Source organism: Rhizobium sp. R634 (genome assembly GCF_002211305.1).
Classification (GTDB): Bacteria; Pseudomonadota; Alphaproteobacteria; order Rhizobiales; family Rhizobiaceae; genus Rhizobium.
In genome coordinates this window covers 1-54,374 of sequence record NZ_LOKW01000012.1, presented here as the reverse complement: position 1 = coordinate 54,374, position 54,374 = coordinate 1, and the positions used below count along the sequence as shown (strand labels likewise).

At 60.9% G+C, this 54,374-nt stretch carries 63 protein-coding genes and 1 pseudogene (1 of these 64 running past the window's edge); 52 read left to right on the top strand and 12 right to left on the bottom strand.

Going from position 1 to position 54,374, the window contains the following annotated elements; genetic code table 11:
• The 8 genes from secE to rpoC all read left to right on the top strand — a co-directional run.
• Nucleotides 1-90: the 3' end of a preprotein translocase subunit SecE gene (secE, locus tag ATY77_RS14415; RefSeq protein ID WP_088677314.1), read on the top strand. Its footprint begins 111 nt before the window's first position; 90 of the gene's 201 nt are visible here — the last part of the coding sequence; the start codon falls outside the window, past its left edge; its stop codon occupies nt 88-90.
• A gap of 17 nt (nt 91-107) precedes the next feature.
• Nucleotides 108-638, top strand: coding sequence for a transcription termination/antitermination protein NusG (nusG, locus tag ATY77_RS14410; protein WP_004669067.1), 531 nt, complete (start codon nt 108-110; stop codon nt 636-638).
• 175 nt (nt 639-813) lie between these two features.
• Nucleotides 814-1,245: a 50S ribosomal protein L11 gene (rplK, locus tag ATY77_RS14405; protein WP_009985507.1), complete on the top strand. Its 432-nt coding sequence runs from the start codon at nt 814-816 to the stop codon at nt 1,243-1,245.
• 4 nt (nt 1,246-1,249) lie between these two features.
• Complete coding sequence (rplA, locus tag ATY77_RS14400) at nt 1,250-1,951, top strand: 50S ribosomal protein L1 (protein ID WP_088677315.1); 702 nt, start codon at nt 1,250-1,252, stop codon at nt 1,949-1,951.
• 328 nt (nt 1,952-2,279) lie between these two features.
• A complete protein-coding gene (rplJ, locus tag ATY77_RS14395) occupies nt 2,280-2,798 on the top strand; it encodes a 50S ribosomal protein L10 (RefSeq protein WP_088677316.1) in 519 nt (172 codons plus the stop codon).
• A 56-nt stretch (nt 2,799-2,854) separates the two neighbouring features.
• Nucleotides 2,855-3,238, top strand: a complete 384-nt coding sequence (gene rplL / locus ATY77_RS14390) for a 50S ribosomal protein L7/L12 (RefSeq protein ID WP_004669074.1) — start codon at nt 2,855-2,857, stop codon at nt 3,236-3,238.
• 260 nt (nt 3,239-3,498) lie between these two features.
• Complete coding sequence (gene rpoB, locus ATY77_RS14385) at nt 3,499-7,641, top strand: DNA-directed RNA polymerase subunit beta (protein WP_088677317.1); 4,143 nt, start codon at nt 3,499-3,501, stop codon at nt 7,639-7,641.
• A gap of 189 nt (nt 7,642-7,830) precedes the next feature.
• Nucleotides 7,831-12,039, top strand: a complete 4,209-nt coding sequence (rpoC, locus tag ATY77_RS14380; protein WP_088677318.1) for a DNA-directed RNA polymerase subunit beta' — start codon at nt 7,831-7,833, stop codon at nt 12,037-12,039.
• Nucleotides 12,040-12,169: 130 nt separating this feature from the next.
• Here rpoC and ATY77_RS14375 read toward each other — a convergent pair whose 3' ends face one another.
• The gene (locus ATY77_RS14375) at nt 12,170-12,463 is read right to left on the bottom strand and encodes a transcriptional regulator (RefSeq protein ID WP_088677319.1); all 294 of its coding nucleotides are present in this window, start codon (nt 12,461-12,463) and stop codon (nt 12,170-12,172) included.
• A 494-nt stretch (nt 12,464-12,957) separates the two neighbouring features.
• Between ATY77_RS14375 and rpsL the strand changes: the two genes are divergently transcribed.
• The 33 genes from rpsL (at nt 12,958) to ATY77_RS14210 (ending at nt 33,155) form a co-directional block, all read left to right on the top strand.
• Nucleotides 12,958-13,329: a 30S ribosomal protein S12 gene (rpsL, locus tag ATY77_RS14370; protein ID WP_003547537.1), complete on the top strand. Its 372-nt coding sequence runs from the start codon at nt 12,958-12,960 to the stop codon at nt 13,327-13,329.
• Nucleotides 13,330-13,407: 78 nt separating this feature from the next.
• Nucleotides 13,408-13,878 (top strand): 30S ribosomal protein S7, encoded by a 471-nt coding sequence (gene rpsG / locus ATY77_RS14365; protein WP_004669085.1) that lies wholly within the window; start codon nt 13,408-13,410, stop codon nt 13,876-13,878.
• Between the two features lie 29 nt (nt 13,879-13,907).
• Nucleotides 13,908-16,007, top strand: a complete 2,100-nt coding sequence (gene fusA / locus ATY77_RS14360) for an elongation factor G (RefSeq protein ID WP_088677320.1) — start codon at nt 13,908-13,910, stop codon at nt 16,005-16,007.
• A 68-nt stretch (nt 16,008-16,075) separates the two neighbouring features.
• Nucleotides 16,076-17,251 carry an elongation factor Tu gene (gene tuf, locus ATY77_RS14355; RefSeq protein WP_088685483.1) on the top strand — a complete coding sequence of 392 codons (1,176 nt, stop codon included), beginning with the start codon at nt 16,076-16,078 and terminating at the stop codon, nt 17,249-17,251.
• Between the two features lie 304 nt (nt 17,252-17,555).
• On the top strand, nt 17,556-17,864 hold the full coding sequence (gene rpsJ / locus ATY77_RS14350; RefSeq protein WP_003547547.1) for a 30S ribosomal protein S10: 309 nt from the start codon (nt 17,556-17,558) through the stop codon (nt 17,862-17,864).
• A gap of 33 nt (nt 17,865-17,897) precedes the next feature.
• Nucleotides 17,898-18,539, top strand: a complete 642-nt coding sequence (gene rplC, locus ATY77_RS14345) for a 50S ribosomal protein L3 (RefSeq protein WP_016734008.1) — start codon at nt 17,898-17,900, stop codon at nt 18,537-18,539.
• Nucleotides 18,540-18,552: 13 nt separating this feature from the next.
• A complete protein-coding gene (gene rplD, locus ATY77_RS14340; protein WP_088677321.1) occupies nt 18,553-19,173 on the top strand; it encodes a 50S ribosomal protein L4 in 621 nt (206 codons plus the stop codon).
• Nucleotides 19,170-19,463: a 50S ribosomal protein L23 gene (locus ATY77_RS14335; RefSeq protein ID WP_003547550.1), complete on the top strand. Its 294-nt coding sequence runs from the start codon at nt 19,170-19,172 to the stop codon at nt 19,461-19,463. Before rplD ends, ATY77_RS14335 begins: the two co-directional genes overlap by 4 nt.
• An 11-nt stretch (nt 19,464-19,474) precedes the next feature.
• On the top strand, nt 19,475-20,311 hold the full coding sequence (rplB, locus tag ATY77_RS14330) for a 50S ribosomal protein L2 (protein WP_088677322.1): 837 nt from the start codon (nt 19,475-19,477) through the stop codon (nt 20,309-20,311).
• Between the two features lie 15 nt (nt 20,312-20,326).
• A complete protein-coding gene (rpsS, locus tag ATY77_RS14325; protein WP_003573797.1) occupies nt 20,327-20,605 on the top strand; it encodes a 30S ribosomal protein S19 in 279 nt (92 codons plus the stop codon).
• 2 nt (nt 20,606-20,607) lie between these two features.
• Nucleotides 20,608-20,997 (top strand): 50S ribosomal protein L22, encoded by a 390-nt coding sequence (rplV, locus tag ATY77_RS14320; RefSeq protein ID WP_004674922.1) that lies wholly within the window; start codon nt 20,608-20,610, stop codon nt 20,995-20,997.
• Nucleotides 20,997-21,731, top strand: a complete 735-nt coding sequence (gene rpsC, locus ATY77_RS14315) for a 30S ribosomal protein S3 (protein ID WP_003573793.1) — start codon at nt 20,997-20,999, stop codon at nt 21,729-21,731. Before rplV ends, rpsC begins: the two co-directional genes overlap by 1 nt.
• Before the next feature lie 38 nt (nt 21,732-21,769).
• Complete coding sequence (gene rplP / locus ATY77_RS14310) at nt 21,770-22,183, top strand: 50S ribosomal protein L16 (protein ID WP_003573792.1); 414 nt, start codon at nt 21,770-21,772, stop codon at nt 22,181-22,183.
• Nucleotides 22,184-22,194: 11 nt separating this feature from the next.
• Nucleotides 22,195-22,395 (top strand): 50S ribosomal protein L29, encoded by a 201-nt coding sequence (gene rpmC / locus ATY77_RS14305; RefSeq protein ID WP_004674925.1) that lies wholly within the window; start codon nt 22,195-22,197, stop codon nt 22,393-22,395.
• 12 nt (nt 22,396-22,407) lie between these two features.
• On the top strand, nt 22,408-22,647 hold the full coding sequence (rpsQ, locus tag ATY77_RS14300) for a 30S ribosomal protein S17 (protein WP_004674926.1): 240 nt from the start codon (nt 22,408-22,410) through the stop codon (nt 22,645-22,647).
• 260 nt (nt 22,648-22,907) lie between these two features.
• Nucleotides 22,908-23,276, top strand: coding sequence for a 50S ribosomal protein L14 (gene rplN, locus ATY77_RS14295; RefSeq protein WP_003573790.1), 369 nt, complete (start codon nt 22,908-22,910; stop codon nt 23,274-23,276).
• An 11-nt stretch (nt 23,277-23,287) separates the two neighbouring features.
• Entirely contained in the window at nt 23,288-23,596 is a 309-nt protein-coding gene (gene rplX, locus ATY77_RS14290; protein WP_088677323.1) for a 50S ribosomal protein L24, read from the top strand.
• Nucleotides 23,589-24,146, top strand: a complete 558-nt coding sequence (gene rplE, locus ATY77_RS14285; RefSeq protein WP_003573788.1) for a 50S ribosomal protein L5 — start codon at nt 23,589-23,591, stop codon at nt 24,144-24,146. The genes rplX and rplE overlap by 8 nt, the downstream gene beginning before the upstream one ends.
• 32 nt (nt 24,147-24,178) lie before the next feature.
• Complete coding sequence (rpsN, locus tag ATY77_RS14280; RefSeq protein ID WP_003573787.1) at nt 24,179-24,484, top strand: 30S ribosomal protein S14; 306 nt, start codon at nt 24,179-24,181, stop codon at nt 24,482-24,484.
• A gap of 12 nt (nt 24,485-24,496) precedes the next feature.
• Nucleotides 24,497-24,895 (top strand): 30S ribosomal protein S8, encoded by a 399-nt coding sequence (gene rpsH, locus ATY77_RS14275; protein WP_003547562.1) that lies wholly within the window; start codon nt 24,497-24,499, stop codon nt 24,893-24,895.
• Between the two features lie 42 nt (nt 24,896-24,937).
• The gene (rplF, locus tag ATY77_RS14270) at nt 24,938-25,471 is read left to right on the top strand and encodes a 50S ribosomal protein L6 (RefSeq protein ID WP_088687875.1); all 534 of its coding nucleotides are present in this window, start codon (nt 24,938-24,940) and stop codon (nt 25,469-25,471) included.
• Nucleotides 25,472-25,483: 12 nt separating this feature from the next.
• Nucleotides 25,484-25,846: a 50S ribosomal protein L18 gene (gene rplR, locus ATY77_RS14265; RefSeq protein WP_003573785.1), complete on the top strand. Its 363-nt coding sequence runs from the start codon at nt 25,484-25,486 to the stop codon at nt 25,844-25,846.
• Nucleotides 25,847-25,976: 130 nt separating this feature from the next.
• Nucleotides 25,977-26,546, top strand: coding sequence for a 30S ribosomal protein S5 (gene rpsE / locus ATY77_RS14260; RefSeq protein ID WP_088677325.1), 570 nt, complete (start codon nt 25,977-25,979; stop codon nt 26,544-26,546).
• A gap of 13 nt (nt 26,547-26,559) precedes the next feature.
• A complete protein-coding gene (rpmD, locus tag ATY77_RS14255; protein ID WP_003547566.1) occupies nt 26,560-26,769 on the top strand; it encodes a 50S ribosomal protein L30 in 210 nt (69 codons plus the stop codon).
• A 16-nt stretch (nt 26,770-26,785) separates the two neighbouring features.
• Nucleotides 26,786-27,262, top strand: a complete 477-nt coding sequence (gene rplO / locus ATY77_RS14250) for a 50S ribosomal protein L15 (RefSeq protein ID WP_088677326.1) — start codon at nt 26,786-26,788, stop codon at nt 27,260-27,262.
• 231 nt (nt 27,263-27,493) lie between these two features.
• Complete coding sequence (gene secY / locus ATY77_RS14245; RefSeq protein ID WP_088687874.1) at nt 27,494-28,834, top strand: preprotein translocase subunit SecY; 1,341 nt, start codon at nt 27,494-27,496, stop codon at nt 28,832-28,834.
• Nucleotides 28,831-29,481 carry an adenylate kinase gene (locus tag ATY77_RS14240; RefSeq protein ID WP_088687873.1) on the top strand — a complete coding sequence of 217 codons (651 nt, stop codon included), beginning with the start codon at nt 28,831-28,833 and terminating at the stop codon, nt 29,479-29,481. The genes secY and ATY77_RS14240 overlap by 4 nt, the downstream gene beginning before the upstream one ends.
• Nucleotides 29,482-29,702: 221 nt before the next feature.
• The gene (gene rpsM / locus ATY77_RS14235) at nt 29,703-30,071 is read left to right on the top strand and encodes a 30S ribosomal protein S13 (protein WP_008521297.1); all 369 of its coding nucleotides are present in this window, start codon (nt 29,703-29,705) and stop codon (nt 30,069-30,071) included.
• 133 nt (nt 30,072-30,204) lie between these two features.
• Nucleotides 30,205-30,594, top strand: a complete 390-nt coding sequence (gene rpsK, locus ATY77_RS14230; RefSeq protein WP_003547577.1) for a 30S ribosomal protein S11 — start codon at nt 30,205-30,207, stop codon at nt 30,592-30,594.
• 97 nt (nt 30,595-30,691) lie between these two features.
• Nucleotides 30,692-31,702: a DNA-directed RNA polymerase subunit alpha gene (locus ATY77_RS14225; protein WP_003547579.1), complete on the top strand. Its 1,011-nt coding sequence runs from the start codon at nt 30,692-30,694 to the stop codon at nt 31,700-31,702.
• Nucleotides 31,703-31,827: 125 nt separating this feature from the next.
• Entirely contained in the window at nt 31,828-32,250 is a 423-nt protein-coding gene (rplQ, locus tag ATY77_RS14220) for a 50S ribosomal protein L17 (protein WP_088677329.1), read from the top strand.
• Between the two features lie 87 nt (nt 32,251-32,337).
• The gene (locus ATY77_RS14215) at nt 32,338-32,721 is read left to right on the top strand and encodes a VOC family protein (RefSeq protein ID WP_088687872.1); all 384 of its coding nucleotides are present in this window, start codon (nt 32,338-32,340) and stop codon (nt 32,719-32,721) included.
• A gap of 29 nt (nt 32,722-32,750) precedes the next feature.
• Nucleotides 32,751-33,155 carry a DUF2809 domain-containing protein gene (locus tag ATY77_RS14210; RefSeq protein WP_088687871.1) on the top strand — a complete coding sequence of 135 codons (405 nt, stop codon included), beginning with the start codon at nt 32,751-32,753 and terminating at the stop codon, nt 33,153-33,155.
• 8 nt (nt 33,156-33,163) lie between these two features.
• Here ATY77_RS14210 and msrQ read toward each other — a convergent pair whose 3' ends face one another.
• Complete coding sequence (msrQ, locus tag ATY77_RS14205; protein WP_088687870.1) at nt 33,164-33,823, bottom strand: protein-methionine-sulfoxide reductase heme-binding subunit MsrQ; 660 nt, start codon at nt 33,821-33,823, stop codon at nt 33,164-33,166.
• Complete coding sequence (gene msrP / locus ATY77_RS14200; protein WP_088687869.1) at nt 33,823-34,770, bottom strand: protein-methionine-sulfoxide reductase catalytic subunit MsrP; 948 nt, start codon at nt 34,768-34,770, stop codon at nt 33,823-33,825. The genes msrQ and msrP overlap by 1 nt, the downstream gene beginning before the upstream one ends.
• A 335-nt stretch (nt 34,771-35,105) precedes the next feature.
• Here msrP and ilvD point away from each other — a divergent pair, with 335 nt between their 5' ends.
• A complete protein-coding gene (gene ilvD, locus ATY77_RS14195) occupies nt 35,106-36,944 on the top strand; it encodes a dihydroxy-acid dehydratase (protein WP_088687868.1) in 1,839 nt (612 codons plus the stop codon).
• A 51-nt stretch (nt 36,945-36,995) separates the two neighbouring features.
• Here ilvD and ATY77_RS14190 read toward each other — a convergent pair whose 3' ends face one another.
• Entirely contained in the window at nt 36,996-37,349 is a 354-nt protein-coding gene (locus ATY77_RS14190) for a lysozyme inhibitor LprI family protein (RefSeq protein ID WP_088687867.1), read from the bottom strand.
• Between the two features lie 23 nt (nt 37,350-37,372).
• Entirely contained in the window at nt 37,373-37,753 is a 381-nt protein-coding gene (locus tag ATY77_RS14185; protein ID WP_088687866.1) for a DUF1232 domain-containing protein, read from the bottom strand.
• A gap of 258 nt (nt 37,754-38,011) precedes the next feature.
• Here ATY77_RS14185 and ATY77_RS14180 point away from each other — a divergent pair, with 258 nt between their 5' ends.
• Together ATY77_RS14180 and ATY77_RS14175 are read left to right on the top strand one after the other, a co-directional pair.
• On the top strand, nt 38,012-39,415 hold the full coding sequence (locus ATY77_RS14180) for a DegQ family serine endoprotease (protein ID WP_088687865.1): 1,404 nt from the start codon (nt 38,012-38,014) through the stop codon (nt 39,413-39,415).
• Nucleotides 39,412-40,728: a replication-associated recombination protein A gene (locus ATY77_RS14175; protein ID WP_088677338.1), complete on the top strand. Its 1,317-nt coding sequence runs from the start codon at nt 39,412-39,414 to the stop codon at nt 40,726-40,728. Before ATY77_RS14180 ends, ATY77_RS14175 begins: the two co-directional genes overlap by 4 nt.
• A gap of 31 nt (nt 40,729-40,759) precedes the next feature.
• Here the strand turns inward: ATY77_RS14175 and ATY77_RS14170 are convergent, their stop codons facing one another.
• The 3 genes from ATY77_RS14170 to ATY77_RS32855 form a co-directional block, all read right to left on the bottom strand.
• Nucleotides 40,760-41,434, bottom strand: coding sequence for a VIT1/CCC1 transporter family protein (locus ATY77_RS14170; protein WP_088687864.1), 675 nt, complete (start codon nt 41,432-41,434; stop codon nt 40,760-40,762).
• 272 nt (nt 41,435-41,706) lie between these two features.
• Nucleotides 41,707-42,018, bottom strand: coding sequence for a DUF1883 domain-containing protein (locus ATY77_RS14165; protein WP_088677340.1), 312 nt, complete (start codon nt 42,016-42,018; stop codon nt 41,707-41,709).
• 125 nt (nt 42,019-42,143) lie between these two features.
• On the bottom strand, nt 42,144-42,302 hold the full coding sequence (locus tag ATY77_RS32855) for a hypothetical protein (protein ID WP_190237633.1): 159 nt from the start codon (nt 42,300-42,302) through the stop codon (nt 42,144-42,146).
• A 183-nt stretch (nt 42,303-42,485) separates the two neighbouring features.
• Here ATY77_RS32855 and ATY77_RS14160 point away from each other — a divergent pair, with 183 nt between their 5' ends.
• Nucleotides 42,486-43,433, top strand: coding sequence for an alpha/beta fold hydrolase (locus ATY77_RS14160; protein ID WP_088687863.1), 948 nt, complete (start codon nt 42,486-42,488; stop codon nt 43,431-43,433).
• 91 nt (nt 43,434-43,524) lie between these two features.
• Here ATY77_RS14160 and ATY77_RS14155 read toward each other — a convergent pair whose 3' ends face one another.
• Complete coding sequence (locus ATY77_RS14155) at nt 43,525-44,376, bottom strand: oxidoreductase (protein ID WP_088677342.1); 852 nt, start codon at nt 44,374-44,376, stop codon at nt 43,525-43,527.
• A gap of 111 nt (nt 44,377-44,487) precedes the next feature.
• Between ATY77_RS14155 and ATY77_RS14150 the strand changes: the two are divergent.
• A pseudogene (locus tag ATY77_RS14150) lies at nt 44,488-45,385 on the top strand (LysR family transcriptional regulator).
• A gap of 13 nt (nt 45,386-45,398) precedes the next feature.
• Here ATY77_RS14150 and ATY77_RS14145 read toward each other — a convergent pair.
• Entirely contained in the window at nt 45,399-45,962 is a 564-nt protein-coding gene (locus ATY77_RS14145; protein WP_088677377.1) for a nucleoside 2-deoxyribosyltransferase, read from the bottom strand.
• Nucleotides 45,963-46,266: 304 nt separating this feature from the next.
• Between ATY77_RS14145 and ATY77_RS14140 the strand changes: the two genes are divergently transcribed.
• Nucleotides 46,267-47,241, top strand: a complete 975-nt coding sequence (locus ATY77_RS14140) for an alpha/beta hydrolase (protein ID WP_245314351.1) — start codon at nt 46,267-46,269, stop codon at nt 47,239-47,241.
• Between the two features lie 33 nt (nt 47,242-47,274).
• On the opposite strand, the gene ATY77_RS14135 is transcribed toward ATY77_RS14140, so the two are convergent.
• The gene (locus ATY77_RS14135; protein ID WP_088677345.1) at nt 47,275-47,898 is read right to left on the bottom strand and encodes a carboxymuconolactone decarboxylase family protein; all 624 of its coding nucleotides are present in this window, start codon (nt 47,896-47,898) and stop codon (nt 47,275-47,277) included.
• 51 nt (nt 47,899-47,949) lie between these two features.
• Nucleotides 47,950-48,375 carry an NUDIX domain-containing protein gene (locus tag ATY77_RS14130; protein ID WP_088687861.1) on the bottom strand — a complete coding sequence of 142 codons (426 nt, stop codon included), beginning with the start codon at nt 48,373-48,375 and terminating at the stop codon, nt 47,950-47,952.
• Nucleotides 48,376-48,627: 252 nt separating this feature from the next.
• On the opposite strand from ATY77_RS14130, the gene ATY77_RS14125 reads away from it, so the two are divergent.
• The 5 genes from ATY77_RS14125 to ATY77_RS14105 all read left to right on the top strand — a co-directional run.
• A complete protein-coding gene (locus ATY77_RS14125; protein WP_088687860.1) occupies nt 48,628-49,677 on the top strand; it encodes a LacI family DNA-binding transcriptional regulator in 1,050 nt (349 codons plus the stop codon).
• Between the two features lie 29 nt (nt 49,678-49,706).
• On the top strand, nt 49,707-51,320 hold the full coding sequence (locus tag ATY77_RS14120; protein ID WP_088687859.1) for an acyl CoA:acetate/3-ketoacid CoA transferase: 1,614 nt from the start codon (nt 49,707-49,709) through the stop codon (nt 51,318-51,320).
• The gene (locus ATY77_RS14115; RefSeq protein ID WP_088687858.1) at nt 51,313-52,092 is read left to right on the top strand and encodes an enoyl-CoA hydratase/isomerase family protein; all 780 of its coding nucleotides are present in this window, start codon (nt 51,313-51,315) and stop codon (nt 52,090-52,092) included. Before ATY77_RS14120 ends, ATY77_RS14115 begins: the two co-directional genes overlap by 8 nt.
• A complete protein-coding gene (locus tag ATY77_RS14110; RefSeq protein WP_088687857.1) occupies nt 52,092-53,612 on the top strand; it encodes an aldehyde dehydrogenase family protein in 1,521 nt (506 codons plus the stop codon). Before ATY77_RS14115 ends, ATY77_RS14110 begins: the two co-directional genes overlap by 1 nt.
• A gap of 89 nt (nt 53,613-53,701) precedes the next feature.
• Nucleotides 53,702-54,374, top strand: a 673-nt coding sequence (locus ATY77_RS14105; RefSeq protein ID WP_141103934.1) for an ABC transporter substrate-binding protein, incomplete at its 3' end; no start/stop codon positions are given.

The window sequence follows — 54,374 nt, the reverse complement described above, 5'->3', positions numbered from 1 at the left end:
GTGATGGTGGTTTTCGCCGCGCTGTTTTTCTTTGCCGCTGACCAGCTGATCGGCTGGGCCCTCAGCTTCGTGCTGAATATCGGCAACTGATACGGGTGGAGATAAAAATGGCGGCACGTTGGTACATCGTCCACGCGTATTCCAATTTTGAAAAGAAGGTGGCTGAGGACATCGAGAACAAGGCTCGCCAGAAGGGGCTTGAGCACCTGTTCGAGAAGATTCTCGTGCCGACCGAAAAGGTGGTGGAAGTGCGTCGCGGCCGCAAGGTCGACAGCGAGCGCAAATTTTTCCCGGGTTATGTCCTCGTTCGCGCCAATCTCACGGACGAGGCCTACCACCTGATCAAGAATACGCCGAAGGTCACCGGTTTCCTCGGCTCAGACAATAAGCCCGTTCCGATTCCGGATTATGAAGCCGAGCGCATTCTCGGCCAGGTCCAGGAAGGTGTCGAGCGGCCGAAGGCGTCCATCACCTTCGAGATCGGCGAGCAGGTCCGCGTTTCCGACGGCCCGTTCGCTTCGTTCAACGGCACGGTTCAGGATGTGGACGAAGAGCGTTCGCGCCTGAAGGTAGAGGTGTCGATCTTCGGCCGCGCAACGCCGGTCGAGCTGGAATACGCGCAGGTCGAGAAGGTCTGATTGCAGAATTGGAAGCCGGCCCTTGCGGCCTGTTTCCTGCGGACCTTGTCCGCATCCGCGTGGAAGGTGAGGGGTCTTAGCCGGACCCCAATGATCCGCACCACGCAACCGCAGCCGCCGGAGCGATCCGGCATCACGGGCCGGGCAGCCGGCCGTTCATGAAAGGCAGAGAGATATGGCTAAGAAAGTTGCAGGCCAGCTCAAGCTTCAGGTCAAGGCAGGATCGGCGAACCCGTCCCCGCCGATCGGACCGGCGCTTGGTCAGCGTGGCATTAACATCATGGAATTCTGCAAGGCGTTCAATGCCGCCACGCAGGAAATGGAAAAGGGTATGCCGATTCCGGTCGTCATCACCTATTACCAGGACAAGTCCTTCACCTTCGCTATGAAGCAGCCGCCGGTCAGCTACTGGCTGAAGAAGGAAGCGAAGATCACGTCCGGTTCCAAGACCCCGGGCAAGGGCGCAAAGGCCGGTACCCTCACCAAGGCTCAGATCAAGACGATCGCCGAAGCCAAGATGAAGGACCTGAACGCAGCAGATATCGAAGGTGCAATGGCGATGATCGAGGGCTCCGCCCGCGCCATGGGCCTGGAAGTGGTGGGTTAAGACCATGGCAGGCAAGCGCACTCAGAAGATCAATGAAGGTGTTGATCCGACCAAGCTCTACGCTCTGACGACCGCCATCGGCATGGTCAAGGAACGGGCTGTCGCCAAGTTCGACGAAACTATCGAAGTCTCGATGAACCTCGGTGTTGACCCGCGTCATGCGGACCAGATGGTTCGCGGCGTCGTCAACCTGCCGAACGGCACCGGCCGTACGGTTCGCGTCGCAGTCTTCGCTCGTGGCGCCAAGGCTGACGAAGCCAAGGCAGCCGGCGCAGACGTTGTCGGTGCAGAAGACCTCGTCGAAATCGTCCAGGGCGGCAAGATCGATTTCGATCGCTGCATCGCCACTCCCGACATGATGCCGCTCGTCGGCCGTCTCGGTAAGGTTCTCGGCCCGCGCGGCATGATGCCGAACCCGAAGGTCGGCACCGTCACCATGGATGTCGCCGGAGCCGTCAAGGCTTCCAAGGGCGGCGCCGTCGAGTTCCGCGTCGAAAAGGCTGGCATCGTCCACGCCGGCATCGGCAAGGCCTCCTTCGATGCCAAGGCTCTGGAAGAAAACATCCGCGCTTTCGCCGACGCCGTCATCAAGGCGAAGCCGGCTGGCGCCAAGGGCAATTACGTCAAGCGCGTGGCGATTTCTTCGACCATGGGCCCGGGCGTAAAGATCGAAGTCGGCTCGGTCACCGCGGCCGCGACTGCATAAGTTTCATCGGGCTTTGGCCTGATAACAAGAATTCCGGCCTCGCAAGGGGCCGGAATATTCCGGAGAAATCCGGAATCCTGTCCGAGATTGCAGGTGGTTTTCCCTTAATCACTTTGCCTGCATGAGACGGGTAAGACCCGAATTGCATGAAGTTCTGCTTCTAGGAAATCGGTTCGAGCCTTGGATGCCTTGTGCCTTCCTTGCCTTAAGTGGCGCGGAGCGCGAGGGGACAGGATCCTCAAGCGTCGCTTGGGATCTCTTTTGATCCCGGGAGGCAAAGGCAACCCGGTGGGTCCGTTCAAACGGTCCCGCCAACTGGAGATAGGCAGTGGAAAGAGCGGAAAAGCGCGAATTCGTCACGGAACTGAACGATGTCTTCAAGGCATCGGGCTCGGTTGTCGTGGCCCACTATGCTGGTGCTACAGTCGCACAGATGAACGATTTTCGTTCGAAGATGCGCGCTGCTGGCGGCACCGTCAAAGTCGCGAAGAACCGCCTGGCCAAAATTGCCCTTCAGGGTACGGAAGCGGAAGGGATCTCCGATCTCTTCAAGGGTCAGACTCTCATTGCTTACAGCAATGATCCGATCACCGCTCCGAAGGTCGTCATGGATTTCGCCAAGACCAACGATAAGATCGTGGTTCTCGGCGGCGCCATGGGAACAACCACGCTCAACGCCGAAGGTGTCAAGTCGCTTGCGACCCTGCCTTCGCTGGACGAACTGCGTGCGAAGCTGCTGGGCATGATCCAGACACCGGCTACCCGCATCGCAGGCGTTGTTGCAGCACCGGCAAGTCAGCTTGCTCGCGTGTTCTCGGCCTACGCCAAGAAGGACGAAGCCGCTTAAGGCGGTTTTTCGCTGTACATACTCAACAGTTCGAACCGAACAAAAGGAACTAGAAAATGGCTGATCTCGCAAAGATCGTTGAAGACCTCTCCTCTCTGACCGTCCTGGAAGCTGCTGAGCTTTCCAAGCTGCTCGAAGAAAAGTGGGGCGTTTCCGCCGCTGCTCCGGTAGCTGTTGCTGCCGTTGCTGGTGGTGCAGGCGGCGCAGCTGCTCCGGCTGAAGAAGAAAAGACCGAGTTCGACGTCATCCTCACGGATGCCGGCGCAAACAAGATCAACGTCATCAAGGAAGTCCGCGCCATCACCGGTCTCGGCCTCAAGGAAGCCAAGGACCTCGTCGAAGGCGCTCCGAAGGCTGTCAAGGAAGGCGTTTCCAAGGCTGAAGCCGCTGACATCAAGAAGAAGCTCGAAGACGCTGGCGCCAAGGCCGACGTCAAGTAAGCTTGAACTGCTTTTGGGAGGTGGCATTTGCTGCCTCCCATTTGCCGTTTTTCTGAACGAATTACCCAAAAGCCGCGTCAAAACGGCTTTTGGGTAATGGGTTCTTCAAAAGGATAGTCTCGCACCGAGGGCAGCACAGCAATCCGAGCTGAGCGTTCCGGTAGTCGGACGAGATTGAACTACCCATTGATTGACGGGGTCGACTGGCCATCGGTTCCCGTCCGTTGCAGGCCCGGGTGCAAGATTTTGAAGGAGCGACGATGGCTCAGACCCTTTCGTTCAACGGTCGCAGGCGCGTACGCAAGTTTTTTGGTAAGATCCCCGAAGTCGCGGAAATGCCGAACCTCATCGAGGTTCAGAAGGCGTCCTACGACCAGTTTCTGATGGTTGAAGAGCCGAAGGGCGGCCGGCCCGACGAGGGTCTTCAGGCAGTCTTCAAGTCGGTTTTCCCGATCACCGATTTCTCCGGCGCTTCGATGCTGGAATTCGTATCCTATGAGTTCGAGCCGCCGAAATTCGACGTTGACGAATGCCGCCAGCGCGACCTGACCTATGCCGCGCCGCTGAAGGTGACGCTGCGCCTCATCGTGTTCGATATCGACGAGGATACCGGCGCGAAGTCGATCAAGGACATCAAGGAACAGTCCGTCTACATGGGCGACATGCCGCTCATGACCAACAACGGCACGTTCATCGTCAACGGCACCGAGCGCGTCATCGTCTCGCAGATGCACCGTTCGCCGGGCGTCTTCTTCGACCATGACAAGGGCAAGAGCCATTCTTCCGGTAAGCTGCTCTTTGCTGCGCGCGTCATTCCCTATCGCGGCTCCTGGCTCGATATCGAATTCGACGCCAAGGACATCGTCTACGCTCGTATCGACCGCCGCCGCAAGATTCCGGTGACGTCGCTGCTGATGGCGCTCGGCATGGACGGCGAGGAAATCCTCGACACCTTCTATACGAAGTCGCTCTACAAGCGCGACGGCGAAGGCTGGCGCATTCCCTTCAAGCCGGAAACGCTGAAGGGCGCCAAGGCGATCACCGAGATGGTCGACGCCGATACCGGCGAAGTCGTCGTGGAAGCCGGCAAGAAGCTGACCCCGCGCCTGCTGCGCCAGCTTTCCGACAAGGGCCTGAAGGCGCTGAAGGCCGGCGACGACGACCTCTACGGCAACTACCTCGCCGAAGACATCGTCAACTACTCGACGGGTGAGATCTATCTCGAAGCCGGCGACGAGATCGACGAGAAGACGCTTGGCATCATCCTGTCGAACGGTTTCGACGAAATCCCGGTTCTCGGCATCGACCACATCAATGTCGGCGCCTATATCCGCAACACGCTTTCGGCAGACAAGAACGAGAACCGTCAGGACGCTCTGTTCGATATCTACCGCGTCATGCGTCCGGGCGAACCGCCGACTATGGAATCGGCCGAAGCCATGTTCAACTCGCTGTTCTTCGATGCGGAGCGTTACGACCTCTCCGCCGTCGGCCGCGTCAAGATGAATATGCGCCTCGACCTCACCGTCGAAGACACCGTCCGCATCCTGCGCAAGGACGACATCCTGGCCGTGGTCAAGATGCTGGTCGAGTTGCGCGACGGCAAGGGCGAGATCGACGACATCGACAACCTCGGCAACCGCCGCGTTCGCTCGGTCGGCGAGCTGATGGAGAACCAGTACCGTCTCGGTCTGCTCCGCATGGAGCGCGCGATCAAGGAGCGCATGTCCTCGATCGAGATCGATACGGTCATGCCGCAGGATCTGATCAACGCCAAGCCGGCTGCTGCCGCCGTGCGCGAGTTCTTCGGCTCCTCGCAGCTCTCGCAGTTCATGGACCAGGTCAACCCGCTCTCGGAAATCACCCACAAGCGCCGTCTTTCGGCTCTTGGCCCGGGCGGTCTGACTCGCGAGCGCGCCGGCTTCGAAGTCCGCGACGTGCATCCGACCCATTACGGCCGCATCTGCCCGATCGAAACGCCGGAAGGCCCGAACATCGGTCTCATCAACTCGCTTGCGACCTTTGCCCGCGTCAACAAGTACGGCTTCATCGAAAGCCCGTATCGCCGCATCGTGGACGGCAAAGTGACGAACGACGTGCTCTACCTCTCCGCCATGGAAGAGGCGAAGTATTACGTCGCTCAGGCCAACGCCGAGATGAACCCCGACGGTTCTTTCGTTGACGAATTCGTCGTCTGCCGCCATGCCGGCGAAGTTATGCTGGCGCCTCGCGACAGCATGAACCTGATGGACGTTTCGCCGAAGCAGGTCGTTTCGGTCGCAGCCGCGCTCATCCCGTTTCTGGAAAACGACGACGCCAACCGCGCGCTCATGGGCTCGAACATGCAGCGTCAGGCCGTGCCTCTGCTGCGTGCCGAAGCTCCGTTCGTCGGCACCGGCATGGAGCCGGTCGTCGCCCGTGACTCCGGTGCCGCCATCGGCGCTCGCCGCGGCGGCGTGGTCGACCAGGTCGACGCGACTCGTATCGTTATCCGCGCCACGGAAGACCTCGAAGCCGGCAAATCAGGCGTCGATATCTACCGCCTGCAGAAGTTCCAGCGTTCGAACCAGAACACCTGCGTCAACCAGCGTCCGCTGGTCACCGTCGGTGACGTCGTCAACCGCGGCGACATCCTCGCCGACGGCCCGTCGACCGATCTCGGCGACCTGGCGCTCGGCCGCAACGCGCTCGTCGCGTTCATGCCCTGGAACGGCTACAACTACGAAGACTCGATCCTGCTCTCCGAGCGCATCGTTGCCGACGACGTGTTCACCTCCATCCACATCGAAGAATTCGAAGTGATGGCGCGTGACACCAAGCTTGGCCCTGAGGAAATCACCCGCGACATTCCGAACGTTTCGGAAGAAGCGCTGAAGAACCTCGACGAAGCCGGCATCGTCTATATCGGCGCCGAAGTTCAGCCGGGCGATATCCTCGTCGGCAAGATCACGCCGAAGGGCGAAAGCCCGATGACGCCGGAAGAAAAGCTTCTGCGCGCCATCTTCGGCGAAAAGGCCTCCGACGTGCGCGATACCTCCATGCGCATGCCGCCCGGCACCTACGGCACGATCGTCGAAGTTCGCGTCTTCAACCGCCACGGCGTTGAGAAGGACGAGCGCGCGATGGCGATCGAGCGCGAAGAGATCGAGCGCCTTGCCAAGGACCGCGACGACGAGCAGGCCATTCTCGACCGTAACGTCTACGGCCGTCTGATCGACATGCTGCGCGGCCAGGTCTCCATTGCCGGCCCGAAGGGCTTCAAGAAGGGCACCGAGCTTTCGAACGCCGTCGTCTCCGAATATCCCCGCTCGCAGTGGTGGATGTTCGCGGTCGAAGACGAGAAGGTTCAGAGCGAGCTGGAAGCGCTTCGCGGCCAGTACGACGAATCCAAGTCGCGCCTTGAGCAGCGCTTCATGGACAAGGTCGAGAAGGTCCAGCGCGGCGATGAAATGCCTCCTGGCGTCATGAAGATGGTCAAGGTCTTCGTCGCTGTGAAGCGCAAGATCCAGCCGGGCGACAAGATGGCCGGCCGTCACGGGAACAAGGGCGTGGTCTCGCGCATTGTGCCTGTCGAGGACATGCCGTTCCTCGAAGACGGCACGCATGTCGACGTCGTTCTGAACCCGCTCGGCGTGCCGTCGCGCATGAACGTCGGCCAGATCCTGGAAACGCACCTGGGCTGGGCTTGCGCCGGCATGGGTCGCCAGATCGGCGAACTGATCGAAGCCTACAAGGCGAACGGCAACATCGAGCCGCTGCGTAAGACCATCGGCGATGTCGTCGGGGACGGTCCGAAGGCCGAACAGGTCCAGGATTTCGACGATGACTCGGTTCTGCGTCTCGCCGATCAGTGGAAGCGTGGCGTTTCGATTGCAACGCCTGTTTTCGACGGCGCAAACGAAGGCGATGTCAACGACATGCTGCGTCTGGCAGGTCTGAAGGATACCGGTCAGTCGACGCTCTATGACGGCCGTACCGGCGAGCAGTTCGACCGCCAGGTGACCGTGGGCTACATCTACATGCTGAAGCTCAACCACCTGGTCGACGACAAGATCCATGCCCGCTCGATCGGTCCTTACTCGCTCGTGACCCAGCAGCCGCTTGGTGGCAAGGCGCAGTTCGGCGGTCAGCGCTTCGGCGAAATGGAAGTCTGGGCGCTCGAAGCTTACGGCGCAGCCTATACGCTGCAGGAAATGCTGACGGTGAAGTCGGACGATGTCGCCGGCCGCACCAAGGTCTACGAGGCGATCGTCCGTGGCGACGACACCTTCGAGGCCGGCATTCCGGAAAGCTTCAACGTTCTCGTCAAGGAAATGCGCTCGCTGGGTCTTTCGGTCGAGCTGGAGAACTCCAAGGTTGACGACCTGCAGGCTGCAAGCCAGCTGCCGGACGCTGCCGAGTAACCACTTGATAGGGTGTGCGCTCTTAAAAGGGCGCACACCGTTCCCGCCAAGGCCCCGTAACGTGTCGGCCGGGCAGGGACGCTTTTGCCGCATTCTGCGGTTATCGTCGTTTTATGCGATGGCGCGGCTCCCGGGATTTGCCGCCAACCTCGCAAGCTAAGGGCGCTTTCGCCCATGAAGGAGACAGGCATGAACCAAGAGGTCATGAATCTTTTCAATCCGCAGGTGCCTGCACAGAATTTCGATTCCATTCGGATTTCGATCGCGTCTCCGGAGAAGATCCTCTCCTGGTCCTACGGTGAGATCAAGAAGCCGGAAACCATCAACTACCGTACGTTCAAGCCTGAACGCGACGGTCTGTTCTGCGCGCGCATCTTCGGGCCGATAAAGGACTACGAATGCCTGTGCGGCAAGTACAAGCGCATGAAGTACAAGGGCATCATCTGCGAAAAGTGCGGCGTCGAAGTCACGCTGTCGCGCGTTCGCCGTGAGCGCATGGGCCATATCGAGCTCGCCGCGCCGGTTGCTCATATCTGGTTCCTGAAGTCGCTGCCGAGCCGTATCTCCACGCTGCTCGACATGACGCTGAAGGATGTCGAGCGCGTTCTCTACTTCGAAAACTACATCGTCACCGAGCCGGGCCTGACCGCGCTCAAGGAGCATCAGCTCCTCTCGGAAGAAGAGTACATGCTCGCCGTCGACGAATATGGTGAAGACCAGTTCACGGCGATGATCGGTGCAGAAGCCATCTACGAGATGCTCGCATCGATGAACCTCGAAAAGATCGCTGGCGATCTGCGCTCCGAGCTTGCCGATACGACGTCGGATCTCAAGCAGAAGAAGCTGATGAAGCGCCTGAAGATCGTCGAGAACTTCATGGAATCAGGCAACCGTCCGGAATGGATGATCATGAAGGTCGTTCCGGTCATCCCGCCGGATCTGCGCCCGCTGGTTCCGCTCGACGGTGGCCGTTTCGCGACCTCGGATCTGAACGATCTGTACCGCCGCGTCATCAACCGTAACAACCGTCTGAAGCGCCTCATCGAACTGCGCGCTCCCGGCATCATCATCCGCAACGAAAAGCGCATGCTGCAGGAATCTGTCGATGCGCTGTTCGACAACGGCCGCCGCGGCCGCGTCATCACCGGCGCCAACAAGCGTCCACTGAAGTCGCTGTCCGATATGTTGAAGGGCAAGCAGGGCCGCTTCCGCCAGAACCTGCTCGGCAAGCGCGTCGACTATTCCGGCCGTTCGGTCATCGTCACCGGTCCGGAACTGAAGCTGCACCAGTGCGGCCTGCCGAAGAAGATGGCGCTCGAGCTCTTCAAGCCGTTCATCTACGCCCGCCTCGACGCCAAGGGTTATTCCTCGACCGTCAAGCAGGCCAAGAAGCTGGTCGAAAAGGAAAAGCCTGAGGTCTGGGATATCCTCGACGAGGTCATCCGCGAGCATCCGGTTCTCCTGAACCGCGCACCGACGCTGCACCGCCTGGGCATCCAGGCCTTCGAACCCACCCTGGTCGAAGGCAAGGCGATCCAGCTGCATCCGCTCGTCTGCACAGCCTTCAACGCCGACTTCGACGGTGACCAGATGGCCGTTCACGTGCCGCTGTCGCTCGAAGCCCAGCTCGAAGCCCGCGTGCTGATGATGTCGACCAACAACATCCTGCATCCGGCCAACGGCGCGCCGATCATCGTTCCCTCGCAGGACATGGTTCTCGGCCTCTATTACCTGTCGATCCTCAACCAGAACGAGCCGGGTGAAGGCATGGCCTTCTCCGATCTCGGCGAGCTGCATCACGCGCTTGAAAACAAGGTCGTGACGCTGCACACCAAGATCCGCGGCCGCTTCAAGTCGATCGGCGAGGACGGCAAGCCCTACTCGAAGATCTATGAGACGACGCCTGGCCGTCTGCTCATCGGCGAACTCCTGCCGAAGAACGGCAAGGTGCCCTTCGATATCTGCAACCAGGAAATGACCAAGAAGAACATCTCCAAGATGATCGACACGGTCTACCGCCATTGCGGCCAGAAGGACACGGTCATCTTCTGCGACCGCATCATGCAGCTCGGCTTCGCTCATGCCTGCCGCGCCGGCATTTCGTTCGGCAAGGACGACATGGTCATTCCGGCCACCAAGGCGAAGATCGTTGCCGACACCGAAAACCTGGTGAAGGAATACGAGCAGCAGTACAATGACGGCCTTATCACTCAGGGCGAGAAGTACAACAAGGTTGTCGACGCCTGGGGCAAGGCGACTGAAAAGGTCGCCGAAGAGATGATGGCCCGCATTAAGGCGGTCGAATTCGATGAGAACACCGGCCGTCAGAAGCCGATGAACTCGATCTACATGATGAGCCATTCCGGCGCCCGCGGTTCTCCGAACCAGATGCGCCAGCTGGGCGGCATGCGCGGCCTCATGGCCAAGCCGTCGGGTGAAATCATCGAGACGCCGATCATCTCGAACTTCAAGGAAGGTCTGACCGTCAACGAGTACTTCAACTCGACGCACGGTGCCCGTAAGGGCCTGGCAGATACGGCTCTGAAGACCGCCAACTCCGGTTACCTGACCCGCCGTCTCGTCGACGTCGCGCAGGATTGCATCGTCACGCATGTCGATTGCGGAACCGAAACCGGTCTGACGATGACGGCGATCGTCGATGCCGGCCAGGTCGTCGCCTCGCTCGGCGCCCGCATCCTCGGCCGCACGGCGCTCGACGACATCGATCATCCGGTCACCGGCGAGCGTATCGTCGATGCCGGCAAGATGATCCTCGAGCCTGATGTCATCGAGATCGAGAAGGCCGGTATCCAGTCGATTCGCATCCGCTCGGCGCTGACCTGCGAAATCCAGACCGGCGTCTGCTCGGTCTGCTACGGTCGCGACCTTGCGCGCGGTACGCCTGTCAACATGGGCGAAGCCGTCGGCGTCATCGCCGCTCAGTCGATCGGCGAGCCGGGAACCCAGCTCACCATGCGTACCTTCCACCTTGGCGGTACGGCAACCGTGGTCGACCAGTCGTTCCTGGAAGCTTCGTACGAAGGTACGGTGCAGATCAAGAACCGCAACCTGCTGCGCAACTCGGAAGGCAGCCTCGTTGCCATGGGCCGCAACATGACCGTCCAGATCCTGGACGAGCGTGGCGTGGAGCGCTCCTCGCAGCGCGTCGCCTACGGTTCGAAGCTGCATGTCGACGAAGGCGACAAGGTCAAGCGCGGTCAGCGTCTGGCGGAGTGGGATCCTTACACCCGTCCGATGATGACGGAAGTGGCCGGTACCGTTCAGTTCGAGGACCTCGTCGACGGTCTCTCCGTTCTCGAAGCGACCGACGAATCGACCGGCATCACCAAGCGTCAGGTCATCGACTGGCGTTCGACCCCGCGCGGTTCGGACCTCAAGCCGGCGATCGTCATTAAGGACGCCAGCGGCAATGTCGCCAAGCTGTCGCGTGGCGGTGACGCCCGCTTCCTGCTCTCGGTCGATGCCATTCTGTCGGTTGAGCCGGGTACGAAGGTCTCCCAGGGTGACGTTCTCGCGCGTTCGCCGCTCGAAAGCGCCAAGACCAAGGACATCACCGGCGGTCTGCCGCGCGTTGCCGAACTGTTCGAAGCACGCCGTCCGAAGGATCACGCCATCATCGCAGAGATCGATGGTACGATCCGCCTCGGCCGCGACTACAAGAACAAGCGTCGCGTCATCATCGAGCCAGCGGAAGACGGTGTCGAGCCTGTCGAATACCTGATCCCGAAGGGCAAGCCCTTCCATCTTCAGGACGGCGACTATATCGAAAAGGGTGACTACATCCTCGACGGTAACCCGGCTCCGCACGACATCCTGGCGATCAAGGGCGTGGAGGCTCTGGCTTCCTACCTCGTCAACGAAATCCAGGAAGTCTATCGTCTGCAGGGCGTCGTCATCAACGACAAGCACATCGAAGTGATCGTCCGTCAGATGCTGCAGAAGGTGGAAATCACTGATGCTGGCGACTCGACCTACATCGTCGGCGACAATGTCGACCGGATCGAGCTCGAGGACGTCAACGACCACCTGATCGAACAGGGCAAGAAGCCTGCCCATGGCGATCCGGTTCTGCTCGGCATCACCAAGGCGTCGCTGCAGACCCCGTCCTTCATCTCGGCCGCGTCCTTCCAGGAAACGACCAAGGTGCTGACGGAAGCCGCGATCGCCGGCAAGACCGATGGCCTGCAGGGTCTGAAGGAAAACGTCATCGTCGGCCGCCTCATCCCGGCCGGCACCGGCGGCACCATGACCCAGATCCGCCGTATCGCCACTTCGCGCGACGAGCTGATCCTCGAAGAGCGCCGCAAGGGCACCGGGGCAGCGGTTGCCACGCCGATGCTGCAGGACATGGCCGAAAACGCTCCGGCTGCGGAATAATCCGCAGCTGAGGTCCGCGAATTGAAAAACCGCCCGGAGCGATCCGGGCGGTTTTCGTTTCTGCTGTTCTCTGATTGATCTGGGGGAGGGAGGCGTTTCCTGCCTGCGGCGGGTTTCGCCGAGCGTCTCCTCAGTTAAACCGGATGATCGCGACCTCGCCGTCGACGGCGCCCTGATAGGCCGAGGCGTGCGGCTCTTCGGCCGGAATTTCGGTCAGCATGCCGATCTGGTCGAGATCGGCCTCGATGAAGCCTTCTTCGGCAAGAGCGTTCAGAGCTTCGCGCACGGCGGTGTCGTCATCGGGCGCCTTCAGCAGGATGTGCAGATCGATGCCGTCGCTGGAATCGGACTCATAGCCTTTGCCGATGATGATGAAGATCATCGGCCCGTCGAAATTATTGTCGTTGTCAGGTGTCGTGATCATCGCCTGTCCTTCGGTTCTGAGATTCGCTTTGTCGAATCCGCTGAGAGGACCTAACGCCGCAATTGCTGATTCCTTAACCGCTTTTGCTGCAAGGCCCAAGGTTTTATCTTGGCGCACGCTCCTGAATGCGTCTAGAAGAGTGAAAACAGGGCGTTCTGCCCGCATATCAAGGTGATGCGGCCAAGTTTATTTCTTAACCGGCCTTGACGAGAGGGGTGGAAACCAGTAGTACCCCGGCCATCAGATCCCATGTGAGGCTTGGCTGTTCGGAGCGACGCGCTCTGAAGTTCACCTCAAACAAGGTTCTAAACGCACGTTGAAGTCATGATGCTGCACGCATGACGCATGATTTTATGCGTCCTCTGCTCCTTGTGGTCCATCTGCGGAAGCGGATCGGGCCATATTTTGCGCATTGGGCGGAAAGCATGCGTCATTGCCGGAGACGGCGAGTTCAAGCCCGCAAGGGTACTGAGATAAACGTAAGGGATGGTTGAATGCCTACCGTAAACCAGCTGATCCGCAAGCCTCGCCAGGCGAACGTAAAGCGTAATAAGGTTCCCGCTCTCCAGGAGAACCCGCAGAAGCGCGGCGTTTGCACGCGCGTCTACACGACCACGCCGAAGAAGCCGAACTCGGCTCTGCGTAAGGTCGCAAAGATCCGCCTGACCAACGGCTTCGAAGTCATTGGTTACATCCCCGGCGAAGGTCACAACCTTCAGGAACACTCGGTCGTCATGATCCGCGGCGGCCGCGTCAAGGACCTTCCGGGTGTCCGCTACCACATCATCCGCGGCGTTCTCGATACCCAGGGTGTCAAGAACCGCAAGCAGCGCCGCTCCAAGTACGGCGCGAAGCGTCCGAAGTAATTCGGGTTTCGAATAATTCGGCGCTGCGCGAGGTCCTCCGCGTGATGAAGCGCCTTAACGGTTGAAGAGACGAAAAGTATGTCCAGACGTCATAAAGCAGAAAAGCGCGAGATTAATCCGGATCCGAAGTTCGGCGATCTCGTGGTCACCAAGTTCATGAATGCCATCATGCTCGATGGCAAGAAGTCCGTTGCTGAAAACATCGTCTATGGTGCGTTCGACGCCGTTCAGGGTAAGTCCAAGCAGGAGCCGCTTTCGGTTTTCCATTCTGCGCTCGACAACATTGCCCCGCACGTTGAAGTCCGCTCGCGCCGTGTCGGTGGTGCGACCTACCAGGTTCCGGTCGATGTTCGTCCGGAGCGCCGCCAGGCTCTCGCCATTCGCTGGCTGATTGCCGCTGCCCGCAAGCGCAATGAAACCACCATGATCGACCGCCTGTCCGGCGAACTGCTCGATGCGTCCAACAACCGCGGCTCTGCCGTCAAGAAGCGCGAAGACACGCACAAGATGGCTGATGCCAACCGCGCGTTCTCGCACTATCGCTGGTAATTCCGAACGGTATCGAAAGGCAGTCCACAATGGCTCGCGAATATAAGATCGAAGACTACCGCAATTTCGGTATCATGGCGCACATCGACGCCGGCAAGACCACGACCACCGAGCGTATCCTTTACTACACCGGCAAGTCGCACAAGATCGGCGAAGTCCACGACGGTGCAGCCACCATGGACTGGATGGAGCAGGAGCAGGAGCGTGGCATCACGATCACGTCTGCTGCCACCACGACCTTCTGGAAGGGCCGTGACGGCAAGATGCGCCGCTTCAACATCATCGACACCCCCGGCCACGTCGACTTCACCATCGAAGTCGAGCGTTCGCTGCGCGTTCTCGACGGTGCGATTGCTCTTCTCGATGCCAACGCCGGCGTAGAGCCGCAGACGGAAACCGTCTGGCGTCAGGCTGAGAAGTACAACGTTCCGCGTATGATCTTCTGCAACAAGATGGACAAGACCGGTGCGGACTTCTACCGTTCGGTCGAGATGATCAAGACCCGTCTGGGTGCGATCGCTGTCGTCATGCAGCTGCCGATCGGCGCTGAAAGCGATTTCAAGGGCGTTATCGACCTCGTCGAGATGAACGCTCTGATCTGGCGCGACGAATCTCTCGGCGCCCAGTGGGACGTCGTCGAGATCCCGGAAGACATGAAGGCCAAGGCGGAAGAATATCGCGAAAAGCTGATCGAGACGGTTGTCGAGATCGACGAAGCCGCGATGGAAGCCTACCTCGAAGGCAACATGCCCGACAACGACAAGATCCGCGAACTCGTTCGTCGCGGCACGATCGACGTCAAGTTCCATCCGATGTTCTGCGGCACCGCTTTCAAGAACAAGGGCGTTCAGCCGTTGCTCGACGCCGTTGTCGATTACCTGCCGTCGCCGCTCGACATTCCGGCGATCAAGGGCATCGACTTCAAGACCGAAGCCGACATCGAGCGTCACGCAGACGACGCCGAGCCGCTTTCGATGCTGGCGTTCAAGATCATGAACGACCCCTTCGTCGGTTCGCTCACCTTCGCACGTATCTACTCCGGCAAGCTCGAAAAGGGCTCTTCGGTTCTGAACACGGTCAAGGACAAGCGCGAGCGCGTCGGCCGCATGCTGCAGATGCACTCCAACTCGCGTGAAGACATCGAAGAAGCCTTTGCAGGCGACATCGTTGCTCTCGCAGGTCTCAAGGAAACCACCACCGGCGATACGCTCTGCGACCCGCTGAAGCCGGTTATCCTCGAGCGCATGGAGTTCCCGGAGCCGGTCATCCAGATCGCTATCGAGCCGAAGTCCAAGGGCGACCAGGAAAAGATGGGCCTCGCGCTCAACCGCCTGGCAGCAGAAGATCCGTCCTTCCGCGTGAAGACGGACCAGGAATCCGGTCAGACGATCATTGCCGGCATGGGCGAACTGCACCTCGACATCATCGTCGACCGCATGCGCCGCGAGTTCAAGGTTGAAGCAAACGTCGGCGCGCCGCAGGTTGCTTACCGCGAAACCATCACGCGCCAGCACGAAGAAGACTACACGCACAAGAAGCAGTCCGGCGGTACCGGCCAGTTCGCGCGCGTCAAGATCGTCTTCGAACCGAACCCTGAAGGCGATGACTTCAAGTTCGAATCCAAGATCGTCGGTGGTGCTGTTCCGAAGGAATACATCCCGGGCGTTCAGAAGGGAATCGAGAGCGTTCTGTCTTCCGGCCCGCTGGCTGGCTTCCCGATGCTGGGCGTCAAGGCGACCCTCATCGACGGTGCCTTCCATGACGTTGACTCCTCGGTTCTGGCGTTCGAAATCGCCTCCCGCGCTTGCTTCCGTGAAGCTGCGAAGAAGGCTGGCGCTCAGCTCCTCGAGCCGATGATGAAGGTCGAAGTCGTTACCCCGGAAGATTATGTCGGCGATGTTATCGGCGACCTCAACTCCCGCCGTGGTCAGATCCAGGGTCAGGAAAGCCGCGGTGTGGCCGTTGTCATCAACGCCAACGTCCCGCTGGCCAACATGTTCAAGTACGTCGATAACCTGCGCTCCATGTCGCAGGGCCGTGCTCAGTACACGATGACCTTCGATCACTACTCGCCGGTCCCGTCGAACGTCGCAACCGAAATCCAGGCAAAGTATTCCGGTCAGAAGTGACCGGAATACCAATTGACCGATAACAAGAATTAGCTCCCCTCGGGGACTAGCAAAACGGAGAGCCGAAAATGGCAAAGAGTAAGTTTGAGCGCAACAAGCCGCACGTCAACATTGGCACGATCGGCCACGTTGACCACGGCAAGACGTCTCTGACGGCAGCGATCACGAAGTACTTCGGTGAGTTCAAGGCGTACGACCAGATCGACGCGGCTCCGGAAGAGAAGGCGCGCGGCATCACGATCTCGACGGCGCACGTCGAGTACGAGACGCCGAACCGCCACTACGCGCACGTCGACTGCCCCGGCCATGCCGACTACGTGAAGAACATGATCACCGGTGCTGCCCAGATGGACGGCGCGATCCTGGTTTGCTCGGCTGCCGACGGCCCGATGCCGCAGACGCGCGAGCACATCCTGCTGGCCCGCCAGGTCGGTGTTCCGGCGATCGTCGTGTTCCTGAACAAGGTCGACCAGGTTGACGACGCCGAGCTTCTCGAACTCGTCGAGCTCGAAGTTCGCGAACTGCTGTCGTCCTACGACTTCCCGGGCGACGACATTCCGGTCGTCAAGGGTTCGGCGCTGGCCGCTCTCGAAGATTCCGACAAGAAGATCGGCGAAGACGCGATCCGTGAGCTGATGGCTGCTGTCGACGCCTACATCCCGACGCCTGAGCGTCCGGTTGACCAGCCGTTCCTGATGCCGATCGAAGATGTGTTCTCGATCTCGGGCCGCGGCACCGTGGTGACCGGCCGCGTCGAGCGTGGCATCGTCAAGGTCGGCGAAGAAGTCGAGATCGTCGGCATCCGTCCGACCTCGAAGACGACGGTGACCGGCGTTGAAATGTTCCGCAAGCTGCTCGACCAGGGCCAGGCCGGCGACAACATCGGCGCACTGGTTCGCGGTGTGAACCGTGACGGCGTCGAGCGTGGCCAGATCCTGTGCAAGCCGGGTTCGGTCAAGCCGCACAAGAAGTTCATGGCTGAAGCGTACATCCTGACGAAGGAAGAGGGCGGCCGTCATACGCCGTTCTTCACCAACTACCGTCCGCAGTTCTACTTCCGCACGACCGACGTGACGGGCATTGTGACGCTGCCGGAAGGCACGGAGATGGTCATGCCGGGCGACAACGTCACGGTTGCCGTCGAGCTGATCGTTCCGATCGCGATGGAAGAAAAGCTGCGCTTCGCCATCCGCGAAGGCGGCCGCACCGTCGGCGCCGGTATCGTCGCTTCGATCGTCGAGTAATTCCTTCGGCCGCTCCGGCGGAGTGGCCGATTCGATGACATTATTATGAAGCAGGCGGCGGAAGCCGCTTGCTTATTACACAGAAATATAGCAAATGGCGCGCGAGCGCGATTTGCGTACTGCTTTGGATGACGAAGCGGTGACTAAACAAACAATTAAGGTGGGCTAGAAGGCCCTGAAGACTGGATAGGGTTCCGTTTCGGCGCCCTCTCGATCTTTGAAACCGGTGGTCCGCCTTAGGAAGAAAGAACAACCCGTGTCTTGTCCAGAGACATGTGGGAAACAAACACAAGGATAACGTCGAATGAACGGCCAAAATATCCGCATTCGCCTGAAGGCGTTCGATCACCGGATTCTCGATGCTTCTACGCGCGAGATCGTGTCGACGGCGAAGCGCACCGGTGCAAGCGTCCGGGGCCCCGTTCCGCTTCCGACCCGCATCGAGAAGTTTACGGTCAACCGGTCCCCGCACATCGACAAGAAGAGCCGCGAACAGTTCGAGATGCGCACGCATAAGCGCCTTCTCGACATCGTAGACCCGACCCCGCAGACGGTGGACGCGCTGATGAAGCTCGATCTCGCCGCCGGTGTCGATGTTGAGATCAAGCTCTGAGCTTGCTCGAGCTGAGTTGGAAGGATTGAACCGATGCGTTCAGGTGTGATTGCACAGAAGGTGGGAATGACCCGCGTCTACAACGACGCCGGCGAGCATGTCCCGGTAACGGTACTGCGTATGGACGGCTGCCAGGTCGTTGCCACGCGCACTGTCGAAAAGAATGGCTATACCGCAGTTCAGCTCGGTGCAGGCCAGGCGAAGGTGAAGAACACGTCGAAGGCGATGCGCGGCAACTTTGCTGTCGCCAACGTTGAGCCGAAGGCCAAGCTCGCAGAATTCCGCGTCTCGGAAGACAATCTGCTCGAGATCGGCACCGAGATCAAGGCAGGTCACTTTGCCGCCGGTCAGCTCGTCGACGTGACGGGCACGACGATCGGTAAGGGTTTTGCCGGCGCCATGAAGCGCCACGGTTTCGGCGGTCTGCGCGCCACGCACGGTGTGTCGGTTTCGCACCGCTCGCACGGTTCGACCGGCTCGCGCCAGGACCCGGGCAAGGTTTTCAAGAACAAGAAGATGGCTGGTCACATGGGCCAGACGCGTGTCACGACGCAGAACCTGGAAGTGGTTTCGACCGACGAAGATCGTGGTCTGATCCTGATCAAGGGTGCTGTTCCCGGTTCCAAGGGTGCCTGGATCATCGTGCGCGACGCCGTCAAGTCGGCCGCGAAGTAAGGGAGCCAGATCAATGGAATTGAACGTCAAGACCCTCGAGGGAAAAGACGCCGGGAAGGTTTCCCTTTCGGACGAAATTTTCGGCCTCGAGCCCCGCGAAGACATCCTCGCCCGCGTCATCCGCTGGCAGCTTGCCAAGAAGCAGCAGGGCACGCACAAGGCAAAGGGCCGCGCTGAAGTTTCGCGCACCGGCGCTAAGATGTACAAGCAGAAGGGTACGGGCCGCGCCCGTCACCATTCGGCTCGCGCTCCGCAGTTCCGCGGCGGCGGCAAGGCTCACGGCCCGGTCGTCCGCAGCCACGAGCACGACCTTCCGAAGAAGGTTCGCGCGCTTGGCCTTCGCCACGCCCTTTCGGCCAAGCTCAAGGCCGATGACGTCATCGTCATCGACAACCTGGTTGCTGCCGAAGCCAAGACCAAGGCTCTCGCGTCTGCTTTCGAGACGCTCGGCCTGACCAACGCCCTCTTCATCGGCGGCGCAGAGCTTGACGGCAACTTCAAGCTCGCAGCTCAGAACATCCCGAATATCGATGTTCTGCCGATCCAGGGCATCAATGTTTACGACATCGTGCGCCGCGGCAAGCTCGTGCTTTCCAAGGCTGCGGTTGAAGCGCTAGAGGAGCGATTCAAGTGACCGATCTCCGCCACTATGATGTGATCGTCTCCCCGGCGATCACCGAAAAGTCCACGCTGGTATCCGAGAACAACCAGGTTGTTTTCAATGTCGCCAAGCAGGCGACGAAGCCGGAAATCAAGGCTGCGGTCGAGGCGCTGTTCGGCGTCAAGGTCACGGCCGTCAACACTCTGCTGCGCAAGGGCAAGACCAAGCGGTTCCGCGGTTTCGTCGGCAAGCAGAAGGACGTGAAGAAGGCTGTCGTGACGCTGGCTGAAGGCCAGACGATCGACGTCTCCACCGGTCTCTGAGGAATAAGAAAATGGCATTGAAAACATTCAATCCGACGACCCCGAGCCAGCGTCAGCTGGTCATCGTGGACCGCTCCTCGCTCTACAAGGGCAAGCCGGTCAAGGCGCTGACGGAAGGTCTGAGCAAGAGCGGCGGTCGTAACAACCTCGGCCGCATCACTGCCCGCTTCATCGGCGGCGGTCATAAGCGCAGCTACCGTCTGGTCGACTTCAAGCGTCGCAAGTTCGATGTCGAAGGCACGGTCGAGCGTATCGAATACGACCCGAACCGCACGGCTTTCATCGCGCTCGTCAGCTACGCCGATGGCGAACAGGCCTACATCATCGCTCCGCAGCGTTTGGCTGCCGGCGACAAGGTCATCGCTTCGGAAAAGGCTGTCGACGTCAAGCCTGGCAACACCATGCCGCTGCAGTACATCCCGGTAGGCTCCATCATCCACAACGTGGAAATGAAGCCGGGCAAGGGCGGTCAGATCGCCCGCTCCGCCGGTTCCTACGCGCAGCTCGTCGGCCGTGACCAGGGCATGGCGATCCTTCGCCTGAACTCCGGTGAACAGCGCCTCGTCAGCGGCGTCTGCCTCGCTTCGATCGGCGCGGTCTCCAACCCTGACCACGCCAACATCAACGACGGCAAGGCCGGTCGTACCGTTTGGCGCGGCAAGCGTCCGCATAACCGCGGTGTCGTCATGAACCCGGTCGACCATCCGCACGGCGGTGGTGAAGGCCGCACCTCCGGTGGTCGCCATCCGGTGACTCCGTGGGGCAAGCCGACCAAGGGCAAGCGCACCCGGTCGAACAAGTCGACCGACAAGATGATCATGCGCTCGCGTCATCAGCGTAAGAAGTAAGAGAGGAAGTCTCCAATGGCTCGTTCAGTATGGAAAGGTCCGTTCGTTGACGGCTATCTTCTCAAGAAGGCTGAGAAGGTTCGTGAAGGCGGACGTGCAGAAGTGATCAAGATCTGGAGCCGTCGCTCCACGATCCTGCCGCAGTTCGTCGGTCTTACCTTCGGCGTCTACAACGGCAGCAAGCATATCCCGGTCAGCGTCAATGAAGACATGGTCGGCCACAAATTCGGTGAATTCTCTCCGACCCGCACCTACTACGGTCACGGCGCGGACAAGAAGGCGAAGAGGAAGTAACAATGGGCAAGGCAAAAGCCGAACGCCGGCTGAAGGACAACGAGGCGCAAGCAGTCGCCCGCACGCTCCGCGTCAGCCCCCAGAAGCTCAACCTGGTTGCTGCGGCCATCCGCGGCAAGAAGGTCGAGCGTGCACTCGCTGAGCTGGAGTTCTCCCGCAAGCGCATCGCGGGCGCCGTCAAGAAGACGCTCGAATCCGCGATCGCTAACGCCGAGAACAACCACGATCTCGACGTCGACGCTCTTGTCGTCGCCGAGGCCTATGTCGGCAAGTCGATCGTCATGAAGCGTTTTCACGCTCGTGGCCGCGGTCGCGCGTCGCGCATCGAAAAGCCCTTCGCGCACCTGACGATCGTCGTTCGTGAAGTGCAGGCAGCAGAGGAGGCCGCATAATGGGTCAGAAAATCAATCCGATCGGTTTCCGTCTCGGCATCAACCGTACCTGGGATAGCCGCTGGTTCGCGGATAATGCCGAGTATGGCCAGCTGCTGCACGAAGACCTGAAGATGCGCAAGTTCGTCATGAGCGAACTGAAGCAGGCAGGCATCTCCAAGGTGGTCATCGAGCGTCCGCACAAGAAGTGCCGCGTTACGATCCACTCGGCTCGTCCGGGCCTGATCATCGGCCGTAAGGGCGCCGACATCGACAAGCTCCGCAAGAAGCTGTCCGATATGACCAACTCGGAAACGCACCTCAACATCGTCGAAGTGCGCAAGCCTGAAGTCGATGCGACGCTGGTCGCTCAGTCGATCGCCCAGCAGCTCGAGCGCCGCGTGGCTTTCCGCCGCGCCATGAAGCGCGCCGTTCAGTCCGCGATGCGTCTTGGCGCCGAAGGCATTAAGATCACCTGCGCCGGCCGTCTCGGCGGCGCGGAAATCGCTCGTACGGAATGGTATCGCGAAGGCCGCGTTCCGCTGCACACCCTGCGTGCTGACATCGACTACGGTACGGCTGAAGCCGAAACCGCATTCGGTATCTGCGGCATCAAGGTCTGGATCTTCAAGGGCGAAATCCTTGAGCACGATCCGATGGCTTCCGAACGTCGCGCGCTGGAAGGCGACGCACAGGGTCCGGCAAGCCGCGAACGCGACCGTGGCGATCGTCGCCGCGAACGCGACAACGCGTAATTAGCGCTGGCGAAAGATAAGCTCGGAGAAGTAAGAAAATGTTGCAGCCAAAGCGTACTAAGTACCGCAAGCAGTTCAAGGGCCGCATCAAGGGCGTAGCCAAGGGCGGTTCCGACCTTGCCTTCGGCGAATTCGGCCTGAAGGCTCAGGAGCCGAACCGCGTTAACGCACGTGAAATCGAAGCGGCCCGCCGCGCGATCACGCGTTACATGAAGCGCGCCGGCCGTGTTTGGATCCGCGTGTTCCCGGACGTTCCGGTAACCGCAAAGCCGACCGAAGTCCGCATGGGTAAAGGTAAGGGCTCCGTTGAGTACTGGGCATGCAAGGTCAAGCCCGGTCGTATGATGTTCGAGATCGACGGCGTCAGCGAAGAGATCGCCCGCGAGGCGCTTCGCCTCGGCTCTGCCAAGCTCTCGGTCAAGACGCGCTTCGTTCAGCGCATTGCAGAGTAAGGATTGAGCTCATGAAAGCCTCAGATGTTCGCGCGTTGACCGCCGACCAACTCAAGGACGAGCTTGCCAAGCTGAAGAAGGAGCAGTTCAACCTGCGCTTCCAGAAGGCGACCGGCCAGCTCGAAAAGTCCTCGCGCATCAACGAAGTCCGCAAGGACATCGCCCGCGTGAAAACCATTGCCCGCCAGAAGGCGGCAGAAGTTAAGGCCTAAAGGAAGAAAAACATGCCGAAGCGCATCCTGCAGGGCGTCGTCGTTGGCGACAAGAACGAGAAGACGGTAGTGGTTCGCGTCGAGCGTCGTTTCGCTCACCCGCTGCTCCAGAAGACCGTTCGTCGTTCCAAGAAGTACAAGGCCCACGACGAAAACAACCAGTACAAGATCGGCGATACCGTATCCATCGAGGAATGCGCGCCGATCTCCAAGGACAAGCGCTGGACGGTGATCGCCGCCCAGGGCAAGTAAACAGAATTTTGCGCGAGGCCTTGCGTCTCGCCGAAATATCTGTATGAAGCAGCGTCAGAACGCTCGAATGCCGGGCGTTCTTTTGCTTTGAGCGCACGGAAGGTCCCGTTCGGGAAACCACCCTGGCACGATCGACCCCGCGCTATTCAGCTATTGCCGCGTTCTGCTTGCCGTCATGGCAGGCTGGCCGGCGGACATTTTCATAAGCCGGAGTAGGGGGCTAGCCCAACCATTCCGGTAAACCAAGAAGGCGACCTGATATGATTCAGATGCAAACAAACCTCGACGTCGCGGATAATTCCGGCGCACGTCGTGTCATGTGCATCAAGGTGCTGGGCGGCTCGAAGCGCAAGTATGCCTCGATCGGCGACGTCATCGTCGTTTCGATCAAGGAAGCGATCCCGCGCGGCCGCGTGAAGAAGGGTGACGTGATGAAGGCGGTTGTCGTTCGCACCGCCAAGGACATCCGTCGTCCGGATGGCTCCGTCATCCGCTTCGACACCAACGCAGCAGTCCTCATCGACAACAAGAAAGAGCCGATCGGCACCCGTATCTTCGGACCGGTTCCGCGCGAACTTCGCGCCAAGAACCACATGAAGATCATCTCGCTGGCTCCCGAAGTACTGTAAGGAGCGAAGCGATGCAGAAGATTCGTAAAGGCGACAAGGTCGTCATGCTCGCTGGCAAGGACAAGGGCCGCACCGGCGAAGTTGTTCAGGTCATGCCGAAGGAAGATCGTGCGGTCGTCCGTGGTGTCAACGTCGTGAAGCGCCATCAGCGCCAGACGCAGAACCAGGAAGCCGGCATCATCAACAAGGAAGCCCCGGTTCACCTGTCGAACATTGCAATCGTCGACAAGGACGGAAAGCCGACCCGCGTCGGTTTCAAGGTCGTTGACGGCAAGAAGGTCCGTGTGGCCAAGCGTTCTGGAGAAGTGATCGATGGCTGAGGCAAAATACGAGCCGCGGCTCAAGAAGGAATATGTCGAGCGCATCCGCAAGGCGATGCAGGAGCAGTTCTCCTACGCCAACGAGATGATGATCCCGAAGCTCGACAAGATCGTGATCAACATGGGTGTCGGCGAAGCGACCGCTGACTCGAAGAAGCCGACGGTAGCTGCCGCCGACCTCGCAGCGATCGCCGGCCAGAAGCCGGTCATCACCCGTGCACGCAACTCTATCGCAGGCTTCAAGGTCCGCGAACAGATGCCGATCGGCGCCAAGGTCACCCTGCGCGGCGCCCGCATGTACGAGTTCCTGGACCGTCTCGTGAACATCGCGCTCCCGCGCGTTCGCGACTTCCGCGGCCTGAACCCGAAGAGCTTTGACGGCCGTGGCAACTTCGCCATGGGCATCAAGGAGCACATTGTGTTCCCTGAAATCAACTACGACAAGGTTGATCAGATGTGGGGCATGGACATCATCGTTTGCACGACGGCGACGACCGACGACGAAGCACGGGCTCTTCTGAAAGAGTTCAGCTTCCCGTTCCGTCAATAACCGTAACGACGAGCGTAGAAAAGGAACCTGACATGGCGAAGACAAGCGCAGTTGAAAAGAACAAGCGCCGCCGTACTACGGTCGCCAACCAGGCCGCTAAGCGGGCTGCGTTGAAGGCGATCATCATGAACCAGGCTCTTCCGATCGAAGAGCGGTTCAAGGCCTCGATCAAGCTGGCATCCCTGCCGCGTGATGGATCGAAGACCCGTATTCGCAACCGTTGCGAAGTTTCGGGGCGTCCGCGCGCATATTACCGCAAACTGCGCATGTCGCGTATTGCGCTGCGTGAACTGGGCAATCTCGGCAAGGTGCCGGGCATCGTCAAGTCGAGCTGGTAAGGAGCAGGTTAGATGACAATGACTGATCCGTTGGGCGATATGCTCACCCGTATCCGTAACGGCGCTTCCCGCCGCAAGTCGTCGGTCTCGACGCCTGCGTCCAAGCTCCGTGCACGTGTTCTTGATGTCCTGCAGTCCGAAGGCTACATCCGTGGCTACTCCGTTGTCGATTTCGGCAACGGCAAGTCGGAACTCAGCATCGAGCTGAAATATTATGAAGGCGCATCGGTGATCCGTGAGATCGGCCGTGTGTCCAAGCCGGGCCGCCGGGTTTATGTCTCGGTCAAGTCCATTCCGCAGGTCGCGAACGGTCTCGGCATCACCATCCTTTCGACCCCGAAGGGCGTGATGGCCGATCACCAGGCTCGCGAACAGAACGTTGGTGGCGAGGTTCTTTGCTCGGTCTTCTAAGATCGGGCAGGGATCTCCATAGCGAACAGACAGGATTGAAACATGTCTCGTATCGGTAAAAAGCCCGTTCAGGTGCCTGCTGGGATCACGGCTACGGTCGATGGCCAGAAGGTTACTGCAAAGGGCCCGAAGGGCGAGCTGTTCTTCGTCGCTAACGACGAAATCAGCCTCAAGCTCGAAAACAACGCGGTCGTCGTGACGCCCGTGAACCAGTCCAAGGATGCACGTTCGAAGTGGGGCATGTCCCGCACGATGATCGAAGGCATCTTCAAGGGCGTCAAGGACGGCTTCGAGCGCAAGCTCGAAATCAACGGCGTCGGTTACCGTGCCTCCCTGCAGGGCAAGAACCTGCAGCTGGCCCTCGGCTTCAGCCACGACGTGATCTATGAGCCGCCGGTCGGCATCACAATCGCCGTTCCGAAGCCGACTGAAATTGTTGTCTCCGGCATCAATAAGCAGCAGGTCGGTCAGGTCGCCGCCGAAATCCGCGAATATCGCGGTCCTGAGCCTTACAAAGGCAAGGGCGTCAAGTACGCTGACGAGCGGATCGTCCGCAAAGAAGGCAAGAAGAAGTAAGGATCACGCGAAATGGCTAGCAGGAAAGAAGCACTTGCACGTCGTGCCAACCGCGTGCGCCGTCATCTCAAGTCGGTGGCCAACGGCCGTCCGCGCCTGTCGGTTCATCGCTCCTCGAAGAACATCTACGCTCAGGTTATCGACGATGTCGCCGGCAAGACGCTTGCCGCTGCATCGACCCTCGATAAGGATCTGCGCGGTTCTCTGAAGACCGGTGCTGACACCGCAGCGGCTGCCCTCGTCGGCAAGCTCGTTGCAGAGCGCGCTTCGAAGGCGGGCGTCACCGAGGTCGTGTTCGACCGTGGCGCCTTCATCTATCACGGCCGCATCAAGGCTCTTGCCGATGCAGCCCGCGAAGGCGGTCTCACCTTCTGATCAGTTTCCGGCCGGAGCTTTTGGCGCCGGCCGGATTTTCGCCGGACCGCAGGCACTCTCCGAGAGGGGAGGCTGATGCGGTCCTCATTTGTTTGCCGATTGCACCCGGAAAAGAAAAAGGAAGAGGACAATGGCACAGGAAAGAAGGCCGCAGCGGGAAGACCGCCAGAGCCGTGAAGAGCGCGATAGCGAATTCGTCGACAAGCTTGTCGCGATCAACCGCGTCGCCAAGGTCGTCAAGGGCGGCCGTCGTTTTGGTTTCGCAGCACTCGTCGTCGTCGGCGACCAGAAGGGCCGCGTCGGCTTCGGCCATGGCAAGGCACGCGAAGTGCCGGAAGCCATCCGCAAGGCGACCGAAGCCGCCAAGCGCGAACTGATTTTCGTACCGCTGCGTGACGGCCGTACGCTGCATCACGACGTTCATGGCCGCCACGGCGCCGGCAAGGTTCTGCTGCGCTCGGCCAAGGTCGGTACCGGCATCATCGCCGGCGGTCCGATGCGCGCCGTTTTCGAAACGCTCGGCATGCACGACGTCGTCGCCAAGTCGACCGGTTCGTCGAACCCCTACAACATGGTTCGCGCCACCTTCGACGCTCTGAAGCACCAGGTTCACCCGAAGGACATCGCAGCTCAGCGCGGCATCAAGTATGCAACGCTCCAGGCTCGCCGTGCCGCCTCCGGCAACGCCTCTGAAGAATAAGAGGAGCTGACCAATGGCCAAGGCTACCAAGAAGGCTGAAGCGAAGACTGTCACGATCGAACAGATCGGCAGCCCGATTCGCCGTCCGGACGTCCAGCAGCGCACGCTGATCGGTCTCGGACTGAACAAGATGCACCGTCGCCGCACGCTGGAGGATACTCCTTCAGTTCGTGGCATGATCCGTGCTGTCCAGCATCTCGTTCGCGTCGTCGACGAGAAGTGAGACGGAGGAAACGCTCATGAAACTCAATGAAATCAAGGACAATGAGGGCTCTACCCACGCCCGTAAGCGCCTCGGCCGCGGTATCGGCTCTGGCTCCGGCAAGACTGCCGGTCGCGGTGTAAAGGGTCAGAAGTCCCGTTCCGGCGTCGCCATCAACGGCTTCGAAGGCGGCCAGATGCCGATCTATCGTCGCCTGCCGAAGCGCGGCTTCAACAACATCTTCGCAGCCGATTACGTCGTCGTATCGCTGGCCCGCATCCAGGCCGCCGTCGATGCCGGCAAGCTGGACGCGAAGGCAACCGTTGATGCAGCTGCCCTCAAGGCCGCCGGCGTCATCCGCCGCGCCAAGGACGGCGTTCGCGTTCTCGCCGATGGCGAGCTCAAGGCCAAGATCACGCTCGAAGTTGCAGGCGCTTCCAAGCCCGCCGTCGAGAAGATCGAAAAGGCCGGCGGCAAGGTGACGCTGCTTTCGGCTCCTGCAGCAGCCGAGTAATAATCTGATGATATGTCGCCCGGGGTGCTTCACACCGGGCGATTTTGCTCCCATATGTGGGCCTCACAAAATGTTGGCTGACGCGCCCGCGTTATGCCGGTAGGATTAAAACAAGGGTGAGGCATGGGGTTGCGCTGCAATCCGTACTGAACCCGGTTTTGAATAATTTTCATACTGATTCCGGGCCGGCCTTTCCCCAGAGACGCCGGAATTGGTAGCGCGGAGAAACGCATGGCTTCTGCAGCGGAACAATTGGCATCCAACCTCAATTTTTCGACCTTTGCCAAAGCCGAGGATTTGAAGAAGCGCTTGTGGTTCACACTGGCAGCTCTCCTCGTTTACAGGCTCGGCACCCATATTCCGCTTCCGGGTCTCAATCCCGAAGCCTATGCCCAGGCTTTCCGCGGCCAGGCAGGCGGCATCCTCGGCCTCTTCAACATGTTCTCGGGCGGCGCTGTCGAGCGCATGGCGATTTTCGCGCTCGGCATCATGCCCTATATCTCGGCCTCGATCATCGTTCAGCTCATGACCTCGGTCGTGCCGGCGCTCGAAAACCTGAAGAAGGAAGGCGAGCAGGGCCGCAAGATCATCAACCAGTACACCCGCTACGGCACCGTGATTCTGGGCGCGCTGCAGGCTTACGGCATCGCCGCCGGTCTCGAGAGCGGGCAGGGGCTGGTCGTCGATCCGGGCTGGTTCTTCCGCGTATCCACCGTCCTGACGCTGCTCGGCGGTACGATGTTCCTGATGTGGCTCGGTGAACAGGTCACCTCGCGCGGCATCGGCAACGGCATTTCGCTAATCATCTTCGCCGGCATCGCGGCCGGCCTTCCGGGCGCTCTTGCCGGCACCCTCGAACTCGGCCGCACCGGCGCGCTGTCGACCGGCCTCATCCTGCTGGTCATCGTCGTCGCGATCGCCGTCATCGGCATCATCGTCTTCGTCGAGCGCGCCCAGCGCCGGCTGCTGATCCAGTATCCGAAGCGTCAGGTCGGCAACCGCATGTTCCAGGGCGATACCTCGCACCTGCCGCTGAAGCTGAACACCTCCGGCGTCATTCCGGCGATCTTCGCATCCTCGCTGCTGCTTCTGCCGGCGACGGTCGCGGGCTTTGCCAATACCACGGCGATGCCCGCTTGGGCGACATCGATCGTTGCGGCGCTCGGCCACGGCCAGCCGCTCTATATGGTGCTATATGCGGCGCTGATCGCCTTCTTCGCCTTCTTCTATACGGCCATCGTCTTCAATCCGAAGGACACGGCCGACAATTTGAAGAAGCATGGCGGCTTCATTCCCGGTATCCGTCCGGGTGAGCGCACCGCCGAGTATATCGACTACGTGCTGACCCGCATCACGGTCATCGGCGCGATCTATCTGGTCTTCGTCTGCATCCTCCCGGAGATTCTGGTGTCGCAAACCGGCATTCCATTATCCCTTGGTGGGACTTCGCTTTTGATCGTGGTTAGCGTAACTCTTGATACGGTTGCACAGATCCAGGGTCACCTGATCGCGCAGCAATACGAAGGCCTGATCAAGAAATCGAAGTTGCGTGGAGGAAAGAGGGGGCGATGAGACTTATCCTTTTGGGGCCGCCGGGCGCGGGCAAGGGAACCCAGGCCCAGCGGATCGTGGAAAAGCACGGCATTCCGCAGCTTTCCACGGGTGATATGCTGCGTGCGGCGGTGAATGCCGGCACGGAAGTCGGCAAGCGCGCCAAGGCGGTGATGGACGCCGGCAAGCTGGTCTCGGATGAGATCGTCATCGCCATCGTCTCGGAGCGAATCGATCAGCCCGATTGCGCCAACGGTTTCATTCTCGATGGCTTTCCGAGGACGCTGGTCCAGGCGGATGCCACCGAGGCGATGCTCAGAGCCAAGGGACTCGGCCTTTCGGTGGTTATCGAGCTTCGCGTCGACGACCAGGAACTCGTCCGCCGCGTGGACGGCCGTTACACCTGCGCTCAGTGCGGCACTGTCTATCATGACACGGACAAGGTCCCGGTCGAGGAAGGCGTATGCGACAAGTGCGGTTCGACTCACTTCAAGCGTCGTCCTGACGACAACGCGGAGACGATGATCAAGCGTCTCGAGGTCTACTACAAGGAAACCTCGCCGCTGATCGGCTATTACTATGCCAAGGGCAAACTCAGGTCCGTCGACGGGATGGCGGAGATCGATCAGGTCACCGCCGAGGTCGAAGCCATTCTTTCCGAGCTTTAAGGCTTTGAAAATAAAACTTGGCGGAACGGTTGCTTTTCAGCAGTGATTCCGCTAAACACCGCGCCAACTCGCGACATTCCATGCGATCGGCGCGGATTTCCCAGGGAAGTCCGGGTTCGGTCGTTTTGACATGTTGCGGACCTAAATTTGAACGGGCGGTTCTAGGACCGCATAACGAAGCCCACTTGCCGGATGGCAACTGGAATGCAAGGAGAACAGGCGTGGCACGTATCGCTGGCGTCAACATCCCGACTGCAAAGCGCGTCGTCATCGCGCTGACCTACATTCACGGGATCGGTCCGAAATTCGCACAGGAAATCGTCGAGAAGGTCGGTATCCCGGCTGAACGCCGTGTGCATCAGCTGACGGACGCTGAAGTCCTTCAGATCCGCGAAGCCATCGACCGCGACTATCAGGTCGAGGGTGATCTTCGTCGCGAAACCGCGATGAACATCAAGCGCCTGATGGATCTCGGCTGCTACCGTGGCCTGCGTCACCGCCGCGGCCTTCCGGTCCGTGGTCAGCGCACGCACACCAATGCCCGCACCCGCAAGGGTCCGGCAAAGGCAATCGCTGGCAAGAAGAAGTAATTTCCGGGAAACCGGAGTGGGGAGGCTGGCGGTCTGCGCCGGCCTCTTTTGAGTTTGGAGCGGGGCCGTATAGGCGCCGTTCCGGTGTAGCCGCTGGCATTACGGCGGTGAAGAGATCAACGAAAGGAATACCATGGCTAAGGAAGCCGTCCGCGTTCGCCGTCGCGAGCGTAAGAATATCTCGTCGGGTGTCGCTCACGTCAACTCGACCTTCAACAACACGATGATCACCATCACCGATGCGCAGGGCAATGCGATCGCCTGGTCGTCGGCCGGCGCCAAGGGCTTCAAGGGCTCGCGCAAGTCGACCCCGTTTGCTGCCCAGATCGCTGCCGAAGACTGCGCCAAGAAGGCCCAGGAGCACGGCATGAAGTCGCTGGAAGTCGAAGTCTGCGGCCCGGGTTCCGGCCGTGAATCGGCTCTGCGCGCGCTCCAGGCTGCAGGGTTCATGATCACGTCCATCCGCGACGTGACCCCGATCCCGCACAATGGCTGCCGTCCGCGCAAGAAGCGCCGCGTCTGATCATCGCTCTCGTCACCGGTGAGCGCCTTGGCGCTCCCGGTGGTTTTCAAGCTCGGTTGCCACGATTGGATGGTGGCAACGAACGGAAGGCAAACTCATGATTCAGAAGAACTGGCAGGAACTGATCAAGCCGAACAAGGTGGAGTTCTCCTCGAGCTCGCGCACCAGGGCGACGCTCGTTGCTGAACCGCTGGAGCGCGGCTTCGGCCTCACCCTCGGCAACGCGCTGCGCCGCGTTCTGCTCTCCTCGCTGCGCGGTGCTGCCGTCACGGCGGTGCAGATCGACGGCGTGCTGCATGAATTCTCCTCGATCCCGGGCGTTCGCGAGGACGTGACGGACATCGTGCTCAACATCAAGGAAATCGCCATCAAGATGGATGGCGACGACGCAAAGCGCATGGTCGTGCGCAAGCAGGGCCCGGGCGTTGTCACGGCTGGCGACATCCAGACGGTCGGCGATATCGAAATCCTCAACCCCGAGCATGTCATCTGCACGCTCGACGAGGGTGCCGAGATCCGCATGGAGTTCACCGTCAACAACGGCAAGGGCTACGTTCCGGCCGAGCGCAATCGTGCGGAAGACGCTCCGATCGGCCTCATCCCGGTCGACAGCCTCTATTCGCCGGTCAAGAAGGTGTCCTACAAGGTTGAAAATACCCGCGAAGGACAGGTTCTCGACTACGACAAGCTGAACATGACCATCGAAACCGATGGCTCGATCACCGGCGAAGACGCCGTCGCTTTCGCGGCGCGCATCCTGCAGGATCAGCTTGGCGTTTTCGTCAACTTCGACGAGCCGCAGAAGGAAACCGAAGAGGAAGCAGTCACCGAACTCGCTTTCAACCCGGCTCTCCTCAAGAAGGTGGACGAACTCGAACTGTCGGTCCGTTCGGCAAACTGCCTGAAGAACGACAACATCGTCTACATCGGCGACCTCATTCAGAAGACCGAAGCAGAAATGCTCCGCACCCCGAACTTTGGTCGCAAGTCGCTGAACGAAATCAAGGAAGTTCTCGCTTCCATGGGCCTGCACCTCGGCATGGAAGTGCCGGCATGGCCGCCCGAGAACATCGAAGATCTCGCCAAGCGTTACGAAGACCAGTACTGAGAAAACAAAAGGCAGGCTCTATCGGCTGCCTTTTCCCCGTCAAACAGCAGGCAAATCGCCTGCATGTGCCAGGAAACGGCAGGCCCGGTAACGAAGTAAGGGCACTGCATTAAAGGAGAATAGCAATGCGCCACGCAAAAGCCGGCCGCAAGCTGAACAGAACCGCAAGCCACCGTAAGGCGATGTTCGCCAACATGGCTGCTTCGCTGATCACCCACGAGCAGATCGTTACGACCCTGCCGAAGGCCAAGGAAATCCGCCCGATCGTCGAAAAGCTCGTCACGCTCGGCAAGCGCGGCGATCTGCACGCTCGCCGTCAGGCGATCTCTCAGATCCGCGACGCCGCCGTCGTTTCGAAGCTGTTCGACACGATCGCCACGCGCTACGCCACCCGCAACGGCGGCTACCTGCGCATCATGAAGGCCGGTTTCCGTCAGGGCGACAATGCCGCTTTGGCCGTCATCGAATTCGTTGACCGCGACACCTACGCCAAGGGCGCAGCCGACAAGGCTCGCGTCGCCGCCGAAGAGCAGGCCGTCGCTGCCTAAGATTTTCCGATTTCGGAAGACAAGAAAGCCGGGCCTTGCGCCCGGCTTTTTCGTTTCTGCCCGCATTCTTGATGAGTGAGCAGCGCCATGATCGATCACATAACCATCGCGGTGAGCGATTTGTCGAAGAGCAAGCTCTTCTACGAGAAAGCGTTCCTGCCGTTGGGTTATCGGCTGACCTTCGGGAAGGAGAATATCTTCTGGGCCTTCGATATCGGCAATGGCTGCCTGTTCGAGATCCAGCAGACGGATGGTCCGCCGCCCTTGACCCACATTCACATCGCTTTCAGGGCTCGCAGCCAGGCCGAGGTCGATGCCTTCCATCACGCCGCGCTCGAAGCCGGCGGCGAGGATAACGGCGCTCCCGGCCCACGCCCGGAATACACGCCGGATTATTACGCCTGCTTCGTGCTCGATCCGGATGGTTACAATATCGAGGCAATGATCAACCAGCCGGCAGTCGGCACGTGAAAGCTGTCCTTCCAAATCGGCTCGGGCGCATGCAAGTCCAACGCTTGGCGGCCCTGTTCGTCATCATCCTTTCCGGTTTGGCGCTCAGGCGCTTCGGCTATGCAGCCGATCTGCCCTTCTTCCTCGTCAAATATGGTGGGTCGCTGCTTTGGGGATCCATGGTTTATGTCCTGCTGGCGCTCGCCGTGACAGCTCTCATTGCGAGAGTGCCGCCCGCAGCAATTGCGGCGTTGGCGCTGGCCGTTGCCATCTGCGTTGAATTCTTCCGGCTCTATCACACACCGTGGCTCGATGCATTTCGGCTGACGACCCCCGGAGCCTTGCTGCTTGGGCGGGTCTTCTCGCTTTGGAATATATTGGCATATGCCATCGGGATAGTTGTGGCCTGTGCGTTTGATCCCGCGCTCAGGCAATCATCGCCTGAGCGGCGTTGAACGGATCGTCACGAAGCTGATGATCCCACCGGCCGGCCGCGCGGCCGTCCTTGACCTTTCTTCCGGCTGCGCGCGATCGGCCGCCAGGAGCGGTAGAGGATGAGAGCGATGATCAGCCCGATATAGATATATTGCTCGAAATCGAGGATCTTGGTCGAAAGCGCGAAGTGCAGCGCCGCGCAGACGGCGATGATGTAGACCAGGCGGTGCAGCCAGGTCCAGTTCTTGCCGAGGCGGCGGACCGAGAAATTGTTGGAGGTTGCCGCAAGCGGGGCAAGCAGCGCAAGTCCGGCCATGCCGAACATGATGAAGGGACGCTTCAGCACATCGTTGATGACCGCTTGGATATCCATCGCCTGGTCGAGCACCATGTAGACGGTGAAGTGCATCAGCGCATAGTAGAAGGTCAACAGGCCGAGCGCGCGCCGATAGCGCAGATAATTCCAGCCGAAAAGCTCGCGGGCGGGGGACACGGCAAGCGTCAAAATCAGGAAGCGGATCGTCCAGATTCCGAGGAAGAGCTCGAAGGTCTTGACCGGATCGGCGCCGAGCTGATCGGTCGCGCCGAGATAGAAGGTCCAGGCGGCGGGCACGAGGCCTACGGCATAAAGCAGCCAGACGGAGGCGGCTTGCCAGCGCTTCGGGATGGCGAGCGACAGTTCCGCCATCAGAAATTCGCCTTCAGATCCATGCCGGCATAAAGGCTCGCCACCTCGTCGGCATAGCCGTTGAAGGGCAGGGTGGGATGGCGGCTGGCTCCGAAGAAGCCGCTTTCGCCGATGCGCCGTTCGGTGGCCTGGCTCCAGCGTGGATGGTCGACGGCTGGATTGACGTTGGCGTAGAAGCCGTATTCCTGCGGATTGGTCACCTGCCAGGTGTTCTTCGGCTGCTGGTCGGTGAGGGTGATCCTGACGATCGACTTGATACCCTTGAAGCCGTATTTCCAGGGCACGACGAGGCGGATCGGCGCGCCGTTCTGGTTCGGCAGCATTTCGCCATAGAGCCCGACGGCAAGCAGCGTCAGCGGATGGCGCGCCTCGTCGAGGCGCAGGCCTTCGACATAGGGCCAGTCGAGCGACTGGAAGAGACCCTTCTGCCCCGGCATTTCCTCCGGCCGCACCACCGTTTCGAAGGCGACGTATTTGGCGCTGCCGAGTGGCTCCACCTTGTCGAGCAGCGATGCCAGCGGAAAGCCGTCCCAGGGGATGACCATCGACCAGGCCTCGACGCAGCGCATCCGATAGGTGCGCTCCTCGATCGGGAATTCCTTCATCAGCGCCTTGATGTCGAAGGTGCCCGGCTTGTTGACCATGCCGTCGACCTTGACCGTCCAGGGCAACGGCTTGAAATCGCCGGAGAGAGCGGCGGGGTCGCCTTTGTCGAGGCCGAACTCATAGAAGTTGTTGTAGGTCGTCACATCCTTGAGCGGCGTCGTCTTCTCGTCGACCTTGTATTTGCTCTGCACGGCGGAAAGCGCGGCCGCGCTCGCTTTTCCCGCGCCGTAAAGCGCCATGGCGCCAAGCGCTGCAGCGCCCAGGAATTCGCGGCGGCGCACATAGACCTGGCGCGGCGTGATTTCCGATGAAGCGATTTTTGGTGGGCGATAGGTCGGCATGTCAAAACCTCCTGGGCGGCTTTCCGAATATAGTCCTTAAACGAACCGCCCGCATGTTCGGATCAATCTCTATGCCTTGAATATGATCGACGGGAAGCCAATTTTTTGTGTTCGCCTGTGATGGAATAGGCTGTAACAAAACGTCCCGCCGAACCGTATATGATCGATGCGCGTCGTATTGCTTCATCCGGCGGCGTACCGGATTTGGCCTTCCCGGTAGTGACAGCCTCCGTCGATTGGATTAGGACAATTCCAAACAGCAGCGATTGCCTGGCCCGCAAGCTCCACAGCCGCCCGCTTCGCCTGATATTTCCGATACGTCGAGGAAGATACCGATGCCAGCTTACCGTTCCAGAACCACGACCCACGGCCGCAACATGGCGGGCGCGCGCGGCCTTTGGCGCGCCACGGGCATGAAGGATTCGGATTTCGGCAAGCCGATCATCGCGGTGGTGAATTCCTTTACCCAGTTCGTGCCCGGCCACGTGCACCTGAAGGACCTCGGCCAGCTCGTCGCCCGCGAGATCGAGGCGGCCGGCGGTGTCGCCAAGGAGTTCAACACGATCGCCGTCGACGACGGCATCGCCATGGGCCATGACGGCATGCTTTATTCCCTGCCCTCGCGCGAGCTCATCGCCGACAGCGTCGAATATATGGTCAATGCCCATTGCGCCGACGCCATGGTCTGCATCTCCAATTGCGACAAGATCACCCCCGGCATGCTGATGGCGTCGCTGCGCCTCAATATCCCGACCGTCTTCGTCTCGGGCGGCCCGATGGAAGCCGGCAAGGTTGTCCTGCACGGCAAGACTCATGCGCTCGATCTCGTCGATGCCATGGTTGCGGCCGCCGACGACAAGATCTCCGATGAAGACGTCAAGGTCATCGAGCGTTCCGCCTGTCCGACCTGCGGTTCGTGCTCCGGCATGTTCACCGCAAACTCAATGAACTGCCTGACGGAGGCGCTCGGCCTGTCGCTGCCCGGCAACGGCTCGACGCTCGCAACCCACGCAGACCGCAAGCGCCTCTTCGTCGAGGCCGGCCACCTGATCGTCGATCTCGCCCGCCGCTATTACGAGCAGGACGACGTCAAGGCGCTGCCGCGCACCATCGCCTCCAAGCAGGCCTTCGAGAACGCCATGGCGCTCGATATCGCCATGGGCGGTTCGACCAATACGGTTCTGCACATCCTTGCCGCCGCCCATGAGGGCGAGGTCGATTTCACCATGACCGATATCGACGCGCTGTCGCGCCGCGTGCCGTGCCTGTCGAAGGTAGCACCCGCCAAGAGCGACGTGCATATGGAAGACGTCCACCGCGCCGGCGGCATCATGTCGATCCTCGGCGAACTCGAAAAGGGCGGCCTGCTGAACCGCGATTGCCCGACCGTGCATGCCGAGACGCTGGGCGATGCGATCGACCGCTGGGACATCACCCGCACCAGTAGCGACACCGTCCGCAATTTCTATCGCGCCGCACCCGGCGGCATCCCCACCCAGGTCGCCTTCAGCCAGGAGGCCCGCTGGGACGAGCTCGATACGGACCGGCAGAACGGCGTCATCCGCTCGGTCGAACATCCCTTCTCCAAGGATGGCGGCCTTGCCGTGCTCAAGGGCAACCTTGCGATCGACGGCTGCATCGTCAAAACCGCCGGCGTCGATGAATCGATCTTGAAATTCTCAGGCCCCGCCCGTGTCTTTGAAAGCCAGGACGCCTCCGTCAAGGCGATCCTCGCCAACGAGATCAAGGCCGGCGACGTCGTCGTCATCCGCTACGAGGGCCCGAAGGGCGGCCCCGGCATGCAGGAAATGCTCTATCCGACGAGCTATCTGAAGTCGAAGGGCCTCGGCAAGGCGTGCGCACTGATCACCGACGGCCGCTTCTCCGGCGGCACCTCCGGCCTCTCGATCGGCCATGTCTCGCCGGAAGCGGCGAATGGCGGCACGATCGGCCTCGTGCGCGAAGGCGACATGATCGACATCGACATCCCGAACCGCACGATCAGCCTGCGCGTTGGAGAAGCTGAGCTCGCCGCCCGCCGTACCGAGCAGGACGGCAAGGGCTGGCAGCCGACTGAAGTGCGCAAGCGCAACGTCACCACCGCGCTGAAGGCCTATGCCGCCTTCGCAACGAGCGCTGACCGCGGCGCCGTGCGCGATCTGAACGCCCGCTGAGGCGTCTTGACCTGCTGATTAAAAGTCAGTTGCTTTGGCGACCGGCCGCTTTCAAAGCGGCCGGTTGATGTTTTTATAGGTCTCGCCGAGCTGCTTCATCCGCTCGTCATAGGCAGCCTTGATACAGGCCGAATCTGCCCCGCATTCCTGCCGCTTCTTCAGCCAGGCCGTCTGTTCGTCTTGCAATGTTCCGCGCGAGCCCATGGCCATCAACCCGGAGAGCAGCTCGAAGGTGGTGACCATCCGGACATCCGCATCGTTGAGTGCCCGGTTGTCGCAGATTGCTTTTTCGTCCGGCTTCAATTCTTTCGCATCGCAATCGAAGCTTGCCGCCTTGGCCGCCTCCGATCCAAGGATAAGGATCGTAAGGCCAAGGGCCATCGTCATCGCTTTTTTCGTCATCATTCCTCTGTTCCTGTTGCCGCCCGTCAGGCCAGCTTGCGTAATGCCAGAGCCAAGAAGATGATGCAGGCGAGCCAGACGGCAAGGATGAAGATCAATCCGGCCCGGCCGGAGGGGCGCTCGATGCGCCTTGCGGCTTCCGCGCGAAGCTCGCTCATGACTGGGGCCGGAACGAGCCGGATCGCCAGCAAAATGCCGAGCGGAACGATGACGAGATCGTCGAGATAGCCGAGCACAGGAATGAAATCGGGGATGAGATCGACGGGTGAAAGCGCATAGGCCGCAACCGCGCCAGCCACCGCTTTGGCATACCACGGCACGCGGGCGTCACGCGCGGCCAGCCACAGCGCCACGATGTCACGCTTCAGTGACTTCGACCAGATTTTGGCTTTTGATATCAGTTGCATGGCCGCTCTTCCTGAATCGAATTGGCAAAGGCTTCAAGCAAAATCTCTTGGGCTCCGATTGCCTCATTCTTCCATGCTTCCGCCCTCTTTCCTTTCTAGCGTCGGGCCGCAGAACAGGATGATTTTAGGCCGGTTGGCCTAAAATCTGAATCCTGTTCGCAATTAAATAGTTAGAGCATGATGTCGTCCGAAAACCGCTCACACTTTTCGGCATCATGCTCTACAACGTTGCTCAAGAGAATTCAAAAAGGGATACCCATGCAAGGCCTGTTCAAGCACGCCTCCGTCTCGCTGCTCGCTCTGACGCTGCTTCTGCCGGCTGCCGCTCACGCGCAGACCACGAAAACCGTGCCGGAGAGCCAGATGCAAATGCAGCTCTCCTTCGCGCCGCTGGTCAAGCAGACCTCGGGCGCCGTGGTCAATGTCTATGCGGAAAAGATCATCAAGCGCCAATCGCCCTTCGCGGGTGATCCCTTCTTCGAGCAGTTTTTCGGCCAACAGATGCCGAACCGGTCCGAGAAGCAATCCTCGCTCGGCTCCGGCGTCATCGTCGAGGCGAACGGCACCGTCGTGACCAACAATCACGTCGTCGAAGGCGCCGACGATATCAAGGTGGCGCTGTCGGATGGCCGCGAGTTCCCCTGCAAGGTGGTGCTGCGCGATGACCGCGTCGATCTCGCCGTGCTGAAGATCGATACCAAGGAGAACTTCCCGACCCTGCCGATCGGCAACTCCGATACGGTGGAAGTCGGGGACCTCGTGCTGGCGATCGGCAACCCCTTCGGCGTCGGTCAGACGGTGACGAGCGGCATCGTCTCGGCTCTTGCCCGCAATCAGGTGGTTAGGAACGAGTTCGGCTTCTTTATCCAAACCGACGCCTCGATCAATCCCGGCAATTCCGGCGGCGCGCTGATGAACATGAAGGGCGAGCTGATCGGCATCAACACGGCGATCTTCTCGCGCGGCGGCGGCTCGAACGGTATCGGCTTTGCCATTCCCGCCAATCTCGTCAAGGTTTTCCTTGCTTCCGCCGATGCCGGCGTCAAATCCTTCGAGCGGCCCTATGTCGGCGCAAGCTTCGATGCTGTGACGTCCGAGGTCGCCGAGGCTCTCGGGCTCGACAGGGTCCGTGGCGCGCTTGTCGTCAAGGTCACCGATGGCGGGCCGGCGGCGAAGGCCGGGCTGAAAGCCGGCCAGATCGTCACATCGGTCAACGGCATCCCGGTCGAGCATCCCGACGCGTTGCTGTACCGCCTGACGACGGCCGGCCTCGGCAAGTCGGTCAACCTCACCGTCATCGAGAATGGCCGCGAGGAACAGTTGTCGCTGGCGCTCGCCCGTGCGCCGGAAACCTCGCCGCGCGACCAGCGCACCATCGGCGGACATACCCCCTTTACCGGCGCGGTCGTCGAAAACCTCTCGCCGCGCGTTGCCGACGAACTGCGCATGCCGTCGGAATCGGCCGGCGTCGTCGTCTCGGATATCAAGGAGGATTCGCCGGCCGCCCGTCTCGGTTTCGAGCCCAAGGATATCATCGTCTCGATCAACGGCACCGAGGTGAAGTCGACCAGCGAGCTGGCCGAGATCGCCAACAGCGACCCCGGGCTGTGGCGGGTGGAGATCGAGCGCGACGGTCAGCGCATCCGGCAGTTCTTCCGATGAGCAATGATCTCTTCGCGCCGCGCATTCCGGAGGAGGTTGCCGCCAGGCGGCCGCTTGCCGACCGGCTGCGGCCGAAGACGCTCGCCGATGTTACCGGTCAGGAACATCTGACCGGTGAAGACGGCGTCCTGAAGAGAATGATCGAAAGCGGCTCGCTCGGTTCGATGATCTTCTGGGGCCCGCCCGGCACCGGCAAGACGACGGTGGCGCGGCTGCTGTCGGGCGAGGCGGGGCTGGCATTCGAGCAGATATCGGCGATCTTTTCAGGTGTCGCCGACCTGAAGAAGGTGTTCGAAACCGCCCGCCTGCGCCGCATGGACGGCCGTCAGACGCTGCTCTTCGTCGACGAGATCCATCGTTTCAACCGGGCCCAGCAGGACAGTTTCCTGCCCGTCATGGAGGATGGCACCGTTATCCTTGTCGGCGCCACCACCGAAAATCCGTCTTTCGAGCTCAACGCCGCTCTGCTGTCGCGCGCCCGCGTTCTCACCTTCAAGTCGCATGACGAGGAGAGCCTCGAGGAGTTGCTGAAGCGTGCCGAGACGATCGAGCAGAAGCCGCTGCCGTTGACGGAAGAGGCACGCGCCAGCCTGATCCGCATGGCCGACGGCGACGGCCGCGCCGTGCTGACGCTCGCCGAGGAAGTCTGGCGCGCGGCCCGCGAAGGCGAGAGCTTCGACACCGAAGGCCTGACGCGCATCGTCCAGCGCCGCGCTCCGGTCTATGACAAAGCGCAGGACGGTCACTACAATCTGATCTCGGCGCTGCATAAATCCGTGCGCGGCTCGGACCCCGACGCGGCCCTCTACTATCTCGCCCGTATGTTCGATGCCGGCGAGGATCCGCTCTATCTCGGCCGGCGGCTGGTGCGCATGGCGGTGGAAGATATCGGCCTTGCCGATCCGCAGGCGCTTGTCATCTGCAATGCCGCCAAGGATGCTTATGAGTATCTCGGCTCGCCGGAAGGCGAACTCGCGCTGGCCCAGGCCTGCGTCTATCTCGCCACCGCGCCGAAATCGAATGCCGTCTACACAGCCTTCAAGGCCGCAAGCCAGGCCGCGAAGCAGAACGGCTCGCTGCTGCCCCCGAAGCATATCCTGAATGCACCGACGAAACTGATGAAGGGCGAGGGCTACGGCGAAGGTTATCGCTACGACCATGACGAGCCGGACGCCTTTTCCGGCCAGGATTATTTTCCGGAGAAGATGGGCCGCCAGACCTTCTACGATCCGCCGGAGCGCGGCTTCGAGCGCGACATCCGCAAGCGGCTGGAATGGTGGGCGAAGCTTCGCAAGGAGCGCAATCCGCGCTGACATGGCCAAGTCTGCTCGGCGGGTGACCGGCTCAGCCGCCAAGAGCGATCGCTATCGCAACCAGAAGCAATCCGAGACACGTCATCGTCATGCCGGCGTAAAAGGGTCTGCCTCCCGAAAAGCTCGCCCACGCATAACCGGTCACAAACAGCAGCATGATGAGAAACAGGTTGCTGGTTCTCAGGGCAAGGTCGGCATTGTCGATCAGAAGAAAAGGGACAACTGCCGGGATGGAGGTCGCCGAAACCAGGAGGAAGACGGCGATTCCGGTAAGCAGATCGCCTTTTGCGAGGGACACCTTCACAGGGTCTGCCCGGCCTGCGAGCGTCAGCAGCGATCGATAGAGCGCGTCCGTATCGGCCGCCTCGGCGGCGAAGGGTGCTTTTTCAATCGGGAATTCACGCGCAAGCACGGTGAGCGCCGCAGATTCGCTTCTGGCGGCTTTGATTTGCCGAAAAAGCCGCAGCCGCCTGCTCTTGTAAAACGTCGTACCCAGGATGAACAAGACGGCGTCAATGATCCCCCAGGCCACATTGCATCCGATTGTGGCGACGACCAGCTCCCGGACATCTAATCCTTCTTCTTCAAAAACAAGCCGCGAACCAACCGTCAGAGTCAGGGCCATAATCAAGCCGAAAAGGACTTCGCCGAGCGCATCGCCGGGATCGATGATGGTGGTGATACGGCCAGTCGGGTTCGAAGTCATGGACTACTCCCCACGTGATGAAGATCCGCAGCGCCGCGGGTCTGACGCGCAAAGACGCTGTGATGCTCTGATTATTCGGCAGCCTTCGGCTCCCAATTACTTTCGCAGCATGAAAGGGCGTGCCGGCTGACGGCCCGAAGAATTGTGATCGACGCAGCGGTCTCATTCATTGATCGCGATCAACGATCAGGATAATTGGATGCGTCGTGATCGCGGGTTTTCGATGAAGCGCGTTCTGCGGGCTCGTCTGGAAACGCGCGGTGCTGCGAATCTCAGGAAGGGCGCGGCATTTTCTGATTGACGGGCGCGGCGATCACCTTGACGGCGGATTCCGCGAGACCGTGATGGCCTTCCATATCGACGACGACATGCCAGTGGCCGCTTTCCGGGACGGCAAGCTTAACCGGGGATTTGCGCGCCACGCCGCCGATATATTTGAAATCGAGAACCTCGGTGAAGCGCTGGAAATTCGGCGCCGTCATCAGTCGAACATTGTTCACCGCATTCAGCGACACCTCGACGATCGTCCCGGCGCGTTGTTCCTTGAGATCGTAATGGGTGAAGCGGAAATTCGGTTTCGGCATCGGTCTCGCGGTATCTGAAATCTCTACAACGAGATTTTACCAGCATGCCGGTTAACGAAAAGTTGGAGATCGGCCATTCCGCCAGTCCGCGTTTTCCGCCGTGCCGAAACCAGGCGTGGAATGGCTCAAAGCGCGGCGTAAACGATGTAAAGTTCGACGCAGGCAAGCAGGATGCTGAAGACGATCAGCGCCCGGGCGGTGCGCTTCTCGCGCATCTGCCGGCTGCCGCGCGTGACCTTGTGCGGGCGCAGAGGGTGGAAGGCGGAAGACACGATGTTGCGCATGGCATTTGACCTTTGCAATGACAGCGAGAGTCTACCGCCGGCTGCCGTAGGAAATCCATTCGGGGCGAGGGGCGAAAATATAGGAATGTCATAAAGGCGGGTGCCAGAAATTTCGATGCAGAGTGTCGGAAAACGACGACCGCCGCCGTCCTTGCGGTATCGACGCACAGATGGAGCAAGGACATGTCGAAGATGACGCTGATTTCGATGATCGCAACGGCCGCTGCCTTCTTGGCCGCGCCGGATATCTCGGCCGCAGGCGGCGCTGCGCCAGTTGTCGAGGAAGACAAGGCCATTGCGCCGATCGTCAGGAAAGGAAGGGTGCCGGTCAACGGCATCGATTATTATTACGAGATCCGCGGCGAGGGCGAGCCGCTGCTGCTGCTTCACGGCGGCCTCGGACAGATCGAGATGTTCGCGCCCGTCATGCCGATCTTCACGGATCACCGTCAGGTGATCGCCGTCGATCTGCAGGGCCATGGCCGCACGCCGCTCGGCAATCGGCCGATCGAGCTTCCTGATATCGGTGCCGATCTCGCGGTCCTGGTGAAGCAGCTCGGCTATGACAAGCTTGACGTCTTCGGCTATTCCTTCGGCGGCGGTGTGGCCCTTCACATGGCGGCGAGCGCACCGGACCAGGTGCGCCGGCTGGTGATCCTCTCGGCGCCCTATGCGCAGGACGGTTTCTTCCCGGAGATGCTGCCGCAGCAGGCGGCCGTTGGCGCCGGCATGGCCGAGATGATGAAGGACACGCCGATGTTCCTCTCCTACAAGGCGGTGGCGCCCGACGTGTCCGAATTTCCGAAGCTGCTCGACGCTATGGGGGCGCTGATGCGCAAACCCATCGATTACAGCGATGCTGTCGCGAAGCTCACCATGCCTGTGATGCTGATGTACGGCGATGCCGACATGATCCGCCCCGAGCATATGATCGACTTCTATCACAAGCTCGGCGGCGGCCTCCGCGATGCCGGCTGGATGCGGGAAAACATGTCGAAGAACCGTCTGGCGATCCTGCCCGATCTCACCCATTACGAGTCCTTCGCCTCGCCCCTGATGGCAACCGTGGCGATGACCTTTCTCGATGGCGGCGGCAAGGCGCCGAACTGGGCCGAGCAGGTCGGAAAATAAGCGAGACGGCCGGCCGTCTGTCCCGCCGTCATGACAGCACCGCCGCCACACCTCCGAGACCGGGAGTGTTGCGGCGGCACTCATGCTCTCTTCAGGCTGCGCTTGTTGCGTCGCCGGGAAAATCCGTCGAGAGCGCGAGCTGGCGCCAAACGGCAAGTTCCTTTTCGACGCTCGCATGCTGCGCCTCGATCATCGCCACCGTATCGCTGCCGAACGGCATGCGCAGCGGCGGGTTGGCCGAGGCGACCATCGCCATGATGCCGGCGGCGAGCCTGGCCGGGTCGCCGGGCTGCGCGTGGTTGGCGTCGGCGGCAAAGTTGCGCATGTTGCCGGCCGGCGTGCCTTCGTAATCGGCAATGGAGGCCGGGCTGATCGCCAGCGAGGTGTCGGCGAGGAAATCCGTGCGGAAGAAACCGGGCTCGACGATCGTCACCGTGATGCCGAAAGGCTCGAGTTCGGCAGCCATCGATTCCGACAGGCCTTCGACGGCGAATTTCGTCGAGCCGTAGACGCCCCAGCCGGGATAGCCGAAGTAGCCGCCGACCGAGGAAAAATTGAGGATGTGGCCGGAGCGCTGGCGGCGCATATAGGGCAGCACGGCGCGTGTCACCTTCAGGAGACCGAAGACGTTCGTGGCATAAAGTTTTTCGATCTCCTCGGCCGAAGCTTCCTCGACTGCGCCGAGCAGGCCGTAGCCGGCATTGTTGGCGAGGATGTCGATTCGGCCGAAGCGGGCGATGCCGGCGGCCGCAGCCTCCTTCGCTTGAGCCTCGTTGGTGACGTCGAGGGCGACGGCGACCAGGTTCGGATGATCGCCGAATTGCTCGGTAATGGTCTTCGGGTTGCGGGCGGTGGCGATGACGGCATCGCCTGATGCAAGGGCTTCCTTGGTTACCAGTGCGCCGAAGCCGCGGGATGCACCGGTGATGAACCAGACTTTCATGACGAATTCCTTCCGAGCTGTTTGTTTGGCGTCGCATCTCTGTGCTGACGGGGTGAATTTGACCGAAAATCCGCTGATGTATAAGATTCGTTATTCTCGAAACTATAATGAGTGAAATTCAGCAATGACGCCACAGACCTGTCCGAACTCGCAGCCTTCGCGGCTGTCGCGCGGCATAAGAGTTTTCGAAAGGCAGGTGAGGAGCGGGGCGTCACCGCCTCTGCCGTCAGCCATGCCGTTCTCAATCTGGAAGACCGGATCGGCATCCGCCTGCTCAACCGCACGACGCGCAGCGTTTCGCTGACGGAGGCCGGCGAACTCCTGATCTCCCATCTCGATCCGGCCTTCGGCGAGATGGCGGCTGCGCTCGATGCGCTGAACCGCTATCGCGACACGCCCTTCGGCAAGGTGAGGATCAACGTGCCGACTTCGATCGGCCCTTTCGTCATCGGCCATGTCATCGGTCCGCTGCTCAAAAGGAACCCCTCTGCAGCTGGAAATCAACGCGACCGACAGGCTGGTCGATATCGTCGAGGAAGGCTTCGATGCCGGCATCCGTTTCGGCGAACGCATCACGGAGGGCATGATCGCGCTGCGCATTAAGCCGCGCATTCGCCTGGTGGTCGTCGGCTCGCCAGCCTATTTCGAAACCCGCCCGAAGCCGGAAACGCCGCACGACCTCAAGCGGCATCTCTGCATCCAGAACATGTTTCCATCAGGCGCCCGTTATGCCTGGGAATTCGAGAAGGATGGCCAGACGGTGAGCTTTCAGCCGACCGGGCCGCTATCGCTCGACGATCACGAGCTAATGCTGCAGGCAGCGCTTGGTGGCGTCGGCCTTGCCTATATCTGGGAGCCGCGCGCGGAGAAGGCGATTGCCCGCGGCGAACTGATCCAGGTGCTGGACGACTGGTGCCAGCTGGAGGAACCACTCTATCTCTACTATCCGAGCCGCCGCCACATGTCGGCGGGCTTCCGCGCAGTTATCGACGCGATGAGAGCGGAGTAAAGAAGCGCAAATCCTATCCGCGCAGGCCGGCGATCGTCCGAAGCGCTTCAAAATAGACCGCGAGGTCGCGGGCAGGATCTGATGGGAGCTTGGCCGCACGAAACACCTTGCCTCCGGTCGCCTCGATCCCTCCGTCGATCATCAGGTTATCGGCCATGCCGTGATTTTCGATCGCGATGCCGTCCGGTCCGCGCGGCCGCCCGCTCGTCTCATCGATCTCACGCCCCGCATACCAGATCGAACGAACACGCAGACCATAATCGTCGGGGTGATTGGTATAGGCGAACACCGCCTTTCCCAGCGCAATCATGAAGCCGATCTCGTAGACCGTGCCTGGATCGGCGCTGACGCCTCGAAAGGGCGTGATGTTGGCCAGGCAGATATCGGCCCGGCGCATGGCGTCGTCATTGCGCCCGTAGATCTCTGCGGCCGTCCGCTTTATCGGCGTCTGGTTTTCGTCGCTGCCGGGGCCGGTCGGCTCGAAGCCGAACTGGCGCGCCAGGCGGCGTTTTTCGGCCATGATGGGCATGGCATCCGGAAGAAAGACTTCCGGCCCAGCAAGATAAATGGTGGTCATGATATCCTTCATTCACAGGCGAGACGACGCGCCGGGCGGTGCCGGGCACAAAACCCATTTCCGACGGAAACACGGCAGATGGCAAGCCGTGCCGGCGGGCGTGGTTCAATTTTTCGGGAAACCGCCGCGATGCGCGCGCAACGAAAAAGGTTGAGGCTTGCGCCTGTCTGCCTTTTGACTCCTGTCAGCGAACCGGCCAAAGATGCGCCATGGCCAGCATCGTCGGGAGAAGTTGATGAACGGTCGGAATTTGCCACCTGCGGATCGAAAAAAACCGAAGCGATGGGGATGTTTGCTTCCCGCCCTGGCCGCACTGATGCTGCTATCATCGGAAGCGGTCGGGCAGGACATGGAGCCGCAAAGCCAGGCCTCACGCGAGCAGGTCGAAAAACTCGTGGGCCTGTGGAAGGAGCATTTTGCCGGCGCCGACAGCCTGCAGGAGAGGCGAACGGCTTTCAGGACGCTGATGGAGACGACGCCGGGACCGACGCGCATTCAGCTTCGGCAGGTCGATGCCGACGGCGTCGATGCCGAGCTGATGTGGCCCGCCCGTCTTCATCACCCGATCGGCGAAAGGGCGATTCTCTATATCCATGGCGGCGGTTTCTCCAGCGGCTCCATGCGCACGCACAGCCTGCTTGCCGGCTCGCTCGCCAAGGCTGCATCCAGCGATGTGCTGCTCATCGACTATCGGCTGATGCCCGAATATGGCTATCCCGCGCAGATCAACGACGCGCTGACGGCCTATCGCTGGCTTCTCGACAACGGCTATGACAACGGAAACGTCATCGTCGCGGGAGACGGCGCCGGCGGCAATATCGCGATCGAGATGGTGTTGCGGCAGATGAAGGCGGCAAAGCCGTTGCCGGCGGCTGTTGTGGCGCTGAGCCCGATCACCGATCTTGCCGCAACGGGCGACTCGGTGGCATCGAATGCCGAAAGCGATCCGCTGGTCGACAAGGCCTGGCTTGAAATCTCACGCAAGGCCTATCTCGGCAACCGGTCGCCGACCGATCCCCAGATATCGCCGCTCTATGCCGACATGAAGGGCTTTCCGCCGCTCTTGCTGCAGGTCGGCTCCGGCGAAGTCCTGCTCGATGACACGCTGCGCCTCGCCGACAAGGCGCGTCAGGCGGGCGTGGATGTCACCACCGAGGTCTGGCCGGGCATGCCGCATCAGTGGCAGCTGTTTCCCTCGCTGCTCGACGATGCCGATCGGGCAAACCAGAATATCGCAGATTTTGCGATCCGGCATTTTCAGGACAAGCCGAAGGAATAGCCCCGAGAGACCAAGCGCCTGGCGGGCATCGCATCATTGCGATGTGCTGCGGGACGGCGAAGGCGACAGGGGCTGCTCGACCTGCCGCCCGACACTCAGCGCCTTTCGCACATTCGGCTCCAGCCGCTCGATATAGGCGTGATCAGGGGCGGCGCCCAGCGCATCCAGCACTTTCGAGAAGAAACAGCGCGCCGCTGCCGCCGCCGTGACGTCGAAAATATCGGCGTCGCTCAGCCCGTGTTTCTTCAGCCCGTCAATATCCTGCTGCGTGATCGACGTCGCATCACGCGCCACCTTGGCGGCAAAGGCCATGATCGCCCGTTCGCTGGCGTCGATCGGCGCCTTCTCCGTCTCGTTGACGACGGCCGTCAGCCCGTCGCTGGTGAAGCCTTCGCGCAGCAGCACTGAGCCGTGCGCCAGCATGCAATAAGAGGATTTCAACTCCTTGGCCGCCGCCAGCGTCACCAGTTCGTAGCGCCTGAGGCTCATATGGCTGCGAATGCTCGAAAGCAGCGCTCCCCAATTCTCCATCACCTCAGGCCGATGACCGAAAGCGCGGTACATATTGGGCAGATAACCGTAGTTCGCTTCCGCCGAGGCGTACATCGACGTCGTCTTCTCGCTGGCGGATGCATTGGGGGTATGAATGAAAGCCATGGCGAAACCCTCCCTTGATCCGTTGGGAGAATAGAGCGCAGCCGGTCGACATCAATCTGTCTCAGCCATCGCAGCCTTGCGCTGCCGGTAGAAGGGTAGGATATGGTGCTCGGTCAGCGGCGCCATCAGAATGTCGCCGGGCTCCATCGGCGAGATCCAGCGGATCTCCTCAATCTCCGCCGTTGCGCTGACCTCGCCGTCGCCGACATGCAGCAGGAAGACATCGGCAACGACGATATGATCCAGCTCGTTGGCGGCCGGCGCCTCGAACCGGCCGAGAAACTCAAGCGCTGCCGTCGTCGCAACAAGCCCGACCTCCTCGCAAAGCTCTCTTGTCAGCGCCTCTTCGGCCGTCTCCCCCGGCTCGATCTTGCCGCCGGGCTGCATGAAGGCGAGGGTGCCGCGCTTGCGCACCAGAAGCGCAAGGCCATCGTCGCGCAGGACGAGAGCAGCGGATATGCGGATTGTTTTGGTCATAAGCCGATCTGAACGGATTCGCGCAAAGACTCCAGTCAGAAATTTGCAGACCTTTCCGAGCGTCCAGCATGCCGAAAATTCTTTCCGGCAATTTGGAAAAATTAAATCGTTCCAATAGCTATATCCTGATCTCAACGAAATGATGGCGAATAAAAACTTGGAAAATGCCGGGTTTAATTTCGATTTCACTTGACAGAATTGGAACGTTCCAAATAAATAGGCGCCAGTCGACGATGGCGTCGGGAGGAAGAAGTGACAAAGCCGCGGGTGACCGTCATCGACATTGCGAAGGCTGCCGGCGTCTCCAAGTCGACGGTGTCGCTGGTGCTTCAGGGCTCCTCTCTGGTCAATGAAGGGACGCGCTCCAAGGTCAATGCCGTGATGCGGGAGCTTGGCTACGTCTACAATCGCGGCGCGGCGAACCTCCGGCAGGCCGGCGCGAAATCGAGGATCATCGGCGTCGTCGTGAATGATCTGACGAACAGCTTCTTTGCCGAGCTCGCGGTTGGCGTCGATATGGTCGTCCAGTCGGCCGGTTTTGTGCAGTTCCTGTCGAACACCAGCGAGAGCATCGATAGGCAGCGGGAGGTTGTCGCATCGATGCGTGAGCACGGCATTTCGGGTCTCATCGTCTCTCCGGCGCGGGCCACCGATGCCGCGGACTTCAAGCCGCTCGTCGCGGCAGGTATTCCCGTCGTGGTCGTCGTCCGAAACCTGCCCGGCGCAAAAGTCTCGTCCATCGTCTCCGACAACAGGGCCGGCATGATGGCCGCCGTCGAACATCTGGTGGGGCTTGGTCACAGCAGAATCGCTTTTCTCGGCGGCTTTCCCGACACCGCCGTCTTCGACGATCGCCTGACGGGTTACCGCAGCGGGATCGAGGCGGCAGGGCTCGGCTACGACGAGGAGCTTGTCATCTCGTCCGCGCCGTCGCGAGCAGGTGGTGTTGAGGCGATCGGAAAAGCGATCGCTCTCGGCGACCGGCCTACGGCAGCCGTCTGCTTCAACGATGCTGTCGCCTTCGGTGTCTGCGACGGCTTGCGCGCGCGCCGTCTGGAGCCCGGGGCCGACTTCGCCGTCGTCGGTTTCGACGACGTCATCGAGGCGCAGGCGGCGGTTCCCGCGCTGACGACGGTCTCGGTCGATCCGCAGGGCATCGGGCGGCGCGGCGCACAGATGCTGCTGAAGCAGATCAATGCGGGTAAGGCCGAGGCCGAGACCGTAACCACAGCCGTTCGGCTGGTCGTTCGCGAGAGCTGCGGAGCCGGCAAAGCCGCACCGGCGAGAGCCGGCAGAGCGTGAAAATTCAAACGGGATTCTGAGTGACGCACATGAAGAAGCATCTCACACCAGCCGAAGCGGCCGCGCTGATCCCCGATGGCGCTGTTGTCACGGTGTCGTCCTCGAGCGGTCTCGGCTGCCCCGATCTGATGCTGAAGGCGATCGGCGAGCGTTTCGATGCGACCGGCCATCCCGCGGGCATCACCACGCTCCACCCGATCGCAGCAGGCGATATGAGCGGCATCAAGGGCGTCGACTACATCGCCAGGAAAGGCCTGCTCAAGCGCATCATCGGCGGCTCCTATCCTTCAGGCCCGTCTTCGGCCGAGCCGCCGCTGATCTGGCAGATGATCACCAACAACGAGATCCCGGCCTACAACATTCCCTCCGGCATCCTGTTCGACATCCATCGCGAAGCCGCCGCCAAGCGCCCGGGCGTCATGACCAAGGTCGGCATCGATACCTTCGTCGATCCCCGGCGGCAGGGCTGCGCGATGAACGCTCTCGCGTCGGACGATCCGGTGGTCAAGCGCGTGAACTTCGAGGGCGACGACTGGCTGTTCTTCCCGTCGATCGTTCCCCAGGTCGCCATCATCCGCGCCACCACGGCCGACGAACGCGGCAATCTCACCTATGAGCATGAAGGCGCCTATCTGGGCGGTCTCGACCAGGCGCTCGCCGCCCGCAACAATGGCGGCATCGTCATCGCGCAGGTCAAGCGGATCACCAAGGAAGGTTCGCTGAAGCCGCATGACGTCCGGGTGCCGGGAATGCTGGTCGACTATGTCATCGTCGATCCGGATCAGAAGCAGACGACCCAAACGAGCTACGATCCCGCGATCTCAGGAGAGATATTCCGCCCGCTCAACAGCTTCAGCGTTCCGGAGTTCAACGTCCAGAAGGTTATCGCGCGCCGTGTGGCGCAGGAACTTCAGACGGGAAGCTGCGTCAATCTCGGCTTCGGCATCTCGGCCAACGTGCCGCGCATCCTGCTGGAGGAGGGGCTGCACGGCGCCGTCACCTGGGTCATCGAGCAGGGCGCGGTCGGCGGCGTGCCGCTCCTCGACTTCGCCTTCGGCTGCGCCTCCAACGCCGATGCCTATATGCCGTCTCCCTATCAGTTCACCTATTTCCAGGGCGCAGGCTTCGACGCATCGCTGCTCTCCTTCCTGGAGATCGGCAGGGACGGCTCGGTCAACGTCTCCAAGCTCTCGTTCCGGCCGCATGTGACGGCGGGCGCCGGCGGCTTCGTCGACATCACGGCGCGCGCCAGGAAGATCGTCTTCTCCGGCATGTTCAACGCCGGGGCGAAGCTTTCGATCGCCGACGGGGCTCTCGTCATCGAAAAGGAGGGCAAGCTGAAGAAGCTGGTGGACGAGGTCGAACACGTCACCTTCAGCGGCAAGCGCGCGATCGAGCAGGGGCAGGACATCACCTATGTCACCGAGCGGTGCGTGATGAAATTGACGCGGGACGGCATCGTCCTCACTGAGATCGCTCCCGGCGTCGATCTTCAGAACCAAATCCTCGATCAGTGCGAATTCCCGCTGATCGTCGCGTCCGATCTGAAGGTCATGGACGCGACGCTCTTCGGGGAGGCGAATATCGGCCTGTCGCTTACGACAAAGAGTGCGCGGACACTGGAGGGCACCTTTCATGGCTAGCGGGACGGTCAGGATCGATATTGACGGACACGTCGCCACGCTGACGATCTCCCGTCCGGAGAAGCTGAATGCGCTCGATCTGGACATGCTGAAAGCGTTGGCAGATGCGGCCGACACGGTCGAGGCGAATCCGGCTATTCGCGCTGCCGTTCTCACCGGCGAGGGTAAAGGCTTTTCCGCCGGAGGCGACATCAAGGCCTGGGGCGGAATGCTGCCGCAGGAGTTCGGCCATGCCTGGGTTCGGCACGGCCACCGCATCTTCGAAAGATTGGCGACTCTCAGGATGCCGCTCGTCGCGGCGTTGAATGGCCACGCTCTCGGAGGCGGGCTCGAACTGGCGGGCGTTGCCGACATTCGTCTCGCAGAGGAGCACATCAAAATCGGCCTGCCGGAGACCGGCCTTGGAATGGTCCCGGGCTGGTCCGGCACACAGCGTCTCGTTCGGCGGTTCGGCGCGCAGGTGGTCCGGCGCATGGCGCTCGGCGGCGAGATATTCACCGCCGAGGAAGCGCGCCTGCTTGGCATCGTCGATGCGGTCGTGCCGACTGGAAACTCGGTCGCTGCCGCCCAGGAATATGCCGCGCGGATTGCCGTAAGGGGACCGGCTGCCGTCGAGATCGCCAAATTGATGATCGCATCGGCGAATGGCGAAGACAATGGAACCGCGGTCGAAGCCCTCGGCTCGATCCTCGCCGCGAAGACCGGCGATCTGAAGGAGGGCGTCGCGTCGTTCAGCGAGAAGCGCCCGGCAACGTTCAAGGGAGAATGGTAATGACGGTCCTCGTCAACCCGACGGCGCTCAGCGACCACAAGGCGCGCGATTTCAACATGCTCATCGACGGTAAATGGGAGGCTGGCGCCTCCGATCCGATCGAACGTGTCGCGCCGAGCCATGGCATCGTCGTCAGCCGGTTCCCGACTGGCAGCAGGAGCGATGCCGAGCGCGCGATTGCCGCCGCTCGCAAGGCATTCGACCTCGGACCGTGGCCGCGCATGACCGCTTCCGAACGCTCCGCCATCCTGTTGAAGGCCGCCGATCTGATCGCGGCGCGCGCCGAAGAGCTGGCATTTCTCGATGCGATCGAGGCGGGAAAGCCGATCACGCAGGTCCGGGGCGAAATCGCTGGCTCCGTCGATATATGGCGCTATGCGGCCGCCCTTGCCCGTGACCTTCACGGCGAAAGCTACAACACGCTTGGCGACGGCACGCTCGGCGTTGTCCTGCGCGAGGCGATCGGCGTGGTGTCGATCATCACACCCTGGAATTTCCCCTTCCTGATCGTCGGTCAGAAGCTGCCCTTTGCGCTTGCCGCCGGCTGCACCACCGTCGTCAAGCCCTCGGAGCTGACATCGGGCTCGACCCTCGTTCTGGGCGAAATCCTGCAGCAAGCGGGCGTTCCGGATGGTGTCGTCAATATTGTCACCGGTACGGGACCTGAAGTCGGCGCGGTCATGACGTCCCATCCAGACGTCGACATGGTCTCCTTCACCGGCTCGACCGGTGTCGGTAAGCTGACAATGTCGAATGCAGCGCAGACGCTGAAGAAGGTCTCGCTGGAGCTCGGCGGCAAGAACCCGCAGATCGTTTTCCCGGATGCCGATCTCGATGCCTTCGTCGATGCCGCCGTCTTCGGCGCCTATTTCAATGCCGGCGAGTGCTGCAATGCCGGCTCGCGCTTGATCCTGCACAAGTCGATCGCTTCCGAGGTCGTCAGGCGCGTTGCCGAGCTGTCGAAGGGAGTGCGGGTCGGCGATCCCCTCGATCCCTCGACGCAGGTCGGCGCGATCATCACGCCGCAGCATCTGGAGAAGATCTCGGGATATGTCGCCGGTGCGAGGGGCAGTGGCGCGCGCGTCGCCCATGGCGGCGAGACGCTCGACCTCGGCATGGGGCAATTCATGTCGCCGACGATCCTCGAAGCCGTCACGCCCGATATGGCGGTGGCGCGCGAGGAAGTCTTTGGACCGGTCCTGTCGGTCCTGACATTCGAGACGACTGCCGAAGCGGTCAGGATCGCCAATTCCATCGACTACGGTCTGTCAGCCGGTGTCTGGAGCCGCGATTTTGACACCTGCCTGACGATCGGCCGCTCGGTGCGGGCGGGCACGGTCTGGATGAACACCTTCATGAACGGCGCCTCGGAGCTTCCTTTCGGCGGTTACAAGCAGAGCGGCCTCGGCCGCGAACTCGGCCGCCATGCGGTCGAGGACTACACGGAGACCAAGACGCTGAACATGCATATCGGCAAGCGCACCAGCTGGTGGATGCCGCAGACGGAAAAGCTGGCTTAGCCGGCAATGAAACTGCGCCTGAGGAGGGCGGGTGATCGGGTGCGGAAATGGGTTCCGCATCTTTCAAGAAGGAACTGGGAGGTTCTTCGATGAATAGGTTTTTGACCACGACTGCTGTGATCGCATTGGCTCTGGCCGGCGCGCATATCTCCGCCCGCGCCGCCGACGTCAAGGAAGTGCAGATGCTGCACTGGTGGACGTCTGGCGGCGAGGCAGCGGCTTTGAACGTCCTGAAGGAGGATCTGTCGAAGGAGGGCTTTGCCTGGAAGGATGTTCCGGTTGCCGGCGGCGGCGGTGATGCGGCGATGACGGCGCTGAAGGCGATGGTGGCGGCCGGCACCTATCCGACGGCCTCGCAGATGCTGGGTTATACCGTGCTCGATTATGCTGAGGCCGGCGTCATGGGCGATCTGACCGAGACGGCTAAGAAGGAAGGCTGGGACAAGTCGGTGCCGGCCGCACTGCAGAAGTTCTCGGTCTATGACGGCAAGTGGGTCGCAGCCCCGGTCAACGTCCACTCGGTCAACTGGCTGTGGATCAACAAGGCGGTCATGGACAAGATCGGCGGCACCGAGCCGAAGACCTTCGACGACCTGATCGCGCTGCTCGACAAGGCGAAAGCTGCCGGTGTCATCCCCTTGGCGCTCGGCGGCCAGAACTGGCAGGAAGCGACGATGTTCGATTCCATCGTGCTGTCGACCGGCGGGCCTGAGTTCTACAAGAAGGCCTTCAACGATCTCGACGAGGAATCGCTGAAGTCGG

Excerpts from the sequence above, each read along its gene's own strand:
- ATY77_RS32855 (WP_190237633.1), bottom strand. The coding sequence starts at position 42,302 with ATGCGCAACATCGTGTCTTCCGCCTTCCACCCTCTGCGCCCGCACAAG.
- rplN (WP_003573790.1), top strand. The coding sequence starts at position 22,908 with ATGATTCAGATGCAAACAAACCTCGACGTCGCGGATAATTCCGGCGCA.
- rplX (WP_088677323.1), top strand. The coding sequence starts at position 23,288 with ATGCAGAAGATTCGTAAAGGCGACAAGGTCGTCATGCTCGCTGGCAAG.
- rpsK (WP_003547577.1), top strand. The coding sequence starts at position 30,205 with ATGGCTAAGGAAGCCGTCCGCGTTCGCCGTCGCGAGCGTAAGAATATC.
- ATY77_RS14170 (WP_088687864.1), bottom strand. The coding sequence starts at position 41,434 with ATGACTTCGAACCCGACTGGCCGTATCACCACCATCATCGATCCCGGC.
- nusG (WP_004669067.1), top strand. The coding sequence starts at position 108 with ATGGCGGCACGTTGGTACATCGTCCACGCGTATTCCAATTTTGAAAAG.
- rplB (WP_088677322.1), top strand. The coding sequence starts at position 19,475 with ATGGCATTGAAAACATTCAATCCGACGACCCCGAGCCAGCGTCAGCTG.
- rpsL (WP_003547537.1), top strand. The coding sequence starts at position 12,958 with ATGCCTACCGTAAACCAGCTGATCCGCAAGCCTCGCCAGGCGAACGTA.
- ATY77_RS14185 (WP_088687866.1), bottom strand. The coding sequence starts at position 37,753 with ATGCAACTGATATCAAAAGCCAAAATCTGGTCGAAGTCACTGAAGCGT.
- ATY77_RS14190 (WP_088687867.1), bottom strand. The coding sequence starts at position 37,349 with ATGATGACGAAAAAAGCGATGACGATGGCCCTTGGCCTTACGATCCTT.
- ATY77_RS14375 (WP_088677319.1), bottom strand. The coding sequence starts at position 12,463 with ATGATCACGACACCTGACAACGACAATAATTTCGACGGGCCGATGATC.
- rpsC (WP_003573793.1), top strand. The coding sequence starts at position 20,997 with ATGGGTCAGAAAATCAATCCGATCGGTTTCCGTCTCGGCATCAACCGT.
- rpsH (WP_003547562.1), top strand. The coding sequence starts at position 24,497 with ATGACAATGACTGATCCGTTGGGCGATATGCTCACCCGTATCCGTAAC.
- rpmD (WP_003547566.1), top strand. The coding sequence starts at position 26,560 with ATGGCCAAGGCTACCAAGAAGGCTGAAGCGAAGACTGTCACGATCGAA.
- msrP (WP_088687869.1), bottom strand. The coding sequence starts at position 34,770 with ATGCCGACCTATCGCCCACCAAAAATCGCTTCATCGGAAATCACGCCG.
- ilvD (WP_088687868.1), top strand. The coding sequence starts at position 35,106 with ATGCCAGCTTACCGTTCCAGAACCACGACCCACGGCCGCAACATGGCG.
- ATY77_RS14165 (WP_088677340.1), bottom strand. The coding sequence starts at position 42,018 with ATGCCGAAACCGAATTTCCGCTTCACCCATTACGATCTCAAGGAACAA.
- ATY77_RS14240 (WP_088687873.1), top strand. The coding sequence starts at position 28,831 with ATGAGACTTATCCTTTTGGGGCCGCCGGGCGCGGGCAAGGGAACCCAG.
- rpsS (WP_003573797.1), top strand. The coding sequence starts at position 20,327 with ATGGCTCGTTCAGTATGGAAAGGTCCGTTCGTTGACGGCTATCTTCTC.
- ATY77_RS14155 (WP_088677342.1), bottom strand. The coding sequence starts at position 44,376 with ATGAAAGTCTGGTTCATCACCGGTGCATCCCGCGGCTTCGGCGCACTG.
- rplD (WP_088677321.1), top strand. The coding sequence starts at position 18,553 with ATGGAATTGAACGTCAAGACCCTCGAGGGAAAAGACGCCGGGAAGGTT.
- rpsG (WP_004669085.1), top strand. The coding sequence starts at position 13,408 with ATGTCCAGACGTCATAAAGCAGAAAAGCGCGAGATTAATCCGGATCCG.
- ATY77_RS14180 (WP_088687865.1), top strand. The coding sequence starts at position 38,012 with ATGCAAGGCCTGTTCAAGCACGCCTCCGTCTCGCTGCTCGCTCTGACG.
- rplP (WP_003573792.1), top strand. The coding sequence starts at position 21,770 with ATGTTGCAGCCAAAGCGTACTAAGTACCGCAAGCAGTTCAAGGGCCGC.
- rpsQ (WP_004674926.1), top strand. The coding sequence starts at position 22,408 with ATGCCGAAGCGCATCCTGCAGGGCGTCGTCGTTGGCGACAAGAACGAG.
- ATY77_RS14130 (WP_088687861.1), bottom strand. The coding sequence starts at position 48,375 with ATGACCAAAACAATCCGCATATCCGCTGCTCTCGTCCTGCGCGACGAT.
- ATY77_RS14215 (WP_088687872.1), top strand. The coding sequence starts at position 32,338 with ATGATCGATCACATAACCATCGCGGTGAGCGATTTGTCGAAGAGCAAG.
- rpoC (WP_088677318.1), top strand. The coding sequence starts at position 7,831 with ATGAACCAAGAGGTCATGAATCTTTTCAATCCGCAGGTGCCTGCACAG.
- rplC (WP_016734008.1), top strand. The coding sequence starts at position 17,898 with ATGCGTTCAGGTGTGATTGCACAGAAGGTGGGAATGACCCGCGTCTAC.
- rpmC (WP_004674925.1), top strand. The coding sequence starts at position 22,195 with ATGAAAGCCTCAGATGTTCGCGCGTTGACCGCCGACCAACTCAAGGAC.
- rplL (WP_004669074.1), top strand. The coding sequence starts at position 2,855 with ATGGCTGATCTCGCAAAGATCGTTGAAGACCTCTCCTCTCTGACCGTC.
- ATY77_RS14175 (WP_088677338.1), top strand. The coding sequence starts at position 39,412 with ATGAGCAATGATCTCTTCGCGCCGCGCATTCCGGAGGAGGTTGCCGCC.
- ATY77_RS14225 (WP_003547579.1), top strand. The coding sequence starts at position 30,692 with ATGATTCAGAAGAACTGGCAGGAACTGATCAAGCCGAACAAGGTGGAG.
- rplO (WP_088677326.1), top strand. The coding sequence starts at position 26,786 with ATGAAACTCAATGAAATCAAGGACAATGAGGGCTCTACCCACGCCCGT.
- rplA (WP_088677315.1), top strand. The coding sequence starts at position 1,250 with ATGGCAGGCAAGCGCACTCAGAAGATCAATGAAGGTGTTGATCCGACC.
- ATY77_RS14145 (WP_088677377.1), bottom strand. The coding sequence starts at position 45,962 with ATGACCACCATTTATCTTGCTGGGCCGGAAGTCTTTCTTCCGGATGCC.
- rpoB (WP_088677317.1), top strand. The coding sequence starts at position 3,499 with ATGGCTCAGACCCTTTCGTTCAACGGTCGCAGGCGCGTACGCAAGTTT.
- rpsE (WP_088677325.1), top strand. The coding sequence starts at position 25,977 with ATGGCACAGGAAAGAAGGCCGCAGCGGGAAGACCGCCAGAGCCGTGAA.
- ATY77_RS14160 (WP_088687863.1), top strand. The coding sequence starts at position 42,486 with ATGTCGAAGATGACGCTGATTTCGATGATCGCAACGGCCGCTGCCTTC.
- rplR (WP_003573785.1), top strand. The coding sequence starts at position 25,484 with ATGGCTAGCAGGAAAGAAGCACTTGCACGTCGTGCCAACCGCGTGCGC.
- tuf (WP_088685483.1), top strand. The coding sequence starts at position 16,076 with ATGGCAAAGAGTAAGTTTGAGCGCAACAAGCCGCACGTCAACATTGGC.
- rplF (WP_088687875.1), top strand. The coding sequence starts at position 24,938 with ATGTCTCGTATCGGTAAAAAGCCCGTTCAGGTGCCTGCTGGGATCACG.
- ATY77_RS14115 (WP_088687858.1), top strand. The coding sequence starts at position 51,313 with ATGGCTAGCGGGACGGTCAGGATCGATATTGACGGACACGTCGCCACG.
- msrQ (WP_088687870.1), bottom strand. The coding sequence starts at position 33,823 with ATGGCGGAACTGTCGCTCGCCATCCCGAAGCGCTGGCAAGCCGCCTCC.
- ATY77_RS14210 (WP_088687871.1), top strand. The coding sequence starts at position 32,751 with ATGCAAGTCCAACGCTTGGCGGCCCTGTTCGTCATCATCCTTTCCGGT.
- ATY77_RS14120 (WP_088687859.1), top strand. The coding sequence starts at position 49,707 with ATGAAGAAGCATCTCACACCAGCCGAAGCGGCCGCGCTGATCCCCGAT.
- rpsJ (WP_003547547.1), top strand. The coding sequence starts at position 17,556 with ATGAACGGCCAAAATATCCGCATTCGCCTGAAGGCGTTCGATCACCGG.
- fusA (WP_088677320.1), top strand. The coding sequence starts at position 13,908 with ATGGCTCGCGAATATAAGATCGAAGACTACCGCAATTTCGGTATCATG.
- rplK (WP_009985507.1), top strand. The coding sequence starts at position 814 with ATGGCTAAGAAAGTTGCAGGCCAGCTCAAGCTTCAGGTCAAGGCAGGA.
- rplV (WP_004674922.1), top strand. The coding sequence starts at position 20,608 with ATGGGCAAGGCAAAAGCCGAACGCCGGCTGAAGGACAACGAGGCGCAA.
- ATY77_RS14110 (WP_088687857.1), top strand. The coding sequence starts at position 52,092 with ATGACGGTCCTCGTCAACCCGACGGCGCTCAGCGACCACAAGGCGCGC.
- secY (WP_088687874.1), top strand. The coding sequence starts at position 27,494 with ATGGCTTCTGCAGCGGAACAATTGGCATCCAACCTCAATTTTTCGACC.
- rpsN (WP_003573787.1), top strand. The coding sequence starts at position 24,179 with ATGGCGAAGACAAGCGCAGTTGAAAAGAACAAGCGCCGCCGTACTACG.
- rplQ (WP_088677329.1), top strand. The coding sequence starts at position 31,828 with ATGCGCCACGCAAAAGCCGGCCGCAAGCTGAACAGAACCGCAAGCCAC.
- rplE (WP_003573788.1), top strand. The coding sequence starts at position 23,589 with ATGGCTGAGGCAAAATACGAGCCGCGGCTCAAGAAGGAATATGTCGAG.
- ATY77_RS14135 (WP_088677345.1), bottom strand. The coding sequence starts at position 47,898 with ATGGCTTTCATTCATACCCCCAATGCATCCGCCAGCGAGAAGACGACG.